Source organism: Croceicoccus naphthovorans, from assembly GCF_001028705.1.
Classification (GTDB): Bacteria; Pseudomonadota; Alphaproteobacteria; order Sphingomonadales; family Sphingomonadaceae; genus Croceicoccus; species Croceicoccus naphthovorans.
The window spans coordinates 2777753-2832053 of the sequence record NZ_CP011770.1 but is presented as its reverse complement, the minus strand read 5'-3'; the positions used below and the strand labels follow the sequence as shown (position 1 = coordinate 2832053).

The 54301-nt window shown below is 63.6% G+C and carries 59 protein-coding genes, 1 tRNA gene and 1 other RNA gene (2 of these 61 cut by a window edge); 33 read left to right on the top strand and 28 right to left on the bottom strand.

Translation table 11 applies throughout. The features are described from left to right. From glpX to rplT, 8 genes are all read left to right on the top strand, one after another. On the top strand, positions 1 to 93 hold the 3' portion of the coding sequence (gene glpX / locus AB433_RS14180) for a class II fructose-bisphosphatase (RefSeq protein ID WP_047821894.1). 879 nt of this gene lie to the left of the window's left edge; the window shows 93 of its 972 coding nt (coding positions 880-972); the start codon falls outside the window, past its left edge; it ends in the stop codon at positions 91 to 93. Positions 94 to 223: 130 nt separating this feature from the next. Next, complete coding sequence (locus AB433_RS14175) at positions 224 to 1159, top strand: ribose-phosphate pyrophosphokinase (RefSeq protein ID WP_047821892.1); 936 nt, start codon at positions 224 to 226, stop codon at positions 1157 to 1159. 39 nt (positions 1160 to 1198) lie between these two features. After that, positions 1199 to 1618 carry a cupin domain-containing protein gene (locus AB433_RS14170; protein WP_053059184.1) on the top strand — a complete coding sequence of 140 codons (420 nt, stop codon included), beginning with the start codon at positions 1199 to 1201 and terminating at the stop codon, positions 1616 to 1618. A gap of 45 nt (positions 1619 to 1663) precedes the next feature. Next, entirely contained in the window at positions 1664 to 2446 is a 783-nt protein-coding gene (gene hisN / locus AB433_RS14165; RefSeq protein WP_047821889.1) for a histidinol-phosphatase, read from the top strand. A gap of 36 nt (positions 2447 to 2482) precedes the next feature. Then, entirely contained in the window at positions 2483 to 2902 is a 420-nt protein-coding gene (locus AB433_RS14160; protein WP_053059183.1) for a gamma-glutamylcyclotransferase family protein, read from the top strand. A 126-nt stretch (positions 2903 to 3028) separates the two neighbouring features. Further along, positions 3029 to 3229: a hypothetical protein gene (locus AB433_RS14155; protein WP_047821887.1), complete on the top strand. Its 201-nt coding sequence runs from the start codon at positions 3029 to 3031 to the stop codon at positions 3227 to 3229. 157 nt (positions 3230 to 3386) lie between these two features. Continuing rightward, positions 3387 to 3590: a 50S ribosomal protein L35 gene (gene rpmI, locus AB433_RS14150; RefSeq protein ID WP_047821885.1), complete on the top strand. Its 204-nt coding sequence runs from the start codon at positions 3387 to 3389 to the stop codon at positions 3588 to 3590. Between the two features lie 14 nt (positions 3591 to 3604). Beyond that, a complete protein-coding gene (rplT, locus tag AB433_RS14145) occupies positions 3605 to 3964 on the top strand; it encodes a 50S ribosomal protein L20 (protein ID WP_047821884.1) in 360 nt (119 codons plus the stop codon). 80 nt (positions 3965 to 4044) lie between these two features. Here rplT and AB433_RS14140 read toward each other — a convergent pair whose 3' ends face one another. The 4 genes from AB433_RS14140 to AB433_RS14125 all read right to left on the bottom strand — a co-directional run bounded on the left by AB433_RS14140 (position 4045) and on the right by AB433_RS14125 (position 8435). After that, positions 4045 to 4464, bottom strand: a complete 420-nt coding sequence (locus AB433_RS14140; protein ID WP_047821882.1) for a DUF3597 domain-containing protein — start codon at positions 4462 to 4464, stop codon at positions 4045 to 4047. Between the two features lie 98 nt (positions 4465 to 4562). Next, positions 4563 to 4916 carry a YbjQ family protein gene (locus AB433_RS14135; RefSeq protein ID WP_179944984.1) on the bottom strand — a complete coding sequence of 118 codons (354 nt, stop codon included), beginning with the start codon at positions 4914 to 4916 and terminating at the stop codon, positions 4563 to 4565. Positions 4917 to 4978: 62 nt separating this feature from the next. Next, a complete protein-coding gene (locus tag AB433_RS14130) occupies positions 4979 to 7048 on the bottom strand; it encodes a prolyl oligopeptidase family serine peptidase (protein ID WP_047824173.1) in 2070 nt (689 codons plus the stop codon). Positions 7049 to 7217: 169 nt separating this feature from the next. Then, the gene (locus AB433_RS14125; RefSeq protein ID WP_047821880.1) at positions 7218 to 8435 is read right to left on the bottom strand and encodes a mechanosensitive ion channel family protein; all 1218 of its coding nucleotides are present in this window, start codon (positions 8433 to 8435) and stop codon (positions 7218 to 7220) included. Between the two features lie 157 nt (positions 8436 to 8592). On the opposite strand from AB433_RS14125, the gene AB433_RS14120 reads away from it, so the two are divergent. Further along, positions 8593 to 8952: a hypothetical protein gene (locus tag AB433_RS14120; RefSeq protein ID WP_047821878.1), complete on the top strand. Its 360-nt coding sequence runs from the start codon at positions 8593 to 8595 to the stop codon at positions 8950 to 8952. 55 nt (positions 8953 to 9007) lie between these two features. Then, a complete protein-coding gene (locus AB433_RS14115; protein ID WP_047821877.1) occupies positions 9008 to 9214 on the top strand; it encodes a hypothetical protein in 207 nt (68 codons plus the stop codon). 20 nt (positions 9215 to 9234) lie between these two features. Here the strand turns inward: AB433_RS14115 and AB433_RS14110 are convergent, their stop codons facing one another. Continuing rightward, entirely contained in the window at positions 9235 to 10470 is a 1236-nt protein-coding gene (locus AB433_RS14110) for a dihydroorotase (RefSeq protein ID WP_047824170.1), read from the bottom strand. Then, positions 10467 to 11480 (bottom strand): aspartate carbamoyltransferase catalytic subunit, encoded by a 1014-nt coding sequence (locus tag AB433_RS14105; protein WP_047821874.1) that lies wholly within the window; start codon positions 11478 to 11480, stop codon positions 10467 to 10469. The genes AB433_RS14110 and AB433_RS14105 overlap by 4 nt, the downstream gene beginning before the upstream one ends. A gap of 171 nt (positions 11481 to 11651) precedes the next feature. Here AB433_RS14105 and sppA point away from each other — a divergent pair, with 171 nt between their 5' ends. Continuing rightward, complete coding sequence (sppA, locus tag AB433_RS14100; protein ID WP_053059181.1) at positions 11652 to 13535, top strand: signal peptide peptidase SppA; 1884 nt, start codon at positions 11652 to 11654, stop codon at positions 13533 to 13535. On the opposite strand, the gene AB433_RS14095 is transcribed toward sppA, so the two are convergent. Next, positions 13532 to 13720: a hypothetical protein gene (locus AB433_RS14095; RefSeq protein WP_047824166.1), complete on the bottom strand. Its 189-nt coding sequence runs from the start codon at positions 13718 to 13720 to the stop codon at positions 13532 to 13534. The genes sppA and AB433_RS14095 overlap by 4 nt on opposite strands. A 114-nt stretch (positions 13721 to 13834) precedes the next feature. Between AB433_RS14095 and AB433_RS14090 the strand changes: the two genes are divergently transcribed. From AB433_RS14090 to AB433_RS20620, 6 genes are all read left to right on the top strand, one after another. After that, positions 13835 to 13919 (top strand) — tRNA-Leu (locus AB433_RS14090). 90 nt (positions 13920 to 14009) lie between these two features. Further along, the gene (gene tig / locus AB433_RS14085; protein ID WP_047821873.1) at positions 14010 to 15635 is read left to right on the top strand and encodes a trigger factor; all 1626 of its coding nucleotides are present in this window, start codon (positions 14010 to 14012) and stop codon (positions 15633 to 15635) included. Between the two features lie 272 nt (positions 15636 to 15907). Then, positions 15908 to 16576, top strand: a complete 669-nt coding sequence (gene clpP / locus AB433_RS14080; RefSeq protein ID WP_047821871.1) for an ATP-dependent Clp endopeptidase proteolytic subunit ClpP — start codon at positions 15908 to 15910, stop codon at positions 16574 to 16576. A gap of 189 nt (positions 16577 to 16765) precedes the next feature. Beyond that, positions 16766 to 18022 (top strand): ATP-dependent Clp protease ATP-binding subunit ClpX, encoded by a 1257-nt coding sequence (clpX, locus tag AB433_RS14075; RefSeq protein ID WP_047821868.1) that lies wholly within the window; start codon positions 16766 to 16768, stop codon positions 18020 to 18022. 205 nt (positions 18023 to 18227) lie between these two features. Then, the gene (locus AB433_RS14070; protein WP_218916954.1) at positions 18228 to 18611 is read left to right on the top strand and encodes a hypothetical protein; all 384 of its coding nucleotides are present in this window, start codon (positions 18228 to 18230) and stop codon (positions 18609 to 18611) included. 128 nt (positions 18612 to 18739) lie between these two features. Further along, positions 18740 to 18925 carry a hypothetical protein gene (locus AB433_RS20620; protein ID WP_156170833.1) on the top strand — a complete coding sequence of 62 codons (186 nt, stop codon included), beginning with the start codon at positions 18740 to 18742 and terminating at the stop codon, positions 18923 to 18925. A gap of 224 nt (positions 18926 to 19149) precedes the next feature. Here AB433_RS20620 and AB433_RS14060 read toward each other — a convergent pair whose 3' ends face one another. From AB433_RS14060 to AB433_RS14045, 4 genes are all read right to left on the bottom strand, one after another. After that, a complete protein-coding gene (locus AB433_RS14060; RefSeq protein WP_047821860.1) occupies positions 19150 to 19875 on the bottom strand; it encodes a polysaccharide deacetylase family protein in 726 nt (241 codons plus the stop codon). 138 nt (positions 19876 to 20013) lie between these two features. Then, the gene (locus tag AB433_RS14055) at positions 20014 to 20946 is read right to left on the bottom strand and encodes a cation diffusion facilitator family transporter (protein WP_047821857.1); all 933 of its coding nucleotides are present in this window, start codon (positions 20944 to 20946) and stop codon (positions 20014 to 20016) included. A 4-nt stretch (positions 20947 to 20950) separates the two neighbouring features. Then, positions 20951 to 21646 carry a monofunctional biosynthetic peptidoglycan transglycosylase gene (gene mtgA / locus AB433_RS14050; protein WP_047821855.1) on the bottom strand — a complete coding sequence of 232 codons (696 nt, stop codon included), beginning with the start codon at positions 21644 to 21646 and terminating at the stop codon, positions 20951 to 20953. 60 nt (positions 21647 to 21706) lie between these two features. Beyond that, a complete protein-coding gene (locus AB433_RS14045; RefSeq protein WP_047821853.1) occupies positions 21707 to 22969 on the bottom strand; it encodes a cation:proton antiporter in 1263 nt (420 codons plus the stop codon). A gap of 142 nt (positions 22970 to 23111) precedes the next feature. Between AB433_RS14045 and AB433_RS14040 the strand changes: the two genes are divergently transcribed. Then, positions 23112 to 23870, top strand: coding sequence for an SDR family oxidoreductase (locus tag AB433_RS14040; protein WP_047821851.1), 759 nt, complete (start codon positions 23112 to 23114; stop codon positions 23868 to 23870). Positions 23871 to 23993: 123 nt separating this feature from the next. On the opposite strand, the gene rpoH is transcribed toward AB433_RS14040, so the two are convergent. Both rpoH and AB433_RS14030 read right to left on the bottom strand, forming a co-directional pair. Continuing rightward, positions 23994 to 24890 carry an RNA polymerase sigma factor RpoH gene (rpoH, locus tag AB433_RS14035; RefSeq protein ID WP_082134944.1) on the bottom strand — a complete coding sequence of 299 codons (897 nt, stop codon included), beginning with the start codon at positions 24888 to 24890 and terminating at the stop codon, positions 23994 to 23996. A gap of 134 nt (positions 24891 to 25024) precedes the next feature. Continuing rightward, the gene (locus tag AB433_RS14030) at positions 25025 to 25972 is read right to left on the bottom strand and encodes an RluA family pseudouridine synthase (protein ID WP_047821849.1); all 948 of its coding nucleotides are present in this window, start codon (positions 25970 to 25972) and stop codon (positions 25025 to 25027) included. A gap of 17 nt (positions 25973 to 25989) precedes the next feature. On the opposite strand from AB433_RS14030, the gene AB433_RS14025 reads away from it, so the two are divergent. Further along, complete coding sequence (locus AB433_RS14025) at positions 25990 to 26379, top strand: M67 family metallopeptidase (protein ID WP_047821847.1); 390 nt, start codon at positions 25990 to 25992, stop codon at positions 26377 to 26379. A gap of 51 nt (positions 26380 to 26430) precedes the next feature. Here the strand turns inward: AB433_RS14025 and AB433_RS21340 are convergent, their stop codons facing one another. Both AB433_RS21340 and AB433_RS14015 read right to left on the bottom strand, forming a co-directional pair. Further along, positions 26431 to 27237, bottom strand: coding sequence for a BON domain-containing protein (locus AB433_RS21340; RefSeq protein ID WP_047821845.1), 807 nt, complete (start codon positions 27235 to 27237; stop codon positions 26431 to 26433). Positions 27238 to 27453: 216 nt separating this feature from the next. Continuing rightward, positions 27454 to 27879 (bottom strand): hypothetical protein, encoded by a 426-nt coding sequence (locus tag AB433_RS14015; protein ID WP_047821843.1) that lies wholly within the window; start codon positions 27877 to 27879, stop codon positions 27454 to 27456. 251 nt (positions 27880 to 28130) lie between these two features. Here AB433_RS14015 and AB433_RS14010 point away from each other — a divergent pair, with 251 nt between their 5' ends. The 3 genes from AB433_RS14010 to rnpB all read left to right on the top strand — a co-directional run bounded on the left by AB433_RS14010 (position 28131) and on the right by rnpB (position 29990). Then, positions 28131 to 28838, top strand: coding sequence for a histidine phosphotransferase family protein (locus AB433_RS14010; RefSeq protein ID WP_342670048.1), 708 nt, complete (start codon positions 28131 to 28133; stop codon positions 28836 to 28838). Further along, the gene (locus tag AB433_RS14005; RefSeq protein ID WP_245626670.1) at positions 28831 to 29559 is read left to right on the top strand and encodes an N-acetylmuramoyl-L-alanine amidase; all 729 of its coding nucleotides are present in this window, start codon (positions 28831 to 28833) and stop codon (positions 29557 to 29559) included. The genes AB433_RS14010 and AB433_RS14005 overlap by 8 nt, the downstream gene beginning before the upstream one ends. Before the next feature lie 9 nt (positions 29560 to 29568). Further along, an RNA gene (rnpB, locus tag AB433_RS19660) (RNase P RNA component class A) lies at positions 29569 to 29990 on the top strand. Positions 29991 to 30026: 36 nt separating this feature from the next. On the opposite strand, the gene AB433_RS14000 is transcribed toward rnpB, so the two are convergent. Together AB433_RS14000 and AB433_RS13995 are read right to left on the bottom strand one after the other, a co-directional pair. Continuing rightward, entirely contained in the window at positions 30027 to 31337 is a 1311-nt protein-coding gene (locus AB433_RS14000; RefSeq protein ID WP_047821839.1) for a UDP-glucose dehydrogenase family protein, read from the bottom strand. Positions 31338 to 31385: 48 nt separating this feature from the next. Continuing rightward, positions 31386 to 32261 carry a metallophosphoesterase family protein gene (locus AB433_RS13995; RefSeq protein WP_082134943.1) on the bottom strand — a complete coding sequence of 292 codons (876 nt, stop codon included), beginning with the start codon at positions 32259 to 32261 and terminating at the stop codon, positions 31386 to 31388. Between the two features lie 253 nt (positions 32262 to 32514). Here AB433_RS13995 and AB433_RS13990 point away from each other — a divergent pair, with 253 nt between their 5' ends. After that, positions 32515 to 33264, top strand: a complete 750-nt coding sequence (locus AB433_RS13990) for a TorF family putative porin (RefSeq protein WP_047821837.1) — start codon at positions 32515 to 32517, stop codon at positions 33262 to 33264. A gap of 109 nt (positions 33265 to 33373) precedes the next feature. Further along, positions 33374 to 33808: a VOC family protein gene (locus tag AB433_RS13985; RefSeq protein ID WP_047821836.1), complete on the top strand. Its 435-nt coding sequence runs from the start codon at positions 33374 to 33376 to the stop codon at positions 33806 to 33808. 15 nt (positions 33809 to 33823) lie between these two features. Here AB433_RS13985 and nhaA read toward each other — a convergent pair whose 3' ends face one another. Next, positions 33824 to 35053, bottom strand: coding sequence for a Na+/H+ antiporter NhaA (gene nhaA, locus AB433_RS13980; protein ID WP_047821834.1), 1230 nt, complete (start codon positions 35051 to 35053; stop codon positions 33824 to 33826). A 162-nt stretch (positions 35054 to 35215) separates the two neighbouring features. Between nhaA and AB433_RS13975 the strand changes: the two genes are divergently transcribed. From AB433_RS13975 to AB433_RS13955, 5 genes are all read left to right on the top strand, one after another. Further along, positions 35216 to 36649 (top strand): glycosyl transferase family protein, encoded by a 1434-nt coding sequence (locus AB433_RS13975; protein ID WP_047821832.1) that lies wholly within the window; start codon positions 35216 to 35218, stop codon positions 36647 to 36649. Continuing rightward, positions 36646 to 37749, top strand: a complete 1104-nt coding sequence (locus tag AB433_RS19585; protein WP_053059180.1) for a hypothetical protein — start codon at positions 36646 to 36648, stop codon at positions 37747 to 37749. The genes AB433_RS13975 and AB433_RS19585 overlap by 4 nt, the downstream gene beginning before the upstream one ends. Positions 37750 to 37835: 86 nt before the next feature. Then, positions 37836 to 38753: a sulfite exporter TauE/SafE family protein gene (locus tag AB433_RS13965; RefSeq protein WP_047824156.1), complete on the top strand. Its 918-nt coding sequence runs from the start codon at positions 37836 to 37838 to the stop codon at positions 38751 to 38753. Beyond that, positions 38753 to 39523, top strand: coding sequence for a TIGR02186 family protein (locus AB433_RS13960; RefSeq protein ID WP_047821830.1), 771 nt, complete (start codon positions 38753 to 38755; stop codon positions 39521 to 39523). Before AB433_RS13965 ends, AB433_RS13960 begins: the two co-directional genes overlap by 1 nt. Before the next feature lie 105 nt (positions 39524 to 39628). Beyond that, positions 39629 to 41707 (top strand): ATP-binding protein, encoded by a 2079-nt coding sequence (locus AB433_RS13955; protein WP_245626669.1) that lies wholly within the window; start codon positions 39629 to 39631, stop codon positions 41705 to 41707. 146 nt (positions 41708 to 41853) lie between these two features. On the opposite strand, the gene AB433_RS13950 is transcribed toward AB433_RS13955, so the two are convergent. The 6 genes from AB433_RS13950 to AB433_RS13925 all read right to left on the bottom strand — a co-directional run bounded on the left by AB433_RS13950 (position 41854) and on the right by AB433_RS13925 (position 48437). After that, complete coding sequence (locus tag AB433_RS13950) at positions 41854 to 42387, bottom strand: SRPBCC family protein (RefSeq protein WP_218916953.1); 534 nt, start codon at positions 42385 to 42387, stop codon at positions 41854 to 41856. A gap of 2 nt (positions 42388 to 42389) precedes the next feature. After that, entirely contained in the window at positions 42390 to 42719 is a 330-nt protein-coding gene (locus AB433_RS13945; RefSeq protein ID WP_179944983.1) for an ArsR/SmtB family transcription factor, read from the bottom strand. A gap of 95 nt (positions 42720 to 42814) precedes the next feature. Further along, on the bottom strand, positions 42815 to 43459 hold the full coding sequence (locus AB433_RS20615) for a hypothetical protein (protein WP_156170832.1): 645 nt from the start codon (positions 43457 to 43459) through the stop codon (positions 42815 to 42817). Positions 43460 to 43524: 65 nt separating this feature from the next. Then, on the bottom strand, positions 43525 to 44967 hold the full coding sequence (locus AB433_RS13935; protein ID WP_047821825.1) for an MATE family efflux transporter: 1443 nt from the start codon (positions 44965 to 44967) through the stop codon (positions 43525 to 43527). Next, a complete protein-coding gene (locus AB433_RS13930) occupies positions 44964 to 45698 on the bottom strand; it encodes a 7-carboxy-7-deazaguanine synthase QueE (protein WP_047821823.1) in 735 nt (244 codons plus the stop codon). The genes AB433_RS13935 and AB433_RS13930 overlap by 4 nt, the downstream gene beginning before the upstream one ends. 9 nt (positions 45699 to 45707) lie before the next feature. After that, on the bottom strand, positions 45708 to 48437 hold the full coding sequence (locus AB433_RS13925) for a valine--tRNA ligase (protein ID WP_047824149.1): 2730 nt from the start codon (positions 48435 to 48437) through the stop codon (positions 45708 to 45710). A gap of 127 nt (positions 48438 to 48564) precedes the next feature. On the opposite strand from AB433_RS13925, the gene AB433_RS13920 reads away from it, so the two are divergent. The 4 genes from AB433_RS13920 to AB433_RS13905 are packed head-to-tail and all read left to right on the top strand — an operon-like array spanning position 48565 to position 52126. Beyond that, positions 48565 to 49671 carry an ABC transporter permease gene (locus AB433_RS13920; protein WP_047821821.1) on the top strand — a complete coding sequence of 369 codons (1107 nt, stop codon included), beginning with the start codon at positions 48565 to 48567 and terminating at the stop codon, positions 49669 to 49671. Next, complete coding sequence (locus AB433_RS13915) at positions 49671 to 50567, top strand: ABC transporter ATP-binding protein (protein WP_082134942.1); 897 nt, start codon at positions 49671 to 49673, stop codon at positions 50565 to 50567. The genes AB433_RS13920 and AB433_RS13915 overlap by 1 nt, the downstream gene beginning before the upstream one ends. 9 nt (positions 50568 to 50576) lie before the next feature. Beyond that, positions 50577 to 51515, top strand: coding sequence for an MlaD family protein (locus tag AB433_RS13910; protein WP_047821819.1), 939 nt, complete (start codon positions 50577 to 50579; stop codon positions 51513 to 51515). Between the two features lie 14 nt (positions 51516 to 51529). After that, positions 51530 to 52126, top strand: coding sequence for an ABC-type transport auxiliary lipoprotein family protein (locus AB433_RS13905; protein WP_156170831.1), 597 nt, complete (start codon positions 51530 to 51532; stop codon positions 52124 to 52126). Between the two features lie 12 nt (positions 52127 to 52138). On the opposite strand, the gene AB433_RS13900 is transcribed toward AB433_RS13905, so the two are convergent. The 4 genes in view from AB433_RS13900 to AB433_RS13885 are tightly spaced (at most 60 nt apart) and all read right to left on the bottom strand, a layout consistent with a single transcriptional unit that may run on beyond the window. Next, positions 52139 to 52753, bottom strand: coding sequence for a flavodoxin family protein (locus tag AB433_RS13900; RefSeq protein WP_047821815.1), 615 nt, complete (start codon positions 52751 to 52753; stop codon positions 52139 to 52141). Positions 52754 to 52813: 60 nt separating this feature from the next. After that, positions 52814 to 53536 (bottom strand): ATP12 family chaperone protein, encoded by a 723-nt coding sequence (locus tag AB433_RS13895; RefSeq protein ID WP_245626668.1) that lies wholly within the window; start codon positions 53534 to 53536, stop codon positions 52814 to 52816. Next, positions 53515 to 53769, bottom strand: coding sequence for a hypothetical protein (locus AB433_RS13890; protein WP_047821811.1), 255 nt, complete (start codon positions 53767 to 53769; stop codon positions 53515 to 53517). The genes AB433_RS13895 and AB433_RS13890 overlap by 22 nt, the downstream gene beginning before the upstream one ends. Next, a protein-coding gene (locus AB433_RS13885) for an HAD-IA family hydrolase (RefSeq protein WP_047821809.1) crosses the window boundary here: on the bottom strand, positions 53766 to 54301 show its 3' portion. Its footprint extends 121 nt past the window's final position; the window shows 536 of its 657 coding nt (coding positions 122-657); the start codon falls outside the window, past its right edge; its stop codon occupies positions 53766 to 53768. Before AB433_RS13885 ends, AB433_RS13890 begins: the two co-directional genes overlap by 4 nt.

Below are 54301 nucleotides of genomic sequence, written 5' to 3'. Positions count from 1 at the left end.
TTCAAGGGCGGCAAGATGACGACCGAGAGCGTGGTGATGCGCGCATCGTCGGGTACCGTCCGCTGGGTCCGGGGCGAACACCACCACGGTTGAAGAACGCGGTTGGCGGGCTGACAGCCCTCTAATCCACCGTCTGCCTGCGCTCGATTGTTGCAATCGCGGGACTCGCCGCTAGGGCTGCCCGGCAAGGTGATCGGGCGATTCTAAAGGACGGAGCGAAGCGATGAAGATCATGTCGGCCAATGCGAACCTGCCGCTGGCGCGGGCCATCGCGGGCTATCTCGAACAGCCGCTTACCGACGCCAGCGTGCGCCGTTTCGCGGACGAGGAAGTCTTCGTCGAAATCCATGAGAACGTGCGCGGCGAGGATGTGTTCATCGTCCAGTCGACCAGCTTTCCGGCCAACGACAACCTGATGGAACTGCTGATCTGTATCGATGCGCTAAAGCGCGCGTCGGCCAAGCGGATCACGGCGGTCATCCCGTATTTCGGTTATGCGCGTCAGGACCGGAAGCCCGGACCGCGCACGCCGATTTCGGCCAAGCTGGTCGCCAACCTGATCACCACGGCGGGGGCCGACCGCGTTCTGGCCGTCGACCTGCACGCCGGGCAGATCCAGGGCTTCTTCGATATTCCGACCGACAACCTCTATGCCGCGCCCGCGATGGCGGCAGACATTCAGGCGCTCTATGGCGATCAGGACCTGATGGTCGTATCGCCCGACGTCGGCGGCGTGGTTCGCGCCCGCGCGCTGGCCAAGCGGCTGGACAATGCGCCGCTGGCCATCGTCGACAAGCGCCGCGACCGCCCCGGCGAGTCTGAGGTGATGAACATCATCGGCGACGTAAAGGGCCGCCACTGCATCCTCATCGACGACATCATCGATTCGGGCGGCACACTGTGCAACGCGGCGCAGGCCCTGCTGGACGAAGGTGCCAAGTCGGTCGTCGCCTATATCACCCACGGCGTGCTTTCGGGCGGCGCGGTGGCCAAGGTGTCGAACTCGGCCCTGACCGAACTCGTCATCTCCGACACGATCCTGCCGACCGAGGCGGCGAAGGAATCGGACAAGATCCGCGTCCTTTCCATCGCGACGCTGATCGGTGAAGCGATCCGGCGTATTGCCGACGAAAGCTCTGTTTCTTCGTTGTTTGACTAAGGCTATTCTTTCCCCCCGTTGTCGATCTGGGGAAAGACTATGCGCATCGCTGTCCTGTCATTCATGCTGGCGATCTTCGCCGTGCCTGCACAGGCGCACGAAGGGCACGACATGCCACCCGGTTCGAACGAGATGTTGCGTGCGCCCGTCGCTGCAGCGCCGGAACTGGAAGTCATCATCTCCGACGTCATCATTCCGGCTGGCGTGCAGGTTCCGCGCCATTATCATCCGGGCGAGGAATTTCTCTACGTGATAGAGGGCAGCGCGACGCAGGTTGAGGAAGGCAAGCCCGATCAGGTTTTGGGCACTGGCCAGAGCTATGTGATCGCCCCGCGCGCGATCCATGAACCCATCGGCGGGCCGGAAGGAGCGCGCGCTATCGTCTTTCGCGTTCACGTCAAGGGCCAGCCCGAACGCATCCTCGTGCCGTGCGATAATGAAGCCGATGCGGCGGAGTAACGAATCCGGTTGACCGCCGCCGCTGGCACGGCGAGGGCAAGCGTCATGAACCTGACCGACGACATTGCCCTAGCCGCCCGCCTTGCCGATGCGGCGGGGGCGGCGATCCGCCCGCATTTCCGCACCGCGCTGGACAGCGACCGCAAGGGCGACGCCACGCCCGTGACCATCGCCGACCGAGAGGCGGAGAAGGCGATGCGCGCGATCCTTGGCACCGAACGGCCCGGCGACGGCATCATCGGCGAGGAATTCGGTAACGAGCGCAGCGGGGCCAGCCGCCAGTGGGTGCTCGACCCCATCGATGGCACAGCGGGCTTTCTGGCGGGCCGCCCGATATTCGGCACCCTGATCGCGTTGATGGTCGATGGCTGGCCGTTGGTCGGGATCATCGATCAGCCGATCAGCGGCGAACGCTGGGTCGGGGCGATGGGCATGCCCACGCTGTTCAACGGCGCGGAAACGCGCACACGCCCCTGTCGCGAACTGTCGGGCGCGACGCTGGCCACGACCGGGCCGCACTATTTCGACGATCACCAAGGCGAGCACTTCATGGCGCTGGCCGCGCAGACCGATCACAAACGGATGGTGATGGGCGGCGACTGTTATAACTACGCAATGCTCGCATCGGGGCAGCTGGACGTGGTGTGCGAGGCGGGGCTGAAACTCTATGATTTCGCCGCCCTGATCCCGGTGGTCGAGGGTGCGGGCGGCACGATGGCGGACTGGAACGGCGATCCGCTGAACGCCGACAGCGACGGCCATGTCATCGCGCTGGGCGATCCGGCGCGGCTGGAGGACGTGGTTGAGGCGCTGACCTGCCACCACTGACGTTTCGCCACGCCCTGAACCGGATCTCGACAAAACATGACGATGCAGCTTTTCCTCTACGGTACGCTGATGGGCGAGGCGGATACCGCGAAAGGCCGCTGGCTGCATGAGCGTGTGTCGCAAGTGCAGCCCGCCACGGTGCCGGGCGTGATCTATGCGATTCCCTCGACGCAAGGCTGGTACCCCGCGTTGCTGCGCGGGCCGGGCCGGGTGCGCGGCGTGGTGGCGGAGTGCGCGCTGGAACGGCGCGACGTGGCTCGGCTCGACCGGTACGAGGGGCACGAATACCGGCGCAAGGCGATGCGCGCGCGGACTGCGGACGGCACCACCGTGGCGCAGGCGTGGATCTGGCGCGGGCCGCTGCCAAAAGGCGCGGTGGCGATTGCCGATGGCGATTTTCTCGGTTGGCTGGCGAATAGCGGAAATGCGATCCTGAACGGTCGCAACGGGTTCTGATCGAACCTGTCACCGCACGGTATAAATCGTGACAATTGGCCGTTTCCGGCAGTTCATAAGCGAAATGTTAACCCTGCAGGCCGAGACTGGCGCACGACCAGACGCGAATTGTCAGGCTTGGGAAGCATGATAGCATTGTACAAATCGATTGTGCCCGGCGCGCTCTTTTCATGGATCGTTTCGATGATCCTGATGAACGGCGGCACTACCGGCGGTGCGCTTTACGTGCACAACATGACGATCCATACGGTGTCGTTCCCATGGTCGTGGATGCTGTTCGTGGGCGGATCGGCGTTGGCGTGGTTCATCCTCTTCGCGATGGAATGAACCTGGCACGGCCTACGGGTCTGACCTTGCTCACAACGCTTGCCTTTTGTCGCGCCCCGCTGTAGGCGCGCGCACTTCAACGACACGTGATTCCAAAGCCAGCCTGGCTGAAAGGGCTGCCAGGGCTGGTTGAGCGTGTCTTCGAAAGGAGACGAAAATGCCCAAACTGAAGACGAAGAGCGGCGTTAAAAAGCGCTTCAAGCTCACCGCCACCGGCAAGGTCAAGCACGGCGTCGCCGGCAAGCGCCACCGCCTCATCAGCCACAACGGCAAGTACATCCGCCAGAACCGCGGCACCACCGTGATCAGCGACGCAGACGCGAAGACGATCAAGAAGTGGGCGCCCTACGGGCTGAACTGAGGAAGGATTAGCACATGGCACGCGTCAAAAGGGGTGTAACCACCCGCGCAAAGCACAAGCGGCTTCTGGATCAGGCGAAGGGCTATCGCGGCCGTCGCAAGAACACGATCCGCGTCGCCCGTCAGGCCGTCGAAAAGGCCGGTCAGTACGCCTATCGCGACCGCAAGGTTAAGAAGCGCAACTTCCGCGCCCTGTGGATTCAGCGCATCAACGCCGCTGTCCGCGCCGAAGGCCTGACCTATTCGCAGTTCATGCACGGCGCCAAGCTGGCCGGGATCGAGCTGGACCGCAAGGTCATGGCCGACCTCGCGATGAACGAAGGCGCCGCATTCGGCGCGATCATCGCCCAGGCGAAGAAGGCTCTGCCGGCCTAAGCCGAGCTGCTTTCAAGGCACAGAAAAAAGCCCGCCGGTCCATCGCGGATCGGCGGGCTTTTTCGTGCGCGATTATAGCGTCAGTCCAGCATCGAGGCCGGAACCTTGCCGCCGTTGTTGGCCAGCGCCTGCATGACCCGGCGGTGCAGAGCGATGTTCTCTTCCGCCTTGCCCGAATAGTCGTTGTCGCCCAGTTCGGTCGCCAGTTCCTTGCGGTTTTCATAGCTGGAATCGATGCCGACCAGCTTCATCAGGTCGACGATGGATGTTCGCCAGTTGAGCCGGTCTGCCCCGTCCATCTCCGCCAGCCGCGCCTCCACATCCACGTCATCCATCACGCCCGCATTGGTCGTGGTGGCGGTGGGCGACGGCATGCCGCCCGGCGGGGTCGGTTTGACGTGCCCGTCGCGTCCCACGGTCTGGCCGTCGACCTTTATCTCTACGTCGTGCTGTTTCTTCTTGCCGAAGATCTTGTCGCGAATGCTGCTGAAAATACCCATGCCGCTGGCTCCTGAATAGTGGCCGCATGTGGCGCGGCGTTACAGGAGATTCAGCGTTTGGCGGACAGGTCGGTTCCCCGGCCCGCCCACCTATGGCTTCAGCGCAGCGAAACCGCCGTGCCGGAGCAGCTGACCATCAGCATCGAGCCGTTCTGGCCCAGCACTTCGTAGTCGAGGTCGACACCGACGACGGCATTGCCGCCCAGCTTCGTCGCCTCTTCCTTCATCTCGGCAATCGCTTCGCGCCGGGCGCGGGCCAGCACTTCCTCGTACTTGCCAGAACGCCCGCCGACGAGGTCGGTGATCGAGGCGAAGAGATCGCGGAACAGGTTCGCGCCGACGATAACCTCGCCCGTCACGATGCCGTGATATTGCGCGATCTCGCTACCCTCTACCGAAGGCGTGGTGGTGACGATGATGCCACCGTCGCTGTTGCCCCAGGGGCTGGCCATAATCGCTTCTCCTATTGCATAGACCCGGTCTTATTGCCCCAAGGTTGCGGCTAGGTGAAGCCTTACTCCCCCTCTGCCGCGCCCTTCAGCTGGCGCAGCATATAGGTGTATTGCAGCGCCCAGTACTGCGCGTCCTGCTTCGGATCGGCCCCGGCGGCGTGCCCGCCCTCAGTATTCTCGAAGTAGTAGAACGGCAGATTCAGCTCAGCCATGCGCGCCGCGAACTTACGGGCGTGCGATGGGTGCGTGCGGTCGTCGGCGGTGGAGGTCGTGATGAAGGGCACCGGATAGTCCACGCCGGGCTTCAGCGCATGATATGGCGACCGTTCCAGCCAAAAAGCCATCGCGTCGGGGTCTTCGTTCACAAAGCCGTATTCGCCCTGCCACGATGCGCCCGCGCCGATCTTGCTGAGGCGGATCATGTCGAGCAGCGGCACCTGGATCGACACCGCGTTCCACAAGTCGGGACGCTGGGTCATCTCTACACCGGTCAGCAAGCCGCCATTCGATCCGCCCATAATGCCCAGATGCTTCGGGCTGGTCAGTCCGCTGGCGATCAGGTCCTCGCCCACCGCGGCGAAATCGTCAAAGGCCAGCTGGCGTTTGGTGCCGAGCACGGACTGGTGCCATGCCGGGCCGAACTCACCCCCACCGCGAATGTTGGCCAGCACCCATGCGCCGCCGTTTTCCAGCCAGAGCTTGCCCGCCTGCGCGCTGTAGCTTGGGGTCATGCTGACCTCGAACCCGCCATAGCCATAGAGGATCGTCGGCGTCGTGCCGTTCATCGGCACGTCCTCACGATGAACGAGGAAGTAGGGAATCTTCGTGCCGTCGCTCGACGTCGCGAACTTCTGTTCGACGACCAGCCCGGTGCTGTCGAACATCGCGGGCATCGTGCGCAGCACTTCGGACTTGCCGGTTTCGGCATCGGCCAGAATCAGCTGGTTGGGATTGAGGAAACCCGCCGCGCTGATGAAGAACCTGTTGCTGTCCTCGTCCGCAGAGATCAGCGACAGGGTCTGGTTGTCGGGCAGGTCGATCGCCTGCTGCGTCCAGCCGCCGTCGGCCTTGGGCGCAAAGGCCCAGATCTTGCCGCGCACGTTGTCCAGGCCCGAAATCAACAGCCGGTCCCGGGTCGAAGCCATCGCTTCGTAGGCTTGGCTCGGCCCCGGTTGCCAGACGAGTGTCGGCTTCAGGTTCGCCGGGTCGGCCAACAGTGCCTCGCGATCGATCGACAGGACAGAGCCGGAGGGGAAGGCGGTACCGTTCGCGGTCCAGTCTTCGGACAGCTTCATGATCAGCCGGTTCGCCATCAATCCGCGAACTTCGCTCTGCTGCGGCAGGGCAAGCGGGAGAAGACCGCGCGGCGTTTCGACGTGATAGGTGGTGTGGAAAAAGTCGATCGCGCGCGAGAACACGGTCAGCGTGTGCCCCTCATGATCGCGCATGACAGAGCCAGCGGCCGCGACATCGCTCTTCTCGCCGCGGAACACCTCGGTCGCGTCGGCCATCGCCTGACCGCGCTTCAACCGCTTTACAACCATCGGGTAGCCGGATTCGGTCAAGTCGGACCCGTCGCCCGCGAAGTCGGTGCCGACCAGAAGGCTGTCGGCGTCTTCCCACGATATCTGGTTCTTGCCCTCTGGAATCATGAACCCGCCATCGACGAAGCTGCGCGTGGCGATGTCGAATTCGCGCACCGTCACCGCGTCCTTGCCGCCGTCGGACAGGCTGAGCATGCAAAGGCGCTCTTCGGGCTCAAGGCAGTTCACGCCCTTGTAGACCCAGGATTTACCCTCGGCATTACCCAGCGCGTCTATGTCGAGGATCGTCGTCCATTCGGGCTTGCCGCTGCGATAGCTGTCGAGCGTTGTCTTGCGCCACAGCCCGCGCAGGTTCTGCGCATCGGTCCAGAAATTATAAAGCTCGCCCTTGCGGAAGCTGGGCCATGCGATGCGATCCTGCGAAGAGGCAATCGCGAAAGCCTCGTCGTAAAGCGTCTGATAGCGCGGATCGCCTTTCAGCGTGGCCAACGTCGGGGCGTTGGTTTCCTCGACCCACGCCAGCGCGCGGTCCGAAGTCGTTTCCTCCAGCCAGACGTAGGGGTCTTGCGTGGCGTTCAGGGTGGACACGGCGGTCTCCTCAGGCGGGGTGGTGGCGGTTGTCGCGCAGCCGGAAAGGGCCGCGGCCGCAATGGCGGGAAAGGCGATCGATAGTGTCTTGCGCAAGGGAGGAAACTCGCATCATCCGGTTACAGGGGAAACCAATAGATAGCGATGCGAACGGGCGCGGCAAGACGTTTCAGGACGATGGATTGAGCGCAAGGCCGCGCAGGTCCAGCCCGCTTGGCTCTTGGTACAGGCGCAGGCCGAATTCGGGCAGGATAGCCAGCAAGTGGTCGAACAGGTCGGACTGGATCGCCTCGTACTCGGCCCATGCGATGGTGTCGGTGAAACAATAGATTTCCAGCGGCAGGCCCTGCGCCGTGGGCGACAACTGGCGGACCAGCATCGTCATCCTGTCGGTAATGCGCGGGTGTGCCTTCAGATAGGCCGCGACATAGGCGCGGAAAGATCCGACGTTGGTGATCCGCCGCGCGTTCACCCGGTCGCAATCGCCGGACAGCGCCTTGCTGTTCCACGCGCGCAGTTCCTCGTCCTTTTTCGCAAGATAATCGCCCATCAGGCGGAACCGGCGCAGGCGGGCCAGTTCGTCCTCTTCCAGAAACCCGATGGAATTCTGGTCAAGATTGATCGCCCGCTTGATCCGCCGCCCGCCAGCCTGCCGCATGCCGCGCCAGTTGCGATAGGATTCGCTGATCAGCTTGTGCGTAGGGATCGTGGTGATCGTCTTGTCGAAGTTTTGCACCTTTACCGTGTGCAACGCGATGTCGATCACGTCGCCATCGGCATTCAACTGCGGCATCTCGATCCAGTCGCCGACGCGCAGCATGTCGTTGGTGGACAACTGGACCGACGCGACGAGCGACAGAATCGTGTCCTTGAACACCAGCATCAGCACCGCCGCCATCGCGCCGAGGCCAGAAAGCAACAGCAGCGGCGAGCGGTCCATCAGCGTCGCGATGGCAAGGATCGCCGCGCCGCCATAGACGATGATCTTGAACAGCTGGACATAGCCCTTGATCGGACGGTCCTTCGCCTCTGGCCGGCGGGCGTAGAGTTCGTTCACATAGTTCAATGCGCCAGAGATCGCGAAGGCGACCGACAGGACAATCAGCGCACTGCACACGTTGTGCACGACGATGACCGCCGCCTCTGGCAAATGGCGGACGAGCTCGATGCCGACCGAGATAATCATCAGCGGCACGACATTGGCCAGACGCGCGGCGGCCTTGTCTGCGGTCAGGCTGCGGGTATCGAGAAACGGCGCGGCGGCGCGCAGGATCACTTTCTTCAGCACGAAGTTCGCGGCCAGCGCGGCAATCGCGATTGCGACGATCCCGATCAGCGCCTGCATCCAGTCGGTCTGTTCGAAGAAAAGGGCGTTCAACTTGTCCATGGCTTGCGCGCCTAGTCGTTGAGCCGGGGCCAAGGCAAGGGTAACGACCCCCTGCCGAGCGGCGACCGTCGGATGACCGCAGGGTTAAAGCGATTGCGACGCGCGGTGCATGGCGCAATGATGGTCCAACCGGATCGCAACCGATGGAGGGTAGGATATGGGATTGCTGGATCAGATCATGGGCAAAGGCGGTGTGCCGTTCGATGTCGAGAACATGGCCACGAAGCTGGGTATCGATCCGGCGCTGGCGGAAAAGGCCGTGGTGGCGCTGGGTCAATCGCATCAGGAGCCGGGCGATACGGTGACGCTGGCATCGGAAAAGACCGGACTGGATACCGGCATTCTGGGCCAGATCGTTCAGCATATCGGCGGTGAGGGTTCGCTTACCGAATTCGCCGGGATGCTCAATTCGCACCCGCAGGCGGCCTCTATCCTGAAAATGCTGGACCGCGATGGCGACGGCAATGCGCTGGACGATATCGCCGACATGGCCAAGGGTTTCTTCGGCAAACGCTGACAGCGGGCCGGTGTCGGGCGTTGCTCCGTCCACGCGGACGGACTAGGGCGAGCGAATGAGCGATATTGTCCTGTCCATCCTTGTCCTTGCCGCCATTGTCATGGTTTTCGGCGCGGTGCTGGCGTGGCGGCACGGAGACCGCAAGCGCGCGGGCCTGATGCTGCTTTTGACCATAGTGATGGCGGTGAACGTCGGAATATGGACGATCCCCGCGCCGGGCGATGCGACGACATTGTCGGAAGAAGCCCGCAAGGCGGACTGAAAGGCCAAAGCCGCGAAGACCTAGTCCTCGATCTCCATCCCGCCCTTGAACAGGGCGATGGCGCGGCCTTGCACAGGCTGCTTGTCGAACGGGGTGTTCCCGGCCTGCGCGGCCATGCGGTCCGAACTGACGATCCACGGTTTGTCCGCATCGACGATGGCGATGTCGGCTTCCAGCCCGGCCTCCAGCTTGCCGGCCGGGACGCCAAGGATCGCGGCGGGATTGGCGCAGAGCAATTCGCAAGCACGCGGCAGGTCGATCACGCCGTCGCGGACAAGGCCCAGCGTCAGCGGCAGCAGCGTTTCGGCCCCGGCCATGCCCGGCGCGGCATCGGCGAAGGGCAACCGCTTGTCCTCCGGCCCGCGCGGATCGTGGCCGGATGCAATAACATCGATGGTCCCGTCGGACAGCGCGGCCAGCACCGCCTGACGGTCGCTCTCCGCCCGCAAGGGGGGCGAGAGGCGGGCGAAAGTCAGGAACCCGTTGACCGCGATGTCGGAGAGCATGAAGTGCGCAGGCGTCACGCCGCAAGTCACGCGCGCACCGCGGTCCTTGGCCGCGCGCACGATGTCGAGTGCACCGGCCGTCGTAACCTGCCGGATATGCAGGTGCGCTCCGGCAATCTCTGCCAGAGCAATGTCGCGCGTCACGGCCAGCGCCTCAGCCTCGGCAGGGGCGCTGGACAGGCCAAGCCGGGTCGCGATTTCGCCATCGGTGGCCACCGCGTCGCCCGCCAACCCTGCATCTTCGGCATGGGCGATGAAAGGCAGGCCCAGCATCGCCGCGTATTGCAGCACGCGTAGCATGACGCCCGAATCGCCGATCCACTTGCGGCCCGAAGACACCGCCCGCGCGCCCGCTTGCTGCATCATGCCCAGTTCGGGCAATTCGTTGCCCTCCATCCCCTTGGTCGCCGCGGCGATGGGGTGAACCCAGAAATCGGGCTTTCCGTAACTAGCCGCGAAACGGACGCGCGCCGGATAGTCCAGCGGCGGATTCTGGTCGGGCATCAGCGCGGCGCGGGTCACGCCGCCGAAGTGGAAGGCGGGCTTGTCGATCTCGAACACGCCAAGATCGATCAGGCCGGGCATGACCAGCTTGCCCTTGGCATCGTAAGTGCGGTCGCCATCCTGCGCGGTGACATCGCCCACAGCGACGATGCGGTCCCCTTCGCAGCGGATCGTGCCCGAGCAAGGTTCGCCGCTGCCGGTCAGCAACCTGCCGCCGGTGATGGTCAGGGGTGGCAGCGGCCTCATGACAGCGCCCATCCGTCGACGCGGCGCGCGCGGCGGGTCAGCACGTCAAGGCAGGCCATGCGGATCGCAACGCCCATTTCCACCTGCCGGGTGATGGCGCTTCGTTCGATCATGTCGGCGACGTTGGAATCGATCTCGACACCCCGGTTCATCGGCCCCGGATGCATGACCAGCGCATGCGGGGCGGCGCGGGCCAGCCGTTCCAGCGTCAGCCCGTAAAGGTGGCGATATTCGCGCGCCGAAGGGATGAAAGGACCGCTCATCCGTTCATTCTGAAGCCGCAGCATCATGACCACGTCGACACCGTCGATCGCCTCGTCGAAGTTCAGGAAGGGCGTGACCCGCATCCGCTCGATTGCGGCAGGCATCAGCGCGGGCGGCGCACAAACGCGAACTTCCGCGCCCAGCGCCGACAGCAGCAGCATGTTCGACCGCGCCACCCGGCTGTGCAGGATATCGCCGCAGATCGCCACTTTAAGCCCGTTAAATTCCTCTAGCCCCCGCCCACGCAGCCATTGCCGCATGGTCAGCGCATCGAGCAGCGCCTGCGTCGGATGCTCGTGCCGCCCGTCGCCCGCATTCAGCACCGGGCAATCGACCTTGTCGGCGATCAGCCGCACCGCGCCCGAACTTGCGTGCCGGATCACGATGGCATCGGCGCGCATCGCGTTCAGCGTCGTCGCCGTGTCGATCAGGGTCTCGCCTTTCTTCACGCTCGACTGCGCGGCATGCATGTTGACGACATCCGCGCCCAGCCGCTTGCCCGCGATCTCGAACGACAGCAGCGTGCGGGTGCTGTTCTCGAAAAAGGCGTTGATGATGGTCAGGCCCGCCAGCGCATCGACATGCTTGGTCGGCTGGCGGTTCAGCGTGACCCACTGCTCCGCCTCGTCCAGCAGGTACAGGATCTGCCACGGGGCCAGTTCGGAAATACCGGTCAGGTCCTTGTGCGGGAAAGCCGCGCCCCCGGCGGGATAGCGGGAGGAAGGAGAGGGTGCCGTGCCGGTCATTGCAAGGCTTGCGCCCTAATGCGCTATTTCGCGCTCGGCAAGTCGGCGTTTGAAGATAGCTTTGGCAGATCGGCGTGCGTCATTTGCCGAATTGCATTTGCCGCCGCCGCCATGCCCGCCTAGTCAGGGGGTAACTACCGCGCCGCATCGGCGCGACATACGGGAACGCATATGTCCTTCGCCAGCAAGGTCTGGAAACTGCTCGTCGCCATAAAGGACGGGCTGGTCCTCTGTTTTATCCTGCTCTTCTTCCTCGGCCTCTATGCCGCGCTGTCGTACCGCACGCCCGCGGCAAAGGTGCATGACGGGGCGTTGCTGCTGTCCTTGAGCGGGGTGGTGGTAGAGGAACCGCAAGCGGTCGATCCCTTCGCTTTCGTCTCGCCGCTGGGTTCGGTAACGCAGGAACATCGCGCGGCCGATGTTGTGCGGGCGATCGAAGGTGCGGCAACCGACGACCGGATCAAGGTCGTCGTGCTCGACCTCGATTTCTTTTTCGGCGGCGGTCAGGTGACGCTGGGCGACATTGGCGAGGCGATGGACAAGGTGCGCGCGGCGGACAAGCCGGTGCTGGTCCACGCGCTGGCCTATACCGCAGACAGCACGCAACTCGCCGCGCACGCCAGCGAGGTCTGGCTGGACCCGATGGGTGCGGCGATGATCGGCGGGCCGGGCGGAAGCTACCTGTTCTGGGGCGGACTGGCGCAGGAATACGGGGTGACGGTCAACGTCTTCAAGGCGGGCCGGTACAAGAGCGCGGTCGAACCCTATACCCGCACCGAATTTTCCGACGATGCCAAGCAGGACCTGAACGGCGTGCTCTCCGCGATCTGGTCCGAATGGGGCGATGAGGTCGCCAAGGCGCGGCCCAAGGCGAAGCTGGCGGCGCTGATCGCCGATCCGCAGGCTGCGACCGATGCGGCGGGCGGCAACCCCGCGCAGGCGGCGTTGAACAGCGGCTTGGTCGACAAGCTGGGTACCTGGGAAGAGTTCGAGGATCGCGTGGCCGAGCTGGCGGGCGATAACGAGGATGCGGGCACCGCCGACATTCCTTTCGCGCACACCGCCTATCAGGACTGGATCGAGGCGGAACCGATGAAAACAGGCGGCAAGGCGATCGGCCTTGTCACCGTGGCGGGCACGATCATCGATGGCGAGGCTGGACCCGGAACCGCGGGCGGCGACCGCATCGCGGCGCTGCTGGACGATGCGCTAGATGACGAACTGGCCGCACTGGTCGTTCGCGTCGATTCGCCGGGCGGGTCGGTCACGGCATCCGAACGTATTCGGCAGGCGATCCTGCGCCACAAGGCGAAGGACATTCCCATCGTCATATCCATGGGCAATATCGCGGCCAGCGGCGGGTACTGGATCGCCACCTCTGGCGATGCGATCTTTGCCGAACCGGCAACGATCACCGGTTCGATCGGCGTCTATGGCGTTTTGCCGACGGTAGAGGGCACGCTGCGCAAGTTCGGCGTCGGCGTCGATTCGCTGGGCACCACGCCGCTTTCGGGAGAGCCCGACGTCTATGCGGGCCTCTCGCCCGAGTTCGAGGCGGCCATGCAGGGGCAGGTGCGCAGCAGCTATGCGCAGTTCCGCGAACTGGTCGGCACATCGCGCAAGATCGCGCCCGAGCGGGTCTTCGAACTGGCCGAAGGGCGCAGCTGGCCCGGAGGCGCGGCGCGGCAGGTCGGGCTGGTCGACCGGCTGGGCGGCCTGGACGCGGCGCTGGCCTATGCGGCGCAGCAGGCGGGGGTCGAGGGCGACGACTGGCACGTCGAACGGATCGAGAGCAAACCGGAGGGGCTGGCCGCATTCCTGTCGGGCCTGACCGGCGCGGAATCGGAGACCGAGGCACGCCGCGCCGACGTTGCGGGCATCTTTGCCGCACGGCGCGATGCCGCGATACTGACCGCGTTCAACGATTTCGGCAGCCTGATGGCCGGATCGCCGGTGCAGGCGCTGTGCACCACATGCCCGGTCCCGCTGCGCATGGTGCAGACCGAGCAGCGCGGGCCGCAATGGTTGCGCGCGCTGCGGCTGCTGGCCGACTAGAACTCTTGAGGCGGTGCCTCTGGCGGGGCGGCGGGTACGTCGATATCGGGCGCCGGTTCGGTGATCTCGCCCGGATCAGGCGTGGGGTCGATCTGCGGCTGCTCGTCCGGGGTGATGACAGGCGGCGTTTCCGGCGGTGCGCCGGGATTGATCGTGTCGGGCGGGGGTTCTGGATTGGTAGCCATGCTATCGAAACGCTCCATTGACGCGGTATATCCCGTCATACTTGCGCTTTTCGCAGGGCTTCGATAGAGGCGCGCGGACCTGTTTCCTGCCGCCAAGGGCAGCGACGGTTGGCCGCGGGCGTGGCGGAACTGGTAGACGCGCTGGTTTTAGGTACCAGTATCGCAAGATGTGGGGGTTCGAGTCCCTTCGCCCGCACCAGTCCGCTGTGCAACGGCCACCGGCGCGAATGCCCGGATAATGGCGGCTTTTGACCGTTTTTGACGAGAAGGATCCCCGAAAGGGCTACCCATGCAGATTTCCGAAACCAAGAATGACGGGCTTGCCCGCTCCTACGCCGTCACCATTCCCGCGTCCGAGATCGAATCGCGTATCTCTGCCGAAGTGAAGCGCATCGCACCGCAAGTGCGCATGCCCGGCTTCCGCCCCGGCAAGGTTCCCGCGAACCTCGTGAAAAAGATGCACGGCGAAGCGATCCATGCCGATATCCTGAACAAGACCGTGCGCGAATCGGTCGACAAGGTGATGGCCGAAAACAAGCTGCGCCCCGCGATGCAGCCCGCCGTCTCGCTTGGCGAGGATTACGAGCAGGGCAAGGACGCCGAAGTCACCGTCGACCTGGAAGTCCTGCCCGAGATCGAAACCCCTTCGACCGACGGCATCAAGCTTGAAAAGCTTGTCGTGCCCGTCTCCGACGACGAAGTGATGGAAGCGGTCGAAAAGATCGCCGGCCAGCAGAAATCGTTCAAGGCCGCCGCCAAGACCAAGAAGGCCGCCGAGGGCGACCAGCTGATCATCGACTTCGTCGGCAAGCTCGACGGCGTGGAATTCGAAGGCGGCAAGGCCGAGGACGCAGCGCTGGAAATCGGTTCGGGCCGTTTCATCCCGGGCTTCGAAGAACAGCTGATCGGCGCCAAGACCGGCGAGGAAAAGACGATCACCGTCACCTTTCCCGAGGATTATCCGGCCGAGCAGCTGAAGGGCAAGGAAGCGACCTTCGACATCACCGTCAAGGAAGTGAAGGTCCCGACCGAGACCAAGGTCGACGAGGAATTCGCCAAGAACCTCGGCCTCGATAGCCTCGACAAGCTGAAGGAATTGCTGCGTGGCCAGGTCGAGCAGGAAACCGCTGGCCTGACCCGCACCCAGATGAAGCGTCAGCTTCTGGACCAGCTGGCGGCCGGTCACGATTTCCCGGTTCCACCCGCGATGGTCGATGCAGAGTTCCAGCAGATCTGGGCCCAGCTTGAGCAGGAAGCCGCTCGGGAAGAAGACCCCGAAGCCGCGATGAAGGAAATCGAGGCCGAGAAGGACGACTACAAGCGCATTGCAGAGCGCCGCGTGCGCCTTGGCCTGCTGCTGTCGGAAATCGGCCAAAAGAATGGCGTCGAAGTTTCGCAGCAAGAAATGCAGATGCTGATCCAGCAGGCGGCGCAGCAGTACCGCCCTGAAGATCGCCAGCGTTTCGTCGAGTATGTCCAGTCCGAACCGATGGCCGCCGCCCAGCTGCGCGCGCCGCTCTACGAGGACAAGGTCGTCGACTTCCTGTTCGACAAGGCCGAAGTCACGACACGCGAAGTGACCAAGGAAGAGCTGCAGGCCGCGATCGAGGCTGACGAAGGCGAAGAGGCTGCGAAGCCGGCCGCCAAGAAGAAGGCTCCGGCCAAGAAGGCTGCCGCCAAGAAGGACGACGACGCAGCGGAAGAAAAGCCCGCCGCGAAGAAGGCCCCGGCCAAGAAGCCCGCCGCGAAGAAGGCGGACGATGCTGAGGCCGAAGCCAAGCCTGCGGCCAAGAAAGCCCCGGCGAAGAAGACTGCCGCCAAGAAGGCCGACGATGCAGCGGACGAAAAGCCCGCCGCGAAAAAGGCTCCGGCCAAGAAGGCTCCTGCCAAGAAGCCTGCCGCCAAGGCGGAATAATCCGAACCCCGCACGGGCCGCCATGGCCGCGTGCGGATCGGCAAAAACGGGCCGGAAGGGGATATTCCTTTCCGGCCCGTTTTGCGTTCTGGCCCGACTGCCGCAACCGGTGTCTGGCGTAATCGTCGCGCACGGCTATGTCGCAACCTGTCGCAACGCCCGCCCGGTTTTGGCACAGACGCCAAGCGAGTTATCCCGCCCTTGGCGAATCCCCTTGAACATGGCGGGGGCAGGGGCGACATAGGGCGTTCGAAATCGACAAGAGGACTTTCATGCTCGACCTGTTTGGCGCCAATTCCCTCCAGGGCAAGTTCAACACCGATCCCGTTACCGGCGCGCTCGTACCGATGGTTGTCGAGCAGACGAGCCGCGGCGAACGCAGCTTCGACATTTTCAGCCGTCTGCTGCGCGAACGCATCGTCTTCGTGACCGGCGGGGTAGAGGACACGATGGCCTCGCTCATCGTCGCCCAGCTGCTGTTCCTTGAATCGGAGGACAGCCAGAAAGACATCTCGATGTACATCAACTCGCCGGGCGGTGTCGTCACGGCGGGCATGGCGATCCATGACACGATGCAGTACATCAAGCCGCGCGTTTCCACCGTCTGTATCGGTCAGGCCGCATCCATGGGCAGCTTCCTGCTGGCGGCGGGCGAACCGGGCATGCGCATTGCGCTGCCCAATGCGCGAATCATGATCCACCAGCCTTCGGGTGGCGCACAGGGCATGGCCAGCGACATCGAGATTCAGGCCCGCGAGATCCTGCGCATCCGTCGCCGGATGAACGATCTGTACGTGAAGTACACCGGCAAGGACCTCGACACGATCGAGAAGGCGATGGATCGCGACACCTTTCTGGAGGCGGAAGAGGCCAAGGAATTCGGCCTTGTCGACCAGGTTTTCGTCAGCCGTACCGATGCCGAAAGCGGTGACGTTTCATAACGTCCGCATCACATGGCGCAGGCGTTCCCATTACGGGGCAACGCCTGCGGAGATGTGATTAACCCTATCGACAGGGCGTTGCTGTTATGCACCGTCAGTCGAGAACCCGTTCCGTGAGTGGTTGATTCTCCGCCAACGGCGCGTAAATTCGAAGATTGCAGCCCGATTCCGGGCGCTTCAGGATGGACTATGACCAAAGTCAGTGGATCTGACAGCAAGAGCACTCTCTATTGCAGCTTCTGCGGCAAATCGCAGCATGAGGTGCGCAAGCTGATCGCGGGGCCGACCGTTTTCATCTGCGACGAATGCGTCGAGTTGTGCAACGACATCATCCGCGAAGAGACGAAGGCCGGCATCGCCGGCAAGAAGGATGGCGGCGTGCCGCCCCCGGCTGAAATCTTCGCCACGCTCAACGATTACGTCATCGGCCAGGACCGTGCGAAGCGCGTCCTCTCCGTTGCGGTGCACAACCACTACAAGCGGTTGAAGCACAGCGGCAAGGGCAACGATGTCGAACTGGCAAAGTCGAACATCCTGCTGGTCGGCCCGACCGGTTCGGGCAAGACGCTGCTGGCCCAGACGCTGGCGCGCACGTTCGACGTGCCCTTCACGATGGCCGACGCCACCACGCTGACCGAAGCGGGCTATGTCGGCGAGGATGTCGAGAACATCATCCTCAAGCTGCTGCAGTCCAGCGACTACAATGTCGAGAAGGCGCAGCACGGCATCGTCTATATCGACGAGATCGACAAGATCACGCGAAAGGCGGAAAACCCCTCCATCACCCGTGACGTTTCGGGTGAGGGCGTGCAGCAGGCCCTGCTGAAGCTTATGGAAGGCACCACTGCCTCCGTCCCGCCTCAGGGCGGTCGCAAGCATCCGCAGCAGGAATTCCTGCAAGTGGACACGACGAACATCCTTTTCATCTGCGGCGGTGCGTTCGCTGGGCTCGAAAAGCTGATTTCCGACCGCCTGCAAAAGCGTTCGATCGGTTTCGGCGCACACGTTGCCGATCCGGAAAAGCGCCAGATCGGCGAACTGCTGTCCAAGGCAGAGCCAGAAGACCTGCTGAAATTCGGCCTGATTCCTGAATTCGTCGGCCGCCTGCCGGTGATCGCCACGCTGGAAGACCTCGACGTTGCGGCGCTGGTCATGATCCTGAAGGAACCGAAGAACGCGCTGGTCAAACAGTATCAGCGCCTGTTCGAGCTGGAAGACGTGGCCCTGACCTTTACCGACGATGCGCTGGAAGCGGTCGCGCAAAAGGCGATCAAGCGCAAAACCGGCGCGCGCGGTCTGCGCTCCATCGTCGAGGCGATCCTGCTCGACACGATGTTCGACCTGCCTACTCTGGAAGGCGTGTCAGAGATCGTCGTCGACAAGGACGTCGTCGAAGGCCGCAAGGAACCGGTGCAGGTCCACAAGGGCAAGGAAGCCGCGGCCTAGCTTGTCCTCGCCCGGTGGGCGAGGACCCCTCAAACGCCGGGCGGGGCGCATCCGCGCCCCTTGGCTTCGCCGCAATAAGCGGCGGCGCGCGTTCGCGCTTGCGGGAGTCGCTGCGCGCCCCGGTTTGCTGTAGGCAGACTTTCAGCTAACGACCCCATTGCGGACGTTCCTTCCCTCGCGGAAATCGATCGACTACATTGACGCCATGTGGATGCAACGCGCCGTGAACCTGTCGCTTGCCGCCTATATTGGTGGCTTAGTCGCTAGCTACGCGATCCTTTTGGTGACCCCCTATTCTCTGACCTCACCAACACTTGCCGTCTATCCGTTTCGGTTCGCGCTCGGCATTCTCATTTTTACTCTCCCGGGCTCTCTTTGGGTCGCCGCCATCTTCCGCTTGCTGAAAAGACGTTGGCCGCTGGCAGGTTCGTATGGCCTTGCGGTAGCGTGCGGAGCTCTAACTGGCGGAATGATGCTGTGGGTTCCTTCGCCGCCATCGCTGCTCGTCTTCGGTATCGGGTGCGCCTACGGCTTCGCAACGGCTTCGATTTGGGCCTGTATTAACCGCTATTTCATCCCTGCCTTCTGACAACCGCTTCCCACCCCAATCATGACCACTATGCCGAGGGCTGCAAGACCCAAAAGCGGTCGGTCAGCTAACGACCCCATTGCGGACATCTATCGCCCGCTACTCGCATGCGATAGATAAGCGGTTGCATGGTTCCGCTGATCGCTATCCCACCCCTGGCTATCATTCTCGCCAGCTTGGTGCTGAGCAAGCTGTTCGGCGCACGCTTTCCCTTTGCGATGGTGGCTAATTCGTCTGGGACTGTTGCCACTGATTTTTCTCGGCGCGGCCTGCTACGTGATGGCTACGCCCACCCCGATCCCAGAAAACTATGATCCTGACATTCACGAGAATGGAGGACGTCTCGATTTTCTCGCAATTATGATTTGGGGTCTCGTGCTTCCCACGATCTATGTCGCCATCGCTTTTCCCGTTTCTCTTGCATACGCATTTTGGAAGCGCCGTGGCCAGACACCCGATTAGCTTGATGTCCGCTTCCCACCCCATAACGGTTATTCAACCCACAACCGGCACTACCTAAAAACCGCCGCCACTCCCCCTACTTCCCCCGCGCTTCCAGCAGTTCGCTGACCGTCACCGACTTCAGCCCCTTTTCCTGCAACCCCGCAAGGATCAGCGGCAGGGCGGCGCGGGCCTGTGTGTCGTCGGTACCCAGCGCGTGTAGCATCACGATCGAGCCGGGCCGCACTTGCGCAAGGATCGCGTTGGCATAGGCCTGGGGCGGGGCTTCGCGGCGGCCGTTGTCGGATACGTCCCACATGATCAGGCGATAGTCTGCCTGATGCAGTTCCCATAGCAAACCGACCGACCGGATGCCGAATGGCGGGCGGAACAGGTCGGGCTTTGGCACGCCCGCTTCGCGCAACAGGGCATCGGTCTGCGCGATTTCGGTCGCGTGGAAATTCTGCGGGCGATCTTCCATCACCTGGTTCGACCATGCCTGATTGCCCAGTTCGTGGCCGGACGAGAGGATCAGCTTCGCCGCGTCCATGTTCTTTTCCAGCTTTTGGCCAGACATGAAGAACGTCGCCTTTGCATCGTGCCGCGCCAGCACCGGCAGCACGGCGGAAACGTTGCGACTGGGCCCGTCATCGAAGGTCAGCGCCACGACATTGCGCGTTGTCGCCACGCTGCATGTCGCATCGAACAGAGCGTTGAAACAGCGCAATGACGCAAGGTTTACGAAGATCGTCAACACGCAGGCCACGATGCCGAGCAAAAGCCCGATCCGCAGCAGGATGGTCTTGATCCGTTCGCTGTTCATAATCCCCCTCGGCCAGCAACCCCCTTTGCCGGACCGGTTAACAGGATATTTCAGCGCCCGCCTAACTGCAAGAACATGGCAGGATTTGTCATCCTTGCCGCCGCGAAGCGCCCGGTTTTGTCCCGTTTCGGGCGGGGTTTACACCACGTCGTCGTGATGCAGCGCGCAGGCGTGCGGATCGGTCTCTATCTGGATGGTCGGATGCTCAATCCCGAATCGGTCGTGCAGCACCTCTGCCGTGTCGTGCAGGAACGGGTCGCCCGGATGGCCGCCGGGCATCACCAGATGCGCGGTCATCGCTGTTTCGGTCTTGCTCATCGGCCAGATGTGCAGGTCGTGCACCGCGCTCACCCCCGGCAGGGCGGCCAGCGTATCGCGCACGGCGCTCTCTTCGATACCGTCGGGCACCGCGAGAAGCCCCATCTTCACGCTGTCTTTCAGCAGGCCCCACGTGCCGACCGCGATGATTGCCACGATTACCAGTGAAGTGACCGGATCAATCCACGCCATTCCGGTCAGCCAGATCAAAAGGCCCGCCATGACGACGCCAGCCGAAACCGCCGCGTCTGCCACCATGTGCAGGTATGCGCCGCGAATGTTCAGATCGCCCTTGCGCCCGCGCATGAATAGCAGCGCGGTGGCGGTGTTGATGACGATGCCGATGGCTGCGACGATCATGATCGGGCCCGGCTCCACCGGCTGAGGATCGAACAACCGGCGCAGGGTCTCGACCAGAATCGCGCCCAGCGCCGCCAGCAACAGCGCCGCATTGGCGATGGCCGCAAGGATGGAACTGGATTTAAGGCCATAGGTAAACCGGGCCGAGGGCGGCTTCCTGGCCAGCACGCTGGCACCCCATGCGATCAGCAGGCTCAGCACGTCGGAAAGGTTGTGGCCCGCGTCGGCCACCAGCGCCATCGATCCGTATATCAGGCCCGCCAGCGCCTCCACCACCACGAAGGCGGTGTTCAGCACCACGCCGATCAGGAACGCGCGGCCGAAATCCGCCGGGGCATGATCGTGAGCGTGCCCATGACTGTGCCCATGGCTATGTGAGTGTCCCGCGCCCATCGCCTTACTCGTAAACGCAAGCGTCCAGCCCGTCACGCCCCACGACGCCGATCCGGCTGCGGATCGTGTTGCCGTGGCGGGCGAGCCAGCCGCCTGGGTTCTTGACCGACCGCTTTTTCGGCAGCGGCAGCGCGGCGGCCATGCGGGCGGCCTCGGTCGTGCTCAGGCTGCTGGCGGAATGGTTGAAATAACGCTGCGCCCCGGCCTCTACACCGTAAGTGCCGATCCCGGTTTCCGCGACGTTGAGATAGACCTCCATTATCCGCCGCTTGCCCCAGACCTTTTCGATCAGCAGCGTGAACCAAGCCTCCAGCCCCTTGCGGAAATAGCCGCCGCCTTGCCACAGAAAGGCGTTCTTCGCGGTCTGCTGGCTGATCGTCGATCCGCCGCGGATGCGCCCGCCCTCTGCATTGCGCTTCATCGCATTCTCGATCGCCTCTCGGTCGAACCCGTCGTGGCTGCAGAACTTGCCGTCCTCTGCCGCGATCACGGCGCGCACCATGTTGCGGTCGATGTTCTCCAGCGGCTCCCAATCCTTGGTAATGCCCTTTTCGTCCATCAGCATCGTCGCGGTGACGGGGACGGGCAGCAGCGTATAGGCAAACACCCACAGCACGCTGAGCAACACCAGCGCGACCGCCGTCTTGATCAGAAACAGGAAAAAGCGCGCGAGGGTGCCGCGCGAACGTGCGATGGCCATGCGCGCGGTATTAGCCTTTGCGGCGTGGTACGCAAGCGACGCACGCGTGCTGTGGACCGCTTAACCGGGGGCGGCTTCGCGCTTTTCGGTCCGTGTGACCGCGTGCACCACGCTGCCCGCGCTGAATCCGTGGACCAGTGTGGACAGCACGATGGTAAAGGCGATGGCGGCCCAAAGATCGCCTTCGTTCACGAAGTCCAGCGATCCGGCGGCATAGGCGAGGTAGTAGATCGACCCGATCCCGCGCACGCCATAAAACGCCACCACCCCGCGATGTTTCATCGGCATGACGGTGCCGATCAGCGAAAGCATCCCGAATGCGGGCCGGATCACGAAGATTAGCGCCACGCCGATCAGAGCGTGCTGCCACGACAGGTACGGCAGCAGAACCGGAAGCGCCCCGCCGAACAGCACCAGCAGGATCGCGGTGACCGCTTGCTCCAGCGCTTCCGAAAACGCATGCAGGCGGGTGTGGTATTCGTGCTCCACCTCCACCCGGCGCAGGGTTAGCCCCATGACGAAGGCGGCGATGAAGCCATACCCTTCGATCAGTTCGGTCATGCCATAGGTGAACAACAACCCGGCCAGCGCGATCACGCCGGTTCCGCCGTCGGACAGGGGGTTGTGGCGCGGCATGTGAAAGATGACCCGGCCCAGCACCCAGCCCGCCGCGACGCCCGCCAGCCCGCCAACTGCGATCTTGTAAACTAAATAGAGCGAGAACCACTCCCAGCCCCAGTCGCCGGGGTTCAGGCCCAGTGTGCCGACAAACAGCGCCAGATAAACGAAAGGAAAGGCCAGCCCGTCGTTCAGCCCCGCCTCCGTCGTCAGGGCATAGCGGATCGGGTGTTCGCCACCTTCGCCGGGCGGGCCGACCTGCACGTCGGCGGCCAGCACCGGATCGGTCGGCGCCAGCACCGCCGCCAGCAGGATCGCCCCGGCGGCCGTCAGGCCCAGCGCATAGCCCAGCGCAAACACCGCCGCGATGCACAGCGGCATGGCGATGACCAGCAGGCGGATCGTCGGCGCCCACAGCCCCTTGCCCACGATCTTGTCCAGCCGCATTCCGGTGCCGAACAGCGCCGCGATGACCGCGAATTCGGATGCCAGTTCCCAGAACCCCGTCCGCTCCATTGGAGAGAACACCTCCGGCACGCCGGGCAGGATACCGAACACGGCCAGCCCGCCAAGGATCAGCAGGCCCGACGAAGAAGGCTCTCTGTCGCGGAGGAAGCGCGGGAACCAGAATGCAAGGATGATGACCAGCCCGCAGCCGACCAGCAGCACATGATAGGGGGAAATCCCGAAAAACGCGTCTTCCATGGGCTATCTACCGGCGGCGTTCCTGCTGGTTCCCCCGGTGCATGCGAAACGCCTGCGTCGAAATGCGGCAGCTGCCACTTCCCGGTCGGGATTCAGACCCCAGATAACCCGCAACAGTCGAAACGGCGATGGAGATTAACCCATGAAGACGACCGGCAACACCATCCTCTTGACCGGAGGCGGCAGCGGGATCGGGCGCGAATTGGCGCGCGAATGGGCGACGGCAGACAACACCGTGATCGTGGCAGGGCGGACCGCATCGTCGCTGGCGGAAACGGCCGAGGGGTTCGACACCATCCACACGCTGACCTTCGACGTATCCGATGCCGCCGACATCGCGCGCTTTGCCAAAGAGGCGGTCGCGCAATTTCCGGCCATCAACGTGCTGGTGAACAACGCCGGGATCATGCGGTACGAGGATGCGGGCAAGGGTCGCGATCTTGCCGATGCCGAAGCGACGGTGACGACCAATCTGCTCGGCCCGATCCGCCTGACCGACGCGCTGATCGATCACCTGTCGGTGCAGCCCGATGCGGCGATCGTAAATGTCACGTCGGGCCTTGCTTTCGTGCCGATGCCACAGACCGCAACCTATTGTGCGACCAAGGCAGCGCTTCATTCCTATACGCTTTCCTTGCGCAAGCTGCTGGAAGGCAAGGTAGAGGTGATCGAACTCGTCCCGCCGGGGGTGCAGACCGACCTGACGCCGGGACAGGCAACGCGTGAAGGCTATCTGCCGCTTCGCACCTATATCGAACAGGTGATGGAAGGTTTTACCAGCGACCCGACGCCAGAGGAGGTGCTGGTCCCCAGCGTGATGCCGCTGCGCACCGCAGAGCGCGATGGCAAGGTGCCGCAGATGGTCGATATGCTGTTCGACGCGGCAAAAGCGCGGGGCTGATCGGCGGTCAGAGCCATTCGCCGGGGAGTGCGTCGAAATCGAACAGGCGCGGCCAGAAAGCGAACACGAAAAGGGCGGCGGCGATTATCCATCGCCGCCGCCCTGTTTTCATGTCGCGGATGCTTACGCGCCCAGCGGCATCAGTCTTTCGCCGACGATGCGCTGCATCGCCTTTTGCACCTTTTCGAAAGCGCGAACCTCGATCTGGCGGATGCGTTCGCGGCTTACGTCGTAGACCTGCGAAAGCTCTTCCAGCGTCTGCGGGTTTTCGGTCAACCGGCGCTCGGTCAGGATGTGCTTTTCACGGTCGTTCAACACGTCCATCGCATCGACCAGCATTTCGTGCCGGACCTGCGCCTCTTCGGCGTCGGCCACGGTTTCGTCCTGCAGCGGGCGATCGTCGGTCAGCCAGTCCTGCCATTGACCCGAACCTTCCTCGTCGCTGCGCATCGACACGTTCAGTGAAGCGTCGCCGCCCATCAGCATGCGGCGGTTCATATTGATGACCTCCTGCTCGGGCACGCCAAGGTCGGTTGCGATCTTGGCGACGTCGCGCGGGTGCAGGTCGGTATCCTCGAACGCCTCGAGGTTCTTTTTCATCCGGCGCAGGTTGAAGAACAGCTTCTTCTGCGCGGCGGTCGTGCCCATCTTTACCAGCGACCACGAGCGCAGGATGTATTCCTGAATGCTCGCCTTGATCCACCACATGGCATAGGTCGCCAGGCGGAAGCCGCGATCGGGCTCAAACTTCTTTACGCCCTGTATCAGGCCGACGTTGCCTTCGGAGATCAGGTCGGACACGGGCAGGCCATAGCCGCGATAGCCCATCGCGATCTTGGCGACGAGGCGCAGGTGGCTCGTCACCAGCTGGGCCGCGGCCTCTGGATCTTCGTGTTCCTGATAGCGCTTGGCGAGCATGTATTCCTGCTCTGGCTTCAGCACGGGGAATTTCTTGATCTCCGACAGATAGCGGTTGAGGCTCTGCTCTCCGCCCAATGCCGGGATTGTTGATCTGGTCATCGTAGTCACGTCTCTTACCGAACCTTTCTTGCGTCGACCTTGCGGTGCGCGGCCCCTGATGGGCACCGGCAATTGCAGGCCACATCTTCCTTATAGACCCGAATATGCGCCCTGTGTTGGGGATTCTTTCAATATCAAAGCGCGAGTTCCTCGATCAGTTCCACCATGTCGGTCGGCAAATCGCTGGTAAAGCGCAGCCGGTCGCGTGTGACCGGGTGATCGAAGCCGATGACGGCGGCGTGGAGAGCCTGACGGCGAAAGCGCAGGCGATCAAGGAGGGTGCGAAAGCGCGAATCGGGTCTTCCATAGACAGGATCTCCTATTAGCGCATGGCCGATTGATGACATGTGAACCCGTATCTGGTGGGTTCGCCCGGTTTCCAACCGGCACTCGACCAACGCCGCCTGGGCACCGACGGACAGCGTTTTATAGTGCGTAACCGCCCTTTTACCGCGGTTCGAATGGGGGTCGAGCACCGCCATCTTCTTGCGATCGCGATCGCTGCGCCCGATCAGACCCTCTATCGTGCCCTTGGGCGGGTTCGGCACGCCCTTCACCACCGCGAGATAGGCGCGTTCCAGCGAGTGCGCGGCGAATTGTGCGGCCAGCCCCTCGTGCGCGACATCGCTTTTGGCCACGACCAGCAGCCCCGAGGTATCCTTGTCGATCCGGTGCACGATGCCGGGCCGCGCGACGCCGCCGATGCCCGAAAGCTGCCCTTCGCAATGGTGGAGCAGCGCGTTGACCAGCGTGCCGTCGGCATTTCCCGCGGCGGGATGGACGACCATTCCGGCGGGCTTGTCGACAACGATCAGGTGCTCGTCTTCGTACGCGACAACCAGCGGGATCGCTTGCGCTACGGCTTCGGCTGGCGCGGCTTCGGGCACTTCGACGGCGAATGCTGTTCCGGCGGCGGGCTTGATCGACCCCGATTTCGCGGCCTTGCCGTCCAGCAGGACCGCACCTTCCGCGATCAGCGCCTTGATACGCTCGCGCGAAAGGTCGGTGCGGCTGGCAAGCGCCTTGTCGAGCCGCTCGCCCCCGGTTTCGATCACGCCGCGAATGACAGTACCGTCCCCCATCGCTAGCAAGATGGGTGATGCGCATCGAAACGACAAGCGACGTAGTGGCGTTCCTGCTGGCCGAGGCCGAGGCGGCCTATCCGCACGAGTGCTGCGGACTGTTGCTGGGTGAAGGCGGGCGCATCCTATCGGCGCAGCCCACCGCCAACGTCGCCCCCGATCCGGCGCGCCATTTCGAGATCGCTCCGGTCGCGCTGATCGCCGCGCACAAGGCGGCGCGCGCGGGCGGGGCGGAGGTGCTGGGATATTACCACTCGCACCCGACGGGACGGTACGAACCTTCCGCGACGGACAAGGCGCAAGCCGCAGCAGACGGTCGCATCTGGGCCATCGTAGCGGGCGGCACCATAGGCTGGTGGCGCGACTCGCCGGACGGGTTTGCGCCAGTCGATATCTGTCAGACATGACGAAAGGGGCCCCGAAGGACCCCTTTCACCCTCTCCAAACCTTAGTTGACCTTACGACGTGGTTTCCTGCGTCGTGCGCGTTTCATATTCGCTCCGCGCCTGACCGACTCTCAGGTTGTTCTGCACGTGGTTCACGCCGCTGGCATAGTCGGCAATGTCCTCGGCCCGGCGCTTGGCGGCGCGGTCCTCCACGGTGCCATCCAGCGTGACCTCGCTGTCCTGCACGGTAACGGTCACGTTGCGTGCGTCCAGCCTGCGATCCTCTGTCAGCCGGTCGCATACATCCTCAAGGATGCGTTCGTCAGAGCGACGATAGCCCTGCGGTCCATTGCCGCGATGATCCATCTCACGCCTGCGAGCCGCATCGTCGTCGCCGAACCAGCTGGCAATCTCGTCACCGGCGCGTTCGAGGAACGGGCGGCGGTCGTCATAGCCATAGCCTTCGCGATATTGCGCGCCGCGTGTCGGGGTGTAGCCCATTCCTGCACCGGCCATTCCGTATCCGGCGTAAGCCAGCGGATCGACGTAGTCGCGCCCGCCATAGCTTTCGGATGTAAAGCGTCCGTAATCGCGGTCGGGCCGATCATGGCGGCTGGATGCGAGGCCGCGATCCCGATTACCGTACTGGTCGCGGTAATATTCGTTGCGCGGCCGACGTTCGCCCCGGCGACGGTCCTGTGCAAACTCGCGGTCGCGGCGACTGTCGCCACCATAGGTGCCCATCTGTCCAGTGTCGTAAACCTCGGTGCGTTCGTAATCGGCAACCGTTTCGCCCGGCTGGCCGGACTGGCGATCCTCGAACTGTTCGGTCTGGCGGGGGTTATAGCCGTATTGCTGGCGTTCGTAGCGGTCCTGCATGGTGAAACTCCGTAGAGTTAGCTGTCCTTTCCCTTGCGCCGGATGCAGATCGACAGCGTCTTGATCTGCGTTCGGCGGCCCGTTTCGGGCGCTCTTGACCAATCAACGGCTAAGGGGCTGGGAAAGGTCCGCCGCCGGGCGCTTGCCAGCCCCGGTTCGGCGCAACGCAAAACTATGATAAAAGGCGGTAATTTTCGGTCTGGCGCGCCAGATGCTCTAGTCGCCGATGATCCGGCCCAGCAACCCGCCTGCCGAACACTTCCTGTCCGCCGCCTCATAGCGCTGAAAAACTTCGTAGGCGTTCTGTTCGCCCAGACCGCGGCGCGCGAAAAAGCCGTAATAGTCGGCGTCGGCCTCGGTATAATTGGCCAGATAGGCAAGGTGCGCGCTGCGCAAGTGGTCGGGCATGTCGACCGTCTTGGCATAGCACGCGGCGCGCCCATATTCGCGGCTGCGCAGGATCGGCAGGCCCGTGTCCTTCTTGAACCCGGCGACCAGTGCTTCGGCTACGGCGCGTTCTTCCGGCGTCAGGTTCATCGACGCGAACTTGTCCGCCTCCATGCTCTCGGTGTCGAGATTGCAGGCGCCCAGCGCCAAGGGAGCCGCCAGGAAAAGTGCAAATTCGAAAAGCTGGCGCTTCATTCGGATCGTCCCCCAAAATCCCGGCCCGCAGCATGGGCGCGCAGGGGTTATATCGCGGTTAAGGCCGAAACATACCCGTCTTTCCTACCCGCGCGGCTGACGCTATGCATGGCCGCTTCGATGCTTGCCCGCCTTTCCGCCCTGGCCCCGATGCCGCACCTCGCCAGCGCCCTGCGCGGCAGTTGCGCCGGACTTGCGGCAAAGGGCGATAAATTTTCCCACCGTGTAAACTTCGTCAACTTAGACAGGCTATGGCCCTGCTTTATGAACGAAATTCGCTGCAAGAGGCCCGCCCGATGACCGATCCGACCCATCTGGCAAGCCTGATGTGCTCTCGCCTGTGTCACGACCTGCTCTCGCCGGTTGGCGGAATGACCAACGGCGTCGAATTGCTGGCCGACGAAACCGACCCGATGATGCGCGAACAGTGTATCGACCTTTTGGGCCAAGGCGCGCGGCGCACCGCGACGAAGCTGCGCTTTTTCCGGCTGGCTTTCGGCGCGGCGGGCGGGTTCGACGCGCAATTGCCGATTGCCGATGTCAAGGAACTGATTGACGCGCTGGCCGCCGAAGGGCGCGACATTCGCGTGGAATGGACCATCGGGGTCGATGGGCTGCCCAAGGCGGCGGTGAAAGTGCTGCTGAACTTCGGACTGCTGGCGATAGAGGCGCTGCCGCGTGGCGGCACGGTGACCGTTGCCGTCGAGGACAGTGGCTCCGCCCACGAAATCGCGGTGCGCGCCGAAGGCATGCGGATCGCCTTCGATGCCGAGGTGGGAGAGGCGCTCGACGGCAGGATTCCGCTGGAATCGCTGAACGCCCACACTGCCCCTGCGGAACTGATCCGGCTGGTAGCGCAGGGGTGCGGCGGCGGGTTGCAGCATGCGAAGAGCGACAATGCGCTGGTGCTGGGCGCGATCCTGCCGCATGGCAGCGGTATGAGTGCCGCAGATGCCTGAGCGCCGCCGGTTCCGCCCGCGGATGGAAATCGACCTCGAATGTCCGTCGCCCAACTGGGACGAACGGACCCTCCCGATCTCCATGGTCGTGCTGCACTATACCGACATGCCCGACGTGCGCGATGCCATCGACAAGATGTGCAACCCCGATGCGAAGGTCAGCGCGCATTACTGCGTCACCCGCGAAGGCAAGGTGGTGCAGATGGTAGAGGAAGAGAAGCGCGCGTGGCATGCGGGCCGATCTTTCTGGCGCGGTCACAACGACGTGAATTCGGCCAGCATCGGGATCGAGCTGGACAATCCCGGCCACACGCACGGGTATGAGGATTTTCCCGAAGTCCAGATGCAGGTCCTGATCCGCCTGCTGAACGACATCGTGAAGCGGCACGATATTCCGCGCGCCAATATCGTCGGCCATTCCGACGTCGCGCCGCAGCGGAAGGAGGATCCGGGCGAAAAGTTCGACTGGGAACGGTTGGCGAAGCTCCGGCTGGCGCTGCCCCGGCCCGAAAAGCTGGAACTGGGCGATCCGTTCGACAACGACGGGGCGTTCTATCTGGGGCTCGAGCGCTATGGCTACGACATTGCCGACGGGCATGCGGCGGTAAAGGCGTTTCAGCGCCGGTTCCGCCCCGAACGCATCGATGGCGAGATCGATGGAGAGCTTCGCGCGATCCTGTTCGCATTGCTCTTGGATCGCGACCGGGGAATCGCTAGATAGCGCGTCGCACCGGGGGGCCGGGCAGCCGCGGGTGCCTTTCGGGGTGCACGAGGAAAGTCCGGGCTCCACGAAACAAGGGTGGCGGGTAACGCCCGCCGGGCGGTGTTCGCATCGTCAAGGGAAAGTGCCACAGAGAGTATACCGCCGATGGAGGGCGACCTCACAGGCAAGGGTGAAAGGGTGCGGTAAAAGCGCACCGGGGCGCTGGCAACAGGGTCCGCATGGCAAACCCCACCCGGAGCAAGGCCGAATAGGGACGGCGCGCTTTGCCGCAAGGTAGGGCAGGGGTGTTTCGCCCCGTGATCGTCCGGGTTGGCTGCTTGACCGCACATGGCAACATGTCGGCAAGAGGAATGGCTGCCGACGGGGATACGGTGCCGCATGGCATACCGTCCGCGTTACAGAACCCGGCTTACAGGCCCCCCGGTGTATTCAAGGGCCGGTGTGTGTAGAGGGGTAAGGGGGGCTCAGCCCCGGCCGACGCCGACGTAGGTAAAGCCCGCCTCTCGCATGTCTTCGGGGTCGTACACGTTGCGCAGGTCGACCATGACAGGGGCGTTCACGCTGTCCTTCACGCGGGACAGGTCCAACGCGCGGAACGTGTCCCACTCGGTCACGATGACGATGGCATCGGCCCCTTCGACCGCCTCATAGGGATTGGCGGTCATTGTCACCCACGGCATCAGCGGGGCGGCAAGGTTCATCCCTTCCGGGTCATAGGCGCGGATTGTGGTGCCGGCATCGTCCAGCGCCTGCGCGATGGCGATGGCGGGCGAATCGCGCATGTCGTCGGTATTGGGCTTGAAGGTCAGGCCCAGCATTGCAACCGTCTTGCCGCGCGCGGCGTCCGGCCCGCCCAGCGCGTCGATGACCTTGCGGCCCATCGCCCGCTTGCGCGCCTCGTTCACCTTGACCACCGCCTCTACGATACGGACCGGGCTGTCGAAGTCCTCCGCCGTCTTCAGCAGGGCGAGCGTGTCCTTGGGGAAGCACGATCCGCCATAACCAGGTCCGGCGTGAAGGAACTTGTTGCCGATCCTGTTGTCCAGCCCAATGCCGCGGGCAACGTCCTGAACATCGGCGCCAACTTTCTCGCACAGGTCCGCCATCTCGTTGATGAAGGTGATCTTGGTGGCAAGAAAGGCATTCCCGGCGTACTTGATCAGCTCGCTGGTACGGCGGCCGGTAAACAGGATCGGCGCCTTGTTCAGGAAGAGCGGACGATAGACCTCGCTCATTACCTCACGCCCAAAGTCGTCCTCTGCGCCGATCACGATGCGGTCGGGGCGCTTGAAGTCGCCAATGGCCGCGCCTTCGCGCAGGAATTCCGGGTTGGAGACGACGGCAAAGCGATGCGCAGTGTTGCTCTCGCTCAGGATGCGTTCGACCTCGTCTCCGGTGCCGACGGGCACGGTGGACTTGGTCACAATGACGGCGGGGCCGGAGAGCTTTTCGCCGATCTCGCGCGCGACCTGATAGACGAAGGTCAGGTCGGCATGGCCATCGCCGCGACGGCTGGGCGTGCCCACTGCGATAAAGATCGCCGCCGCGCCCTCGATAGCAGAGCCCAGATCGTTCGAGAACGACAGCCGCCCGCCGCGCACGTTCGATGCGACCAGGTCGGCAAGGCCGGGCTCGTAAATCGGCATCACGCCGTTTTCCAAAGCCTCGATCTTCTTCGGGTCGTTGTCGATACAGACAACATCGTGGCCGAAATCGGCAAAGCACGCGCCGGAAACAAGGCCGACATAGCCCGATCCGACCATCGCGATTTTCATGACAGAGTCCCCATGGCAGGTCTTGGTCCCGGCGCTCTTATGTCCGGATTACGACGCTTCCATGAACCAGCGGTCGGTTCCCTGCAAGCCGATGGCGGTTAGTCTCCCCGTGCGGAATGCGCCGGTGTCGATGCCGATGCGGTTCGGCCAGCGGCTTTTCCCGCGACCGGGCGCGTGGATGTCGATCTGTTCGCGGATGGTGTGGCCGTGCACGACGCAGACATCCATCGTCTGGGGATGGCTTAGAAACGGTTCGCGTATCCAGCGCACGTCGCCGCGCCGTTGCGAATCCAGCGGCAGGGCCGGATCGACCCCGGCGTGGACGAAGACATAATCGCCCAAGCGCACCATGTCCTCCATCCCGGCGACGAAGGCGATGTCGTCCTGCGGGATCAATGTGACCAGACGATCGTGCAACTCCTCCATCGACAACCCGCGATAATCGTCGCGTTCCAGGCCGAAACTGAGGACCGTTTCCTTGCCCCCCACGCGCAGAAAGTGTCGCAGCGCGCCTTCGTCTTCCAGCGCGCGCAGGAACATTTCTTCGTGATTGCCCATCAGGATGCGTACCGGGCGGCGGGCCTGCCAGTCGCGCGCGGCACGGATGACGCCAGCGCTTTCCGGACCGCGATCGACCAGATCGCCCAGCAGGATGACCAGCGTTTCGGCATCGCCGCGCGCCGCATCGTCCAACTCTATCCGCTCGATCATCTGCGTGAACAGGTCGAGCCGCCCGTGGATGTCGCCGATCGCATAGACCCGCTTTCCATCCGGCAGGGCAGGGCCGACAGCGCTCGCGCCATCGACCGGGCTGCCGAGCCCGAATAGGTTGGATAGCGATTTCAACACGGTCGGCGTTCGCCTTTCCTGACCTTCGGGGAACAAACCGGCTGTCCGGGCCGGTTTCGTCGAAGTAAGCGGCATCTAGTGGGCGTGCTTGCGACAGACAAGCTTGCGCTTCCATGAAGATGCCCAGGCTGGTTGTAGTACAGCAACTGCAGCGTTGCAAAAAATCAACACCCTTTCAGTCGAATGACGAAATGGCGAAATTGTGACTTGTGCAATGCAGCACAAGCAAGCAGTTTTCTTGCGCACTCGGATCACGGCGCGCAACGAACGATGCCAGACCGGTGCACGGAGGGGTGAGGATTACTGAAGAACCATGAGGGATCTTATCATGACCACGACTTTCCGCAGCATGTTCGCTGCCGCTGTTCTCGCCGGTACCGCCCTGTCAGCCACTCCGGCTTTCGCTCAGGACGAAGCCATTTCGGTTTCGGCCAATGTTGCCATGGTCACCGACTATCGCTTCCGCGGCGTCTCGCTGTCGGGCGGTGATTTCGCAATTCAGGGCGGCGTTGATGTTGCTCATGCGTCGGGCTTCTACGTCGGTACTTGGGCGTCGTCGATCGAAGGCGGTGACTACGGTGGTACCGAACTCGACATCTACGGTGGCTGGAGCGGTGCGCTCTCGGATTCGCTGTCGGTCGACGTCGGCCTGCTGTATTATGTCTATCCGAGCGGCATTGATGCCGATGATCCGTTCGGTTTCGACACTGACTATTTTGAGCCCTATGCCTCGGTGACCGGTGCGGTAGGCCCGGCTGAAGTGACCGTTGGCGTTGCCTATGCCTTTGATCAGGACTCGCTGGGTGACGACGACAACCTGTACCTGTACGGCGATCTTGGCTTCGCAATTCCCGAAACTCCGGTCTCGTTCTCGGCGCACCTCGGTTACACCGATGGTGTCCTGGCTCCTGAATATCTTCTGGGCGGCACCGACGATTCGGCTTTCGACTGGTCGCTGGGCGCATCGGTAGGCTTCAAGGGTCTGGATCTCGGTGTTTCCTACATTGGCGTCGAGGGCCCGACCGTCGATGGTTATACCGACGATACTATCGTGGCTTCGCTGTCGGCCAGCTTCTAAGCTTCCGCCAGACAGGCGCACAGCCTAACGGAACGGCCTGCCCCCATGGGGCGGGCCGTTTTGCTTTGTGCGGCTTGCGTTGCGGCGGCGGGCGCCTACCTTGCGTCGCATGACGAAATACCTTCACGCCATGATCCGCGTGACCGATCCCGATGCGACGGTCGCCTTCTTCAACCTGATTGGTATGGATGAAGTCCGCCGCTACGAAAGCGAGCAGGGCCGGTTCACCCTGATCTACCTCGCTGCACCCGGGCAGGCGGATGTTGCCGAGGTGGAGCTGACCTACAACTGGCCGTCCGAGGATGGCGTGGCAGAGGAATACGACGGGGGCCGCAATTTCGGCCACCTAGCATTCCGCGTCGACGACATCTACGCGACGTGCCAGACGCTGCAGGACGCGGGGCACACGATCAATCGCCCCCCGCGCGACGGACACATGGCCTTCGTGAAGACGCCCGACGGCATCTCCATCGAATTGCTTCAGGATGGCAGGCTGGAGCCGCGCGAACCGTGGGCCAGCATGGAGAACACCGGCAGCTGGTAAGCCGCCGGTGAGGGATCAGGCGGTGCCGGTGGCCGGCTCTGCCCCCTCATCTTCTTCATCTTCCGGCACGCCCTTGGCAAAGCGCAGGATCGCATAGCCGAGCAGGGCCGAAATCAGCGATCCGCCCAGCACGCCCAGCTTCGCTTCCTCGATCAAATGCGGATAGCCGGGGAAGGCGAGTGCGCCGATAAACAGGCTCATCGTAAAGCCGATGCCGCACAATACCGATGTTCCCCAAAGCTGCATCCACGTCGCCCCCTCGGGTTTCGGCGCCAGCTTCAGTTTATAACACGCTGCAATGGCTGCCAGAATGCCAGCCTGTTTGCCGATGACCAGACCGGCGGCAATGCCGAGCGGCAGCGGATCGAGGAACCCCGCCAGCCCGATGCCCGCCATGGCAACGCCCGCATTGGCGAACCCGAACAGCGGAACGACCAGATAGGCATTCCATGGCAACAGCGCGTGTTCGAAGCGCAAGAGCAAACTGTCTCCGCGCGCATCGAGGCGCATCGGGATCGTCAATGCCGCGACCACGCCCGCGATCGTCGCGTGGATGCCGGAATTCAGCACGAAGTACCAAAGCAGCAGCGACAACGCGGCATAGGCCCACCAGCGGTCTACCCGGAACCGGTTCAATCCGATCATCACGGCCATTACCGCCAGTGAGGCGATCAGCCACATCAGCTTCAGGTTTGCGGTATAGAACACCGCGATGATCGCCACCGCCCCGATATCGTCGACGATGGCAACGGTCAGCAGGAACAGGCGCAGCGAACTGGGTACGCGATTGCCCAATAGGCCCATCACGCCCATGGCAAAGGCGATGTCGGTCGCCGCCGGAATGGCCCAGCCGCGGTGTAGCCCTTCGGCCCCTTCGCCCGCGATCACGCCAAGGAATACGACCGCCGGGACAGCCATGCCCATCGCCGCCGCGATCACCGGCAGGCGGCGCGCCGACGGATCGGCCAAGGCACCGTCGGCCACCTCTCGCTTGATCTCCAGCCCGACGACGAAGAAGAAGATCGCCATCAGCGCATCGTTGATCCACAGGTGCAGATTGTTCAGCTTGGCGATCGGGGTCCACGCCAGCGTGCCGTGGAACAAGTCGTGATAATCATGGGCCAGCGGCGAATTGGCTACGATCATCGCCAGCACGGCAATCACGATCAGGATGATGCCCGACGCGGCCTCGTTATCGAAGAACGCCTTCAGCGTGCGATTGATGGCTTTTGCGGCGTGCTTCATGCCAAGGCCTCCGTCAGGGGCCGGCAGTCGACGCGGGCGGGGATAAATCGCGAAAGGATCATGCAGGCCCTTTTCCCCAATTCGTGCTGCGTTGCAAGGTGGGTGCGACCAACTTAAGGTCGAATGCACGCGCCGGGGCCTGTGGGCGCAATTGGGGGTACAATGGGGGTCGCAGCCCAAGATGTTTTATCACTGATCTTCGCATCGCTCGAATCGGTTCGGCTGGAACTGCTGTTGTTTGCGGCGTTCTGGTTCGCGTTGGGCGCGTTGGACGAGATGGCGGTGGACCTTGCGTGGGCCTGGTTGCTGCTGACCGGACAGGCGAAGACGAAGCGTTTGGACGCGCCGACGACCGCCGAATTGTCCGCGCCGATCGCCCTGTTCGTGCCCGCTTGGCGAGAGGCGCGCGTAATCGCCCCGATGCTCCGCAATACGCTGGCGCGGTGGCCGCATGCCGATTTGCGGGTCTATGCGGGTTGCTATGTCAACGACCCCGCGACGCGCGCCGCGATGGAGGCGGGTGGTGGCGGCGATCCGCGCCTGACCATCGTGGTGAACGAAACGCCGGGTCCGACAACCAAGGGCGAATGCCTGAACCGCCTGTTCCGCGCGCTGCGCGAAGATGAGGCGCGGACCGGGCAGCGGTTTCGCGCCGTGATGCTCCACGACGCAGAAGACCTTGTGCATCCCGATGCTCTGACCCTGATCGACCGCGCGCTGGACGATGCGGATTTCGTGCAAATCCCGGTTCGTCCCGAGATGCAGGTCGATTCGCCGTGGGTCGGCAACCATTACGCCGATGAATTTACCGAGGCGCATGCGCGCGAAATGGTGGTGCGCGATCGGCTGGGGGTCGGGCTTCCCGCTGCGGGTGTTGGCTGCGCGTTTTCGCGGGATGCGCTGGACTGGGTGGCAGATCGACGGGGTGGCACCGAGGGTCCGTTCGATCCGCTGGCCATGACCGAGGATTACGAACTGGGCATGTTGATCGGGCGGCGCGGGACCCGTCCCGGTGGCAAGGGCGGGCGGTTCCTGCGGGTGCGCGCTGCCGACGGTTCGCTAGTCGCGACGCGGGCGTTCTTTCCTTCCCGATTGGACGCGGCCGTGCGCCAGAAATCGCGTTGGGTCCACGGCATTGCCTTCGACGGATGGGACCAGCTGGGCTGGAGCCTGCGCCCGGCAGAACTGTGGATGCGGGTCCGCGACCGGCGCGGGCCCTTGGTGGCGGTGGTGCTGGCGGCGGCTTACCTGTTGGTGCTGCTGACCGGATTTCTCTGGTTGGCCGACGCGATGGGCTGGCACCCGGCCGGGACTTTGCCGCCGCTGGTCTATTGGGTGTTGATCGCGACGACGCTGGCCTTCGTTTGGCGGGCGGTCGTGCGGTTCTTGCTGGTGACGCGCGAATATGGGCTGGGTGATGGAATAGGTTCGATCCTGCGCATCCCGGTTGCCAATGTCATCGCCATCAGCGCGAGCCGCCGCGCGGTTTTTCGCTATGCCGCGACCTTGTTCGGACAACCCGCGCGCTGGGAAAAGACCGAACATGACCGCCACGTTGCCGACGAATTGGCCGATCACAAACGCGTGACGGCATGACGGCACGGACAGGGCGAGGCCAGCCACTGATCGCGCTGGCCGGATTGATAGTGCTGTGGGTGGCGGCGCGGGCCTGGGGGCCGGTGGGTCAGGCGATCGATGCGCCGCTCCCCCTGCCGCCGACAGTGGCGGGCCGGGTCGAGCAGGTGCAGCCAGTGATAGCGCCGATCCCTGCGAGGTCGCGCGAATTCGTCGCGCCGGTTGAGGCAGTCTCTCCGACAGCTGCGCCAACCATTCTCCCGGTGGCCTTGCCGCCAGCGCCGCCCGCAATTGCCAGACCTGCCCTCGTGCCGCTTCAGACCGTCTTCGATGCGCCATCCCTACCGACTTCTCCCACGCCGCCCCCGCCGCAGCGCCGCGATATCGCGCCGCCCGCGCCCGTTCCCTTCGGCGCGGTTCCGCCAGAGGTGCGTGCCCGTCGGCGCTGGTCCGCCGATGCGTGGATGTTGCTGCGCGACAAGGCAGAGCCCGGCGCGGCATTGGTTGGTAGCGGGACTTATGGTGCCAGTCAGGCGGGTGCGGTCCTGCGCTATCGCCTGTTCCCCGAGAGCGGTTTCGATCCGCGCGCCTATCTGCGTGTCACCACGACCGTGGGGGGAGAGGACGAGAAAGAAGTTGCCGCCGGGATCGCGGTGCGTCCCTTGCGCGCATTGCCGGTCGACCTGATGGTCGAGGGCCGGTTGCTGCGGTTCAACGGCGACCGCCGATTGCGCCCCAGCGAAACGCGGGTCCGGCCCGCCGCGATGGCCGTTTTCGGCCCGCCCGTCTTGCCCCTGCCGCTCGACGTGCGGGCAGAGGCCTATGCGCAAATCGGTTATGTCGGAGGTGAGGGCGCGAGCGCCTTTGCCGATGGTCAGCTTCGCGTTGTGCGCGATGTGCCGTTCGATCTGGCCGATACGATCTCTCTTGAGGCGGGGCTTGGCGGATGGGGCGGCGCGCAGAAGGGCGTGGAACGGGTAGACGTCGGTCCCACGGTCGCGGCGCGTTTTCCCTTGGGTAAAAGCGTGTTCGGGCGCGCCAGCATCGATTGGCGGCACCGCATGGTTGGCGATGCCGAGCCGGGTTCGGGGCCGGTCCTGACGCTGTCGGCGGGTTTTTAAGGCCACATTTCCGCTGCAATTGCGGGGAAGCCGGTGCGTTCATCTTGCATTCGGCCCGGATCGGCCTAGGCCAAACGGTTGAAGCCATGGACGTATATCTCCCCATCGCCAACCTGTCGGTAAACGGCCTTGTCATCGTCCTGTTGGGCGGTTTGACCGGCTTGCTGTCGGGCATGTTTGGCGTGGGTGGCGGGTTTTTGACGACGCCATTGCTGATCTTTTACGGTGTTCCGCCGACGGTTGCGGCGGCATCGGCGGCTACGCAGGTGACGGGGGCCAGCGTTTCGGGCGCGATCTATCAGCATAAACGCGGCGGGATTGATTTTCAGATCGGCGGCGTGATGGTTGCGGGCGGCGTGATCGGTACCGGCATCGGCGCGTTGCTGTTTCGCCTGCTGACCGCGCTGGGCCAGATCGATGTGGCGATCAGCGTGCTCTATGTCGTCGTACTGGGCAGCGTTGGCGTGATCATGGCGCGTGAGGCGATTCCCGAGGTCTTCGGCGGGCGGCTGGCCAAGCTGGGCAAGACTCCATCTCAGCGGCGGCACCACCCGTTGGTGGCGAACCTGCCGCTGCGCTGGCGGTTTTATCGCTCGGGCCTGTATATCTCGCCGCTTGCGCCGCTGTTGCTGGGCATGGCGGTCGGGATATTGACGATGCTGATGGGCATCGGCGGCGGATTTCTGCTGGTGCCCGCGATGCTCTATGTTCTGGGCATGAGCGCGAATGTCGTCGTCGGCACGTCGCTGTTCCAGATTCTGTTCACGACGATCGCCACGACGATGATGCACGCGTTGACCACCAATGCGGTCGATGTGGTGCTGGCGGCGCTGTTGTTGCTGGGTTCGGTGACCGGTGCCCAGATCGGCGCGCGGTTCGCCGCCGACGTACGGCCCGAATTGCTGCGTTTCGTGCTGGCGATGCTGGTCCTGTTGATCGCGGCTCGTATGGCGGTCGGGCTGACTTATCGGCCAGAGGAAATCTTTACGGTGGTGCCGTTGTGATGCCCCGCGCGCTCAGGCTCTTGTTTCTTGGCGCGATCCTCGCTTGCTCTACGGCGGCGCGCGATCCGGTGCTGGTGCCTGAAATTTCGCAGCACGAGGTCGTCGTGCGCACCGGGTTCACCGGGGCCGACCTGCTGCTTTACGGCGCTATCCTGCCGCCCGACGGCGTGCGGGCCAGCGACGTTGCCGATTACGACATCGTCGTCGTGCTGAAAGGGCCGAGCCAGGCGATCACCATGCGCGAAAAGCAGCGGCGGCTGGGCATGTGGGTCAACGCCGACAGCGCCTCTTTCCGCTCGGCCCCGGCGTTCTATGCGCTGGCCTCGTCGCGTCCGCTGGACCAGATCGTGGATGAGAAGACGCGGGCTATTTACGAATTTGGGCTCGATTGGCTGCAACTGTCCCCAATCGGCGCGATGGGGCAGGATGAGCAGGACCATTTTGCCGAAGGGCTGGTCGACAAAAGAGTCGCTACCGGACTGTACCAGCAGAACGACGATGGGGTCGGGATCAACAAGGGCGTCCTCTACAACGCGCGCATCTCTTTGCCGTCCAGCGTTGTGACCGGGCTCTACACGGCCGAGACATTCGCGATACGCAACGGGCGGGTCGTCGCCTCCGCCACCAGCGAGGTCGTGGTCGAGAAGCGCGGGTTCGAGCGCGGGATCGAGGTGTGGAGCCTGCAACAGCCGTTCCTCTACGGTATTGTCGCCGTCATGCTTTCCATCGCGATGGGCTGGATCGCGGGCAGGCTGTTCTCGCCCAATTAGCGGTCCGGCGGGGGGCGCCGTCCGCCGATCTTAGCCCGTCGTTAACCCTGTCGTTCTAAGATGGCTGCGCATCAACCTGCTGCATGGAAAAGAGGCGCGCGCGTAATGAACGACATGAACCGGGGCGGCCATCCCTTCCGACGTCCGTTCGAGCGGGTCAGCCCGGATCAACGGCGCTCGATCTCCGACTTCGACACGGTACCGCCGGAACCGCAGGGCGAATCGCGGTTCGCCTCGCCGCCCGACGTGCCGACGCCCAGCACCCAGCCGCCATCGCCTCCGGGCCGCGACTGGACCCAGCCGCCCGCGCCGCCAAGCGCAGAGTTCGAAGCGGAGGAGCAATCCGCCGCTGACGAATGGGCTACACCGCCGAGGCCTGAGCCGCGCGCCGAAGCGCCGCAGCGCCCGATCGAACCGCCGCGTCCGCCGCTCGACCTCGCCCCGACCGAGGCCGATGCGCCGTCGCGCCCCATCGCCCCACCGCAGCCGCCCGCATTCGATCCACCTTCGCCCAAGCCGGTTGCGCAGATCGATGAGCCTGAGCCAGAGCCCGAGGAAGAAGAGGCCCCCGAGAGCCGCAAGACCTCTGCCCATCGCCCTATCGGCGAAGTGCTGCAGATCGCGGGTTCGTCCTCGCGCGCCGTGCTCAGCCCCGCGCGCCTTGCCGAATGCGCGCAGGAATCCGATCCCTCGGTCCGCCTTGCCGGTCTGGTCGGTTCGCAGATCAAGGTCCGCGTCGGGCAGGTCTGGCTGCTTGCATCGGTCCGTACCCAGACGCTCGACCGCCAGACGGGCGAGATCGTGGCAGAAATCGACTTTCTCGGCGAAGGATCCGAAGAGAAGTTGACCGGTCGCATCCGCAATTTCACGCGTGGTATCACCCATTACCCGGTGCCCGGCGCAGAGGTCTTCGCCGCGACCAACGCCGACCTTGCGCAGGTCTATGCGTCTGACGGGCGCTCCAACATCCAGATCGGCAAGGTCTTTCCGACCAAGGACATCCGCGCCGGTCTCTATATCGACGCCATGCTGGGCAAACACTTCGCCCTGCTCGGCTCGACCGGTACCGGTAAATCGACCAGCGCTGCGCTGATCCTGCACCGCATCGTCGAATCAGCTCCTGACGGCCACATCGTCATGATCGACCCCCACGGCGAATATTCGTCCGCGTTCCGGGGCACCGGCCAGATCCTCGACGTCGGCAACCTGAAGGTGCCGTACTGGCTGATGAACTTCGAAGAGCATTGCGAGGTTTTCGTCACCAACCAGGGCACCGACCGGCAGGCCGATATGGACATCCTGTCGAAGTGCCTGCTGAAAGCCCGGTCGAAGAACCGCATGGCCGAACAGATGAGCCGTCTGACGGTGGATTCGCCGATTCCCTACCTGCTGTCCGACCTGACGAACGCTATTCAGGACGAGATGGGCAAGCTGGACAAGGCGACCAATACGGCCCCGTTCCTGCGCGTGAAGACCAAGATCGAGGAGATCAAGGCCGACCCGCGCTACCAATTCATGTTCAGCGGGATGCTGGTGGCCGACACGATGCAGGAAGTGATCCAGCGCGTGTTCCGCATGCCGGGCAACGGTACGCCGATCTCCATCGTCGACGTGTCGGGCGTGCCGTCCGAAATCACCAGCACCGTGGTCGCCTTGCTGAGCCGCATGGTGTTCGACTTCGCGATCTGGGGCCGCGATGAAAAGACGCGTCCGATTCTGCTCGTCTGCGAGGAGGCGCACCGCTACGTCCCGAACGAGAAGAATGCCGACAAGTCGTCGGTGGGTCGCATCCTGTCACGCATCGCCAAGGAAGGCCGTAAGTACGGCATTTCGCTGGGTCTGATCACGCAGCGTCCGTCCGACTTGGCCGAAGGCGTGCTATCCCAGTGTGGCACGATCCTGTCGATGCGCCTCAACAACGAACGCGACCAGGATTTCGTGAAGGCCGCCATGCCCGAAGGCGCGCGGGGCTTCCTCGACACCATCCCGGCGCTGCGCAACCGCGAATGCATCGTCTGCGGCGAAGGCACGGCGATTCCGATGCGCGTGACGTTTGACGATCTTGAAGAACGCAAACGCCCGGCGTCGGAAGACCCGAGCTTCAGCGAGTTGTGGAACGAGACCGGCGGCGAGGAAGAAGCCGTCGAACGTATCGTGACGCGCTGGCGGGCGCAGCATCGGTGATGCCGCTGTAGTCTGCTTAGTCCCTCAAGCGCCCGCATAAGCTCGGGCGCGCGTTCGCGCCTGCGGGTGTCGCTTCGCGCCCCGGGGTGCGGGCCTGAAAGGTTTGTTTGAAATGGGTGGGGCCGCGCAACTGCTCGGCTGATAATTTAGCCCAGAGCAGCGTCGATCTTCGCCTCCGCTTCGGCATGGACCGCCCAGAAGTTTGGCACCCGTTCCCCTTGTAACCGGCGTTCCAGAACTGTGAGGTGCGACGTCCAGCCGCTGCCGAAGTTCACCGCATCGTCACGGCCGCGCAGGCCGATGTGGGTGAGGATCAGGCGGGTCTTGCCGCCGGCTTCCTCGTTCAGCGCGAAGGTGACTTGTCCAGCCTCGCCGCCGTCCCAACCGAACTTCAGCAGGCGGGGCGGATCGATGGCGACGATCTTTTCGGCCCAGCTCGTACCGATCATCCCCTGATACTTCTCAGGCGTCGGCACGTCGTCGTCCGACAGGTTGTCGTGCTGCATCGTCAGGCCGAAATCGCCGCCGACGCGCAGATCGGTCGGGCCTGCCATGAGCCATTTCGCACGCAGATCCGGCTCTACCAGATAGCGCCAGACTTTCTCGATAGGCGCGTCGAATACGCGTTCGAGGCGGAGTTCGTTCGGCGTAATCTCGTCTTGTGGCATGACTTCTTGCATCGTCATTCTCCTTCGGCGTCGTTGGCCAGCGCGGCGCCGAGTGCGTCGAGCTTGCCGTTCCAGAAAGCTTCCCATTGGCCCAGCCAGTCGCTGGCCTGTTTCAACCGCGCCGCGCGCAGCCGGCACAGGCTCTGACGCCCTTCCTTGCGCCGTTGGACCAGACCAGCGCGTTCGAGGATTGCGACATGCTTGGCCGCCCCTGCGAAAGACATGGCGTACGGTTCGGCCAGCTCCCCCACCGACTTTTCGCCCAGCGCGAGCGCAGAGAGCATCGCGCGACGGGTAGGATCGGCAAGAGCGGCGAAAGTGCTGTCGAGATTTTGTTCAACCATGTGGTTTAACATAGGCGCGTTGCGCAAATATTCAACCGATTGGTTTAATGCCTTACGATTTTCGACGACATTAGATGCTATTCTCGACGCTGGGTTTATGGCATCCAGAGTTGTTGCATGGCTTTCGCACGCCACTCCTGATCAGCGTCTCGGGTCAGCTTTACGATGAAGCCACCTACAAGCCCGCTGGTTTCGTCATTTATCGATGGCTGTTGGGACCATTCCTGACTGACGATCATCAAGGCGCTCTTGCCATCGTCGGACAAGGCCGGAAGGTAAATTCGCAAAACAGGTTTGGCGGGGTTGCCCGGCTTCGTTTGTACAACCCGCTGCAGATTTTTACATGCCGAAAACGCATTCGGTGGCCCGGCGCGCTCGCGAATTGCAATCAATGTCACAACATCAGCACCAGTCTTCTCACTCGGGCTGATTTGTAGTGGTGCCTTGAGCCGTCCCCAGACCATCTGATCAGCAATCTCTATCCAAGGCTCTCGCGCATACTCTATCCATCGGCGCTTTAGTTCACGATCTTCGTCGATTGAAAAATCATCCCATGCCCGGATCGGACCCTCTAGATCCGGCGCGAACCGGAATTCCGGTTCTGGCGTATCTCGAAGAATTAAGCCTAGATAAGAACCGACTACCTCGCAGGCGCGCGGGTCGGCAGAAACATTGCTCGTGCAAGACGACGGACCCAAAGATATCAGTGCTATCGCGATATAGCGTGACCAAAAACCCATTCGCTTACCCCTGCTTTCGCAATCAAAGTGTAGCGGACGGGCGTGCAAACGGCCAGCGGCGGCCGTCAAATCGTCGGCTGCGGCCTGCCGGTCGGCTCTGCATCGGCGGTCGCCTGTTCGGCGGCAAGGCCGCGCGCAACCGCCTGTGCCTTGTCGCGCCAGTTGCCGAAGCGATAGAGTCCATAGGCCAGCACCAGCGAAACGAACGACCCGACCGGGAACGACAGCCAGATCGCATCGGCCCCGATCAAGGGGTAGGCAACCGCATAGAAACCAAGGCGCGCCGGATAGAGCGCGATCGCCATTACCAAAAGCGGACGCCACACCACGCCCCCTGCACGCAGCGTGCCGGTATAGACCATCATCACGCCGAACAGGATAAAGCTCCACGCCGAGAGGTATTGGATATGCCGCGCCAGTTCCAGCGCCGCACCCCCGGGTTCGAGGAACAGCCCTAGCGCTGGACGGTCGAATACCAGCACGAGGACAGTGATTGCGCCGGTCAGGCCCGCGTTCAGCATCGATCCGGAGCGTGTTACCTGATCCAGCTCCCCCATCTTGCCCGCGCCGATATATTGCGCGGCCATCGCGCTGACCGCCGCGCTGATCGCCATGGCGGGCATCTGGACATAGGTGAACAACTGCATCGCCGCGCCGTAGGCGGCGGCGGCAACCAGCCCCTCTCGGTTCACAAGGCCGACGACAATGATGCCGGCCGCCGAAACGACAAGCATCTGCGCGCCCATGGGTAGGCCTTTGGCGAGGATGAACGACAGTTCCTCCCGCTTCGGCAAAAGATACCCCAGTTCCGCCCCGCGCAACCGCAAAGGTAGATCACGGCGATAGATGAAGGCCAGCAGGGCCAGCAGGCTGATCAGGTTTGCGCTCAGCGTCGACATGGCCGACCCGGCGATCCCCATTTCCGGCAACGGCCCGGCTCCGGTGATCAGCAGCGGGTTCAGCATCACGTCTATCGCCACCGACAGCGCCATGAAGATCAGCGGCGTGCGCGCGTCGCCCGTGCCGCGCAGGCTCATCGCGATGACGATGGTCACGATCCCGAACGGCATCGAAATGAAGATCACGCGTAAGTAGGTGAGCGCCAGCCCATAGGCTGCGCCCGGCGTATCGAGCATGTGCAGCAGCGCCGGGGCGGCCAGCCAACCGACGATAGCGACGAACGCACCCACCAGCGCGCAGAACGCCACCGAGGTGCCGAACGTCCGCCGCGATCCATCCAGATCGCGCCCGCCATAGCGTTGGCCGATGCGTACAGTACCCGCCATACCGAACCCGAAGGCGGCGCTGAATATCAGGAACATCACGATATTGGCGTTTGCAGTGGCGGCCAGCGCTTCCTCGCCGATCAATTTGCCCACCCAGATCGCGTTGACCGTGCCGTTCACCGATTGCAGCAGGTTGGTCAGCAGCGTCGGCAGGCTGAACGCCAGCAATGTCTTCAGGATCGGCCCTTGCGTCAGGTCGCCCTTTAGCTCGGGACGGGTCATGTTCCTCGGGTATCTCCGAACAGGTGGATATGCTGGCGATCGGTCAATCGCACGCCGTGCCGGATGGCCAGAGGGGCCAGCCAGCGCATTCGGGTACTCAGCACATCGCCGGAGGTTCCCTCTGGCATCAGGTAAACGCGGTCTTTCGGGTGGCGATGGCGGTCGACCAAGCCCATCGCCTCGGCCAGATCGGCGGGTTCCGCGATCACGAATTTCAGGAAGGCGCGTGGGTCGTCGGCCCAGAAATCCAACATGTCTGGGATCAGCGCTTGGGTCGCGGAGTTGCCGCTATGCGCCAGTTTCGGGCTGACGTTGAATTGATCCACCCGCACGTCGAGGCGGGCGGGGGGCTTTACCGTTCCGTTGGTCTCGATCTCCACCTCTATGTCGGGCAGATGGTCGAGCATCTTGGCCAGTGCTGCGGCTTGCAGCATCGGTTCGCCGCCGGTGATGACAAGGCGGTTCTGACCCAATGCTGCGATGCGTTTGGCAACGTCGGCTTCGTCCAGCACGACCTGATTGGCCTTACGGTCGAAAGTCACGCCATCGCGATGCGGGCGATTGTCGCCTTCGAAGTGCCATGTGTAGGCCGTGTCGCACCAGGTGCAGGCAAGGTTGCACCGTGACAAGCGCACGAAGGCGACGGGCCGCCCGATGCTGGCCCCTTCGCCTTGTAGCGAGGCGAAAATCTCCGGCCCGCCCGTATCGTCAGTGGCGAGCGTCAGAGACATCGTGCCGCCTTAACCCAACCGTGCCAGCGCCGCGCCCAGCCGTTCGACTTCGGCGGCGTGGTGGGCATGGTCGGCGCGGGCCTTTTCGACCGCTTCGGGCTTGGCGCGTTCGACGAAGTTGGGGTTCGACAGGCGACCCTCCAGCGATTTCGCTTCTTTCTCGGACGCGGCCTTGGCTTTTTCGAGCCGGGCCTTTTCCGCCGCAACGTCGATCAGGCCTTCCAGCGGCACGACGAAAATGTCGTCGCCCACGTTGACCTGCATTGCCGCGCCCGCTGGGGCTGCGCCGAAGTTTACGGTGGAGAGACGCGCAACGCGGTCGATCGCGGGGAAGTTGCGCTCGATGATACCGTGTGCCGGTCCAGCGGTGCTGGTCAGCCAGGCCTCCAGCTTGGCGCCGGGGGCGAGGCCGAGTTCGTTCTTGGCGCCGCGCAGGGCGGAGGTGAGGGCGATCAGCCACTCGACTTCGGCCTTGGCCTCCGCATCGACAGCCGCGTCGGGAGCGGGCCACTTGGCCACGATCAGTTCGTAGGGGCGCCCCTCACCAGAAATCAGCCCCTGCGCATGCCACAGTTCCTCGGTAATGAACGGCATGAACGGGTGCAGCATGACGAGGATCTGGTCGAGCACCCAACCGGCGACGGCCTTGGTTTCCTGATCGAAATTGCCTTTCACCAGTTCGATGTACCAGTCGCAGAATTGGTCCCAGACGAAGTGGTAGATCGTGTTTGCCGCCGCGTCGAAGCGCAGGTCGGCCATCGCCTTGTCCAGCTCTGCGGCGGTTTCGACGACTTCGCCGATGATCCACTTGTTGACCGCCGTCGTGGCCGCAGGCGCCGTCAGCGTCTGCGAGGCGCCGATGCCGTTCGATTGGCAGAAACGCGCCGCGTTCCACAGCTTCGTGGCGAAATTGCGATACCCCTCGACCCGCTTTTCATCCATCTTCACGTCGCGGCCCTGGCTTTCCATCGCCGCCATGAAGAAGCGCAGCGCGTCTGCGCCGTACCGGTCGATCAGGCCCAGCGGATCGACGACGTTGCCCTTGGACTTCGACATCTTCGCGCCGTCCGCCGCGCGGACGAGGCCGTGGAGATAGAGTTTCTTCCACGGGACTTCCCCCATGAACTCCATCCCCTGCATCGCCATGCGGGCATCCCAGAAGAACAGGATGTCGAAGCCGGAAATCAGCAGGTCGTTGGGATAGTGCTTTTGCACCAGAGCGGTGTTCTCGGGCCAGCCCAGCGTGGCGAAAGGCCAGAGCGCGGAGGAGAACCACGTGTCGAGAACGTCGGGGTCGCGGGTCAGCGACTTGTCGCCTGCCAGCTTCTGCGCTTCTTCTTCGCTCTCGGCGACGAAGACTTCACCGTCCTCGGCGTACCAAGCCGGAATCTGGTGACCCCACCATAATTGGCGCGACACACACCACGGCTGAATGTTCTCCATCCAGTTGAAGAACGTCTTCTCCCAAGTCTTGGGCACGATCTCGATCCGCCCGTCGCGCACCGCCTGCATCGGCGGCTGCGCCAATGTCTCGGCATCGACGTACCACTGGTCGGTCAGCCATGGTTCGATCACCACGCCGCCACGGTCGCCATAGGGCGTCTGGATCGTGCGCGGTTCGGCGTCGTGCTCGGTCTCGTTGCCTTCTTTGTCCTTGGTCACATGCGGGATCAGGAAGCCCAGCGCCTTCATTTCGGCCACGACCATGTCGCGCGCTTCGAACCGGTCTTGCCCGAGGTAGTTTTCCGGGATCAGCCCGTCGGCGGTCTGCACAACGCGGGCATCGCCATCGAACATGTTGTACATGTCGCCCGGCGCGATGCCGGCGCGCTTGCCAACGTCGAAGTCGTTGAAGTCGTGCCCCGGCGTGATCTTCACCGCGCCGCTGCCCAGTTCGGGGTCGGCGTGTTCGTCGGCCACGACCTTGAAGCGACGCCCGGTGATCGGTTGCAGGATATCTTTTCCGATGACCGACTTGTAGCGATCGTCATCGGGATGCACAGCCACCGCCATATCGGCCAGCATCGTTTCGGGCCGCGTCGTCGCGACCTCGATAAAATCCTGCCCGTTATAGAGGGTAACACCATCCGCCAGCGGATAGCGGAAGTGCCAGAAGCCGCCCTGAACCTCGCGCGTTTCCACCTCAAGGTCGGAAATCGCGGTTTTCAGCGCCGGGTCCCAGTTCACCAGCCGCTTGTCACGATAGATCAGGCCCTTTTTATAGAGGTCGACGAAGACCTTCACGACCGCCTTGGTAAAGTGCGGGTCCATCGTGAACTGTTCTCGGCTCCAGTCCATCGAACAGCCCAGACACCGCAACTGGCGGGTGATCGTGCCGCCCGACTGGCCCTTCCATTCCCAGACATGGTCGAGGAACTGCTCGCGGCTCATGTCGGTGCGCTTCACGCCCTGCGAGTTGAGGTTACGCTCCACCACCATCTGCGTCGCGATGCCGGCATGGTCGGTGCCGACGACCCATAGCGCATCCTTGCCGCGCATGCGTTCGTACCGGATCACGATGTCCTGCAACGTATTGTCCAGCGCGTGGCCGATGTGCAGCGATCCGGTCACGTTCGGCGGCGGGTTCACGATGGTGAACGGCTGCGCGTCGGGGCGTTCGGGGCGGAACAGGCCGTTTTCTTCCCAATGCGCGTACCAGCGCGCCTCTATCGACGCGGGATCGAAGGTTTTTGCCAGTTCGGCGGTGCTGTCAGGGGCGATATCGCTGCTGTCGGTCATGGCTTGGGCCTTTGCCAGCGCCATACGCCGGGGGCAAGGTGCCTTCGTGCGGACAAGTGCCGCAATGCGGGGCAAGCGTTGCGGATATGCTTGTAGCCAGTCGGTTTTTCGACCATGAGGCTGGCCTATGCGCGATTGGGCGGATTTCGATACGGTCGAGGGTGAGGGCGGCCCGGTCCTGCGGGTCAGCGGGCCTTTGACGGTTGCCTCCATCGCCCCGCTGGACCGCCGGTTGCGAGAGATCGAATCGCTGGTCGCCATCGATATCAGCGACGTGCACGAAATCGACACCGTTGGCGCATGGACGATCTGGCGCTCTGCTGGAGAGCTGGGCGCGCGGATAGACGGGGCGAGCGATAAGGCCAGCCGCTTGATCGAGGCGGTGAAGCGCGCGGAAAATACCGCCGCAATCACGCCGGAACGTCCGCGCCTGCTGGAGCGCGTACCCGAAGCGGTGGGCGTGAAGGTCGGCGAGATGGCGACCGGGATGAAGGACATGGTCGCCTTCATGGGCGCGATCATCCTCGCCTTCGGATCATTGGCGCGGCATCCGCGTCGCTTCCCGATCCTTGCGCTGATCCGCCAGATCGAGCTGGTGGGCGTTTCCTCGCTGGGCATCATCGGGTTGATGAGCTTTCTGATCGGTATCGTGATTGCGCAGCAGGGCGCGGTGCAGCTCGCGCAGTTCGGGGCGGAGATTTATACGATCAACCTGACCGGGCGGCTGACCATGCGCGAACTGGGCGTGTTGATGACCGCGATCATGGTCGCGGGCCGTTCGGGCAGCGCCTTTGCCGCGCAGATCGGCACGATGAAGCTGACCGAAGAAGTCGATGCGATGCGCACTATCGGCGTATCGCCGATGGAGCGGCTTGTCGTGCCGCGCATCCTTGCGGCGGTGCTGATGATGCCGCTGTTGGGGTTCTATTCCGCCGTCATCGCCATTATCGGCGGCGCGTTCATTGCGAACTTCGCGCTGGATATTCCGTTCTGGACGTTCCTGTCGCGTATTCGCGAAGTCGTGCCGATGACCGACCTCTATGTCGGGCTGGTCAAGGCTCCGGTCTTCGGCCTGATCGTGGCGATGAGCGGGTGCTATCAGGGCATGCAGGTTTCCGGCAATGCCGAGGAAGTGGGCCTGCGCACGACACTAGCCGTGGTGCAGGCGATTTTCATGGTCATCGTCCTCGATGCGTTCTTCGCGGTGTTCTTCACCGAAATCGGGTGGGCGTAATGGGTTCGGAACGCGCCGAAGAACTGATCCGAGAGGCCGAGGACGAGGCGGGCAGCACGCCGCCCCGTTTCGACGGCGAATATCCCATCGTTATCGAGGGGCTGACCAACCGGTTCGGCGAACAGGTCGTGCACGAGGGGCTGGACCTTAAGGTGCGGCGCGGCGAAATCCTTGGGGTCGTCGGCGGATCGGGCACGGGTAAATCGGTGCTGATGCGCTCGATCATCGGCCTGCAAATCCCGGCGGAAGGGTCGATCGACGTGCTGGGCCAATCGATCACCGATGCCGAGGAAGACGAGGATATCGACATCCGCAGCCGCTGGGGCGTGCTGTTTCAGGGCGGCGCGTTGTTCTCAACGCTGACTGTGGCGGAAAATGTCGAGGTTCCGCTCAAGCAGTTCTATCCCGAATTGTCGGCAGAGCTGCGGCAGGAAATCGCGCGGTACAAGGTGCGCCTGTCGGGCCTGCCCGAAGAGGCGACCAGCAAGTATCCGTCAGAGCTTTCGGGCGGCATGAAAAAGCGAGCGGGCGTGGCGCGGGCACTGGCGCTCGATCCCGAACTGCTGTTCCTTGACGAGCCGACCGCGGGCCTCGACCCCATTGGCGCGGCGGCGTTCGACAAGCTGACGCGGGAACTGACAGACACGCTGGGACTTACCGTTTTTCTGATCACGCACGATCTCGATACGCTGCACGCGATATGCGACCGGGTGGCCGTGATCGCCGACAAGAAGGTGATTGCCGTGGGGACCATTCCCGAACTGCTGGCGCTCGATCACCCGTGGATTCAGGACTATTTCAACGGCCCGCGCGGACGCGCCGCGGCCACCAGTTACGAACATACCGACCGGGGCGCGGATGGCGCGATGGACAAACCGGCAAGCGGCGGGGCATAGACGCAAACCATGGAAACCCGGGCAAATCATCTTTGGGTGGGGGCGGTTACGCTGGCGCTGTTGGCGGTGCTGGCGGCCTTCATCATCTGGATCGCGCGCCTGAACGAAGGGTCGCAGCAGGAATACGACATCTTCTTCAAGCAATCGGTCAGCGGCCTTGCCCGCGGATCGGAAGTCGCGTTTAGCGGCGTGCCGGTGGGGCAGGTGAAGCGGATCGAGTTGTGGAGCAAGGATCCGGGCTTTGTCCGCGTCCGCATTCAGATCGACGAGGAAGTGCCGGTCTCGACCCAGACGCTGGCCAGCATTCAGGGCAGCTTTACCGGCGTTTCGACGATCCAGCTGGACGGCGCGGACAAGGATGCGCCGCCGCTGACCAAGATCGGGCCCGAGGGCGTGCCGGTGATCCCTACAAAGCGTAGCGGGCTGGGCGAATTGCTGGCCAACGCGCCGCTTTTGATGGAGCGGTTGGCGACCCTGACCGAACGGCTGACGCTGCTCTTGTCAGACAAGAATCAGCAGTCGATCGAGGGCATTCTTCAGAATACCGACCGCATGACCCGCGAACTGGCCGATGCCAGCCCGCGCGTCGATGCGACAATGGCCGAATTGCAGGCGACGCTGCGTCAGGCGAACGAGACGCTGGCCGAATTCCAGAAGGTTGCCGCATCGACCGATCAGTTGATCAACGGCGAGGGGTCGTCGCTGGCCGACCAGATGCGCCAGACGCTGGCCGCCGCCGAGCGCGCCGCCACCGAACTGGAGGGCATGGCCAAGGATACACGCCCTGCCGCGCAGCAGTTGTCGGAATCGACGCTGCCCGCCGCAGAGGCCGCGATCCGCGACCTGCGCAGCACGACTCGCGCACTGCGCAACATTACCGAAAAGCTTGACGATGGCGGGGCCGGCAGCCTTGTCGGCGGCGGCAAATTGCCGGATTACGAGCCATGATGGAGACACGATCAATGGTCTTGCGCCTTACCGCCCCCGTGGCGCTTGCGCTGATGCTGGCGGGGTGCATCTCGATCGGCGGTGGCGGCGAAGCGCCCGAACAGCTGATCACGTTCCGCGCGACAGACGCTCCGGCCCCCGGCAGCGGCGTGACGACCGACATGACGAACGCCATCGTCGTGTTTGCACCCGAAGTTGACGACCGGCTCGACGTCAATCGCGTGCCAGTGCAGGTGGACGAAACCGGCGTCGCCTATCTGAAGGACGCGACCTACGTCGATCGTCCGGCGCGGCTGTTTCAGCACCTGCTCGCCGAAACGCTGCGCGCGAAAAGCGGTCGTCTGGTGATCGAGGGGGAGGACCCCGGCGTTCAGGTCCGCACCCGCGTCTATGGCCGATTGATAGAGGCCGGATATGATGCGCAGACCTCCAGCGTCAGCGTGGTCTATGACGCGATCGCCATCACACCCGACGGATCGGTGCGGCAGGAACGCTTTGGCTCGACGGTCGATGGCGTCCCGGCTGAAGCGGCATCTGTCGCGCCTGCGCTGAACCGCGCGGCCAATGCCGTGGCGCTTCAGGCGGCGGAGTGGGTGACTGCGGGGAGCTAGGGTTACCGAGCCTTACCCCGGATAAGTCTTTGCCTTAAGCAAGCGGGCGAGATGCGCGGCGTTACTCGCGACCATCTTCGCGGTTTCGGTCACTTTGTCGGGCACCTGCACCAGATCGCGGAAGTCGGTCGATCCCATCGCCTCACCCACCCAATAGCAGTTGGCGACGGCCGGGATCGTCCAGCCGACATCGTTCAACGACTGAAACGCCTGAGCCGAGGCCCAGTGCGCGCCATCCTCGTTCCCGACGATGGCGGTGACGGCGACTTTGCCGTAGCTGGGCATCCGGCCCTTGTCGTCGGTCTCGCCCAAAAACGCGTCCATCCGTTCCAGCGCGAGTTTCGCGACAGAACTCAACTGCCCCATCCAGATCGGCGTGCCGAAAATCAGGATGTCGGCGGCCAGGATTTTTTTGCGGATCGCGGGCCAGTCGTCACCATCGCCTTCGTCGGATGAAACGCCGAACTTCACATTATGCGTGGCGACACGGATCGTGTCGATCAGGGTTACGTCGTGTTCGGAAAATTCTTTCTGCAGCACCTGGATCATCGCGTCGGTCGACGAACGCTCGCTAGTGTCGGACTTTAACGTGCAGTTGAGGGCGAGGGCGGTAAGGGGTGTGGTCATGCGGGAAATCCTTGATGGCGTTTCCCGACCAGCGGTTCGCAGCGCGCTCCGTTCCCGCAGTCAGTCCTCAGACCGGGCGAGCCGCGCCAGCCGTGCGGCGTGCGTAAATCCGGCTAGCCTCGCATCGCGCCGCGCCAGCGCATCGCCGTCCCAGCCCCATTGAATCGCCTGCCAGTCTTCTTCCAGATTGGCCGCGCCGAACAGCGCGTCGGTATCGGCACCGTCGTCCAGCATGGTCAGCGCCACGCATAGCGAGGCGGCGATAGCGGCCATGTTGTGCACGGCGGTCAGCGTGAACGGGTCGAGCGCCTCCAGCCGGGCGCGCAGGGCGGTGCGGGTCGCCTCTGGCTGTTCGGCATGGATCACCCCGTCGGCCAGCGCGAACTTCGCGCTTATCTCCGCTTCGATGGGGGCAAGGATCGGACCCCACGCCTCGTCCTGCCGCGTGCGCAGCGAATCGCCCTCCGGCGCGCGGTAGCAAAGCGTGTCGGTATCGCCGTAGGGCAGGGTCGAGCCGATCAGCACATCGGGCGCGGGTGCAACCTGATCGATTGCAAAGTCCACCATGTCGCGCAGCACGAATAGCTGCGGATCGACCTTCTCGCCCTGTGCGCGCCATTCCTCGGCCAGCGCCTCTGCCAGCGCGCGGGTCGGCACGATCTGCGCGCGGAAACCCTGCGTTTTCACCGGCCGCGAATCTAGATGCACCTGCCAGCCGCCGCCATCGACCGGCGCGACGCCTACCTCTGTCCAGAACCGCTTCACTTGTTGTTCGTGCTCCACATCCGAGCAAGGAAGGTAGGCATGAAAAATGCATCGCCCGCGCCGATCAGGGCCAGCGCCCATGCCCATTCAGCCGGCAGGCCATCGGGCCACGGTGCCTTGCCGCTTGCGGCGAGCACGCCGAAGATGAACAGCGCGACGCCGCTAACGCGGATCAGCTGGATCGCCATGAACTTGGCGAAGGCCGGATCGCGCTGCCTATCACGCTGGGACGGGTCGGTCTTGTCGATCATAGACCCTCCAGCAAGGCGCGAAGCTCTGCCATGTCGGTCGCTACGGCCCGTGCGCCGCTCTCCAGCAGTTCAGCGCGTTCATGATAGCCCCACTCAACGCCGATCGACGGCATCCGCGCGTTCCGCGCCATCGCGATGTCGAACATCGTGTCCCCGATCATCACGCCGTCGTCGGCGCTCATACCGGTGTCGAACAGGATCTGTTCGATCATGGCGGGATCGGGCTTGGACGGATGGCGGTCGGCGGTCTGCAGGCTGGCGAACAGGTCGGTGATGCCGTGCAGCGCAAGGCAGTGGTTCAGCCCGCGGTCCGACTTGCCGGTCGCCACGGCCAGCGTCCAGCCAGTGTCGCGCAAATGCAGTAGCAGATCCTTCATCCCGTCGAATAGCGGTTCGTGGACGAGCCCCGCCTCTCGCTGCGCGCGAAAGGCAAGGCGATAGCGCTCGGCCAGCATCTCCTGCTGTTCAGAGGTGCTGTCGGGCAAAAGCATTGCCATTGCTTGCGGCAGCGACAGGCCCACCGCGCGGCGGA

What these genes read in the sequence shown, in the direction of transcription:
- AB433_RS13955 (WP_245626669.1), top strand. Translation starts at nt 39,629, where the DNA reads ATGAACGACATGAACCGGGGCGGCCATCCCTTCCGACGTCCGTTCGAG.
- AB433_RS14115 (WP_047821877.1), top strand. Translation starts at nt 9,008, where the DNA reads ATGAGCGATATTGTCCTGTCCATCCTTGTCCTTGCCGCCATTGTCATG.
- AB433_RS14040 (WP_047821851.1), top strand. Translation starts at nt 23,112, where the DNA reads ATGAAGACGACCGGCAACACCATCCTCTTGACCGGAGGCGGCAGCGGG.
- AB433_RS13975 (WP_047821832.1), top strand. Translation starts at nt 35,216, where the DNA reads ATGGGGGTCGCAGCCCAAGATGTTTTATCACTGATCTTCGCATCGCTC.
- AB433_RS14055 (WP_047821857.1), bottom strand. Translation starts at nt 20,946, where the DNA reads ATGGGCGCGGGACACTCACATAGCCATGGGCACAGTCATGGGCACGCT.
- nhaA (WP_047821834.1), bottom strand. Translation starts at nt 35,053, where the DNA reads ATGAAGCACGCCGCAAAAGCCATCAATCGCACGCTGAAGGCGTTCTTC.
- AB433_RS13985 (WP_047821836.1), top strand. Translation starts at nt 33,374, where the DNA reads ATGACGAAATACCTTCACGCCATGATCCGCGTGACCGATCCCGATGCG.
- sppA (WP_053059181.1), top strand. Translation starts at nt 11,652, where the DNA reads ATGTCCTTCGCCAGCAAGGTCTGGAAACTGCTCGTCGCCATAAAGGAC.
- AB433_RS13900 (WP_047821815.1), bottom strand. Translation starts at nt 52,753, where the DNA reads ATGACCACACCCCTTACCGCCCTCGCCCTCAACTGCACGTTAAAGTCC.
- AB433_RS14060 (WP_047821860.1), bottom strand. Translation starts at nt 19,875, where the DNA reads ATGAACAGCGAACGGATCAAGACCATCCTGCTGCGGATCGGGCTTTTG.
- mtgA (WP_047821855.1), bottom strand. Translation starts at nt 21,646, where the DNA reads ATGGCCATCGCACGTTCGCGCGGCACCCTCGCGCGCTTTTTCCTGTTT.
- AB433_RS14015 (WP_047821843.1), bottom strand. Translation starts at nt 27,879, where the DNA reads ATGAAGCGCCAGCTTTTCGAATTTGCACTTTTCCTGGCGGCTCCCTTG.
- AB433_RS20620 (WP_156170833.1), top strand. Translation starts at nt 18,740, where the DNA reads ATGGTTCCGCTGATCGCTATCCCACCCCTGGCTATCATTCTCGCCAGC.
- AB433_RS14110 (WP_047824170.1), bottom strand. Translation starts at nt 10,470, where the DNA reads ATGAGGCCGCTGCCACCCCTGACCATCACCGGCGGCAGGTTGCTGACC.
- AB433_RS13945 (WP_179944983.1), bottom strand. Translation starts at nt 42,719, where the DNA reads ATGGTTGAACAAAATCTCGACAGCACTTTCGCCGCTCTTGCCGATCCT.
- AB433_RS13910 (WP_047821819.1), top strand. Translation starts at nt 50,577, where the DNA reads ATGGAAACCCGGGCAAATCATCTTTGGGTGGGGGCGGTTACGCTGGCG.
- AB433_RS14000 (WP_047821839.1), bottom strand. Translation starts at nt 31,337, where the DNA reads ATGAAAATCGCGATGGTCGGATCGGGCTATGTCGGCCTTGTTTCCGGC.
- AB433_RS19585 (WP_053059180.1), top strand. Translation starts at nt 36,646, where the DNA reads ATGACGGCACGGACAGGGCGAGGCCAGCCACTGATCGCGCTGGCCGGA.
- AB433_RS14070 (WP_218916954.1), top strand. Translation starts at nt 18,228, where the DNA reads ATGTGGATGCAACGCGCCGTGAACCTGTCGCTTGCCGCCTATATTGGT.
- AB433_RS13960 (WP_047821830.1), top strand. Translation starts at nt 38,753, where the DNA reads ATGCCCCGCGCGCTCAGGCTCTTGTTTCTTGGCGCGATCCTCGCTTGC.
- rplT (WP_047821884.1), top strand. Translation starts at nt 3,605, where the DNA reads ATGGCACGCGTCAAAAGGGGTGTAACCACCCGCGCAAAGCACAAGCGG.
- AB433_RS14155 (WP_047821887.1), top strand. Translation starts at nt 3,029, where the DNA reads ATGATAGCATTGTACAAATCGATTGTGCCCGGCGCGCTCTTTTCATGG.
- rpmI (WP_047821885.1), top strand. Translation starts at nt 3,387, where the DNA reads ATGCCCAAACTGAAGACGAAGAGCGGCGTTAAAAAGCGCTTCAAGCTC.
- rpoH (WP_082134944.1), bottom strand. Translation starts at nt 24,890, where the DNA reads ATGACCAGATCAACAATCCCGGCATTGGGCGGAGAGCAGAGCCTCAAC.
- AB433_RS14125 (WP_047821880.1), bottom strand. Translation starts at nt 8,435, where the DNA reads ATGGACAAGTTGAACGCCCTTTTCTTCGAACAGACCGACTGGATGCAG.
- AB433_RS14010 (WP_342670048.1), top strand. Translation starts at nt 28,131, where the DNA reads ATGGCCCTGCTTTATGAACGAAATTCGCTGCAAGAGGCCCGCCCGATG.
- AB433_RS14140 (WP_047821882.1), bottom strand. Translation starts at nt 4,464, where the DNA reads ATGGGTATTTTCAGCAGCATTCGCGACAAGATCTTCGGCAAGAAGAAA.
- AB433_RS13995 (WP_082134943.1), bottom strand. Translation starts at nt 32,261, where the DNA reads ATGCCGCTTACTTCGACGAAACCGGCCCGGACAGCCGGTTTGTTCCCC.
- AB433_RS14005 (WP_245626670.1), top strand. Translation starts at nt 28,831, where the DNA reads ATGCCTGAGCGCCGCCGGTTCCGCCCGCGGATGGAAATCGACCTCGAA.
- AB433_RS14105 (WP_047821874.1), bottom strand. Translation starts at nt 11,480, where the DNA reads ATGACCGGCACGGCACCCTCTCCTTCCTCCCGCTATCCCGCCGGGGGC.
- AB433_RS14170 (WP_053059184.1), top strand. Translation starts at nt 1,199, where the DNA reads ATGCGCATCGCTGTCCTGTCATTCATGCTGGCGATCTTCGCCGTGCCT.
- AB433_RS13930 (WP_047821823.1), bottom strand. Translation starts at nt 45,698, where the DNA reads ATGTCTCTGACGCTCGCCACTGACGATACGGGCGGGCCGGAGATTTTC.
- AB433_RS13950 (WP_218916953.1), bottom strand. Translation starts at nt 42,387, where the DNA reads ATGCAAGAAGTCATGCCACAAGACGAGATTACGCCGAACGAACTCCGC.
- hisN (WP_047821889.1), top strand. Translation starts at nt 1,664, where the DNA reads ATGAACCTGACCGACGACATTGCCCTAGCCGCCCGCCTTGCCGATGCG.
- AB433_RS13920 (WP_047821821.1), top strand. Translation starts at nt 48,565, where the DNA reads ATGCGCGATTGGGCGGATTTCGATACGGTCGAGGGTGAGGGCGGCCCG.
- tig (WP_047821873.1), top strand. Translation starts at nt 14,010, where the DNA reads ATGCAGATTTCCGAAACCAAGAATGACGGGCTTGCCCGCTCCTACGCC.
- clpP (WP_047821871.1), top strand. Translation starts at nt 15,908, where the DNA reads ATGCTCGACCTGTTTGGCGCCAATTCCCTCCAGGGCAAGTTCAACACC.
- AB433_RS13915 (WP_082134942.1), top strand. Translation starts at nt 49,671, where the DNA reads ATGGGTTCGGAACGCGCCGAAGAACTGATCCGAGAGGCCGAGGACGAG.
- AB433_RS14175 (WP_047821892.1), top strand. Translation starts at nt 224, where the DNA reads ATGAAGATCATGTCGGCCAATGCGAACCTGCCGCTGGCGCGGGCCATC.
- AB433_RS20615 (WP_156170832.1), bottom strand. Translation starts at nt 43,459, where the DNA reads ATGGGTTTTTGGTCACGCTATATCGCGATAGCACTGATATCTTTGGGT.
- AB433_RS21340 (WP_047821845.1), bottom strand. Translation starts at nt 27,237, where the DNA reads ATGCAGGACCGCTACGAACGCCAGCAATACGGCTATAACCCCCGCCAG.
- AB433_RS13990 (WP_047821837.1), top strand. Translation starts at nt 32,515, where the DNA reads ATGACCACGACTTTCCGCAGCATGTTCGCTGCCGCTGTTCTCGCCGGT.
- AB433_RS14120 (WP_047821878.1), top strand. Translation starts at nt 8,593, where the DNA reads ATGGGATTGCTGGATCAGATCATGGGCAAAGGCGGTGTGCCGTTCGAT.
- AB433_RS14045 (WP_047821853.1), bottom strand. Translation starts at nt 22,969, where the DNA reads ATGGAAGACGCGTTTTTCGGGATTTCCCCCTATCATGTGCTGCTGGTC.
- AB433_RS14030 (WP_047821849.1), bottom strand. Translation starts at nt 25,972, where the DNA reads ATGGGGGACGGTACTGTCATTCGCGGCGTGATCGAAACCGGGGGCGAG.
- AB433_RS14025 (WP_047821847.1), top strand. Translation starts at nt 25,990, where the DNA reads ATGCGCATCGAAACGACAAGCGACGTAGTGGCGTTCCTGCTGGCCGAG.
- AB433_RS13925 (WP_047824149.1), bottom strand. Translation starts at nt 48,437, where the DNA reads ATGACCGACAGCAGCGATATCGCCCCTGACAGCACCGCCGAACTGGCA.
- AB433_RS13935 (WP_047821825.1), bottom strand. Translation starts at nt 44,967, where the DNA reads ATGACCCGTCCCGAGCTAAAGGGCGACCTGACGCAAGGGCCGATCCTG.
- AB433_RS14095 (WP_047824166.1), bottom strand. Translation starts at nt 13,720, where the DNA reads ATGGCTACCAATCCAGAACCCCCGCCCGACACGATCAATCCCGGCGCA.
- AB433_RS13965 (WP_047824156.1), top strand. Translation starts at nt 37,836, where the DNA reads ATGGACGTATATCTCCCCATCGCCAACCTGTCGGTAAACGGCCTTGTC.
- clpX (WP_047821868.1), top strand. Translation starts at nt 16,766, where the DNA reads ATGACCAAAGTCAGTGGATCTGACAGCAAGAGCACTCTCTATTGCAGC.
- AB433_RS14160 (WP_053059183.1), top strand. Translation starts at nt 2,483, where the DNA reads ATGACGATGCAGCTTTTCCTCTACGGTACGCTGATGGGCGAGGCGGAT.
- AB433_RS14135 (WP_179944984.1), bottom strand. Translation starts at nt 4,916, where the DNA reads ATGGCCAGCCCCTGGGGCAACAGCGACGGTGGCATCATCGTCACCACC.
- AB433_RS13890 (WP_047821811.1), bottom strand. Translation starts at nt 53,769, where the DNA reads ATGATCGACAAGACCGACCCGTCCCAGCGTGATAGGCAGCGCGATCCG.
- AB433_RS13905 (WP_156170831.1), top strand. Translation starts at nt 51,530, where the DNA reads ATGGTCTTGCGCCTTACCGCCCCCGTGGCGCTTGCGCTGATGCTGGCG.